The organism is Pseudoxanthomonas sp. P4_B2, assembly GCF_056402315.1.
On record NZ_JBFUHQ010000003.1, the window covers coordinates 112,081 to 169,258 of the forward strand.

Sequence of the window (57,178 nt, forward strand, 5' to 3'; positions counted from 1 at the left end):
CCTGGCCGCAGGCCCTAGTGCGGTCGGGTTCTTTAGCACCTCATTGACCATGCGTCCGGCCAAATCGTTGTAGACCTTTTCGCCATCGGCCTCGGCCTGTTCGCGGGCCAGCACGTCGCGCACTTCCTCGAACGACTTGCCCTGACCCGGCTTGATCTCGCGCAGCTGCAACACGTGATAACCGAAATCGGTCTTGACCGGGCCGCTGATCTCGCCGGCCTTCATCGCGAACAACGCGTCCTCGAAAGGCTTGACCATCACGCCGCGATCCACCCAACCCAGGTCGCCGCCGCTGTCTTTGGATCCGGGATCCTGCGAATTGGTTTTGGCCAGCGCTGCGAAGTCCGCCCCTGGCTGCTTGGCCTGAGCGGCCAATGCGGCGACCTTCTGTTCCGCCGCTTTCTGCGTGGCCGCATCGGCGCCGGCCGGCACGCTAATCAGGATGTGCGAGGCAAGCCGTTGCTCAGCGCTCATGAAGCGCGATTTTTCCTGTTCGTAGCGCGCCCGCAACGCCGCTTCGTCGACCGGTGTCGCCGGGGCGGTCGGCGCGGCGCTGCCATCCACGTCCACGTATTCCAGGGTCACCGATTCGCCCTGCTTGTAATTGGCCGGATGCGCGTCGTACCAGGCCTTGATCTGCGCATCGCTCGCCGTATCGACGCTCGCCTCTGGCGCCTTCAGCGCGGCGATGGTGACGTCGCGGGTCTCGCCCAGCAACTTGATCAGGCGGTCCATTTCCTTGCCGGTAACGAATTCGGATTCGCCGATGCCCCGCGGAATCAGGGCCATCTGCAAGCGATCGCGCTCCTGCTGCTGGAACAGCACCGGCGTGAGCGCCGGCACCTGCGAAGAAAGCAGGGTCGTATAGCGAGCCGCGTCGAATTTGCCGTCGACCTGGAAAGCGGGTTCGTTGGCGATCGACTCGCGCACGGCCGCATTGCTCACCGCGATGCCCGAACGTTTGGCGTTGAGTTGCATGACCTTCTGGTCGATCAACTGGTCAAGCACCAGCAATTTGTTTTCGGCGGTCTCGAACTCGCGCGGGTCGAAATTCTCACCCATCGCCTGCCGCTGCTGCTGCCGTGCCTGCTCGAAACGGGTGCGGAATTCCTCGAGGGTCACTTCCTCGTGCTGCCACAACATGGACACCGGCCACCAGTTCGGCGCGGACTTCCACCAGGTGGGCGGCGCTTCGACTTTGGCCACGGCGTCGTCGGTGCCGCCGGTCATGTATTCGTTGACGCCTACGAAGGCGAACGGAATGATCAACAGGCCGAGCACGGCGGTGGCTATCCAACCGGAAGTCTTGTCGCGGAGTTTCTGCAGCATCGTGGCGTTCGGCCTGATTTCTCGTAAGCCGCGCAGTTTAGCGCGCTTGGGAGGGCCTGTTAACGCCAAACTTCCATAATCGCCCTGTCCGATGGCATCGATACAGGCCGAAAACATTCAGGTCGAAACAGAAAAGGCGCCTTTCGGCGCCTTCCTGTTTCAAATATGGCGGAGTGGACGGGACTCGAACCCGCGACCTCCGGCGTGACAGGCCAGCATTCTAACCAACTGAACTACCACTCCGCTTTGAAGAACTCTTGCAGCAACCGGGCAAACCCGGCGACCGCGGTACACCCGAAGGTGGTGGGTGCTGAGGGTTTCGAACCCCCGACCCTCTCCGTGTAAGGGAGACGCTCTACCGCTGAGCTAAGCACCCTAGTGCTAAACCGACACCGAAGCGTCGGCGGCGAGCAGATTAGTTTACGGCATCCTTCAGGGCCTTACCAGCCTTGAATGCAGGATTTTTCGACGCAGCGATGTTGATGGTGTCGCCGGTCTTCGGGTTGCGACCGGTGCGGGCAGCGCGCTCACGTACCTGGAAGGTGCCGAAACCGACGACAGTGACGCTGTCGCCCTTCTTCAACGCCTTGGTCACGGAGGAGATCACCGCATCCACCGCGCGCGCGGCATCGGCCTTGCTCAGGTCAGCGGACTCGGCGACGTGGTCGATCAATTCTGTTTTGTTCATGTAGTAACTCCCAGTGCGGATGACCGCGGAATGAGTAATCGGACTTGCCCGGAACGATAGTCTGGGGATCATCCGATCGAGGGTGCCGTGAAGCGCGTCATGAAATCAGGCGCCCGCGGGTGCGCCATTTATACCAGCGGCCGGATACCCACGCAAGGCGAAAAGCTAATAATGGCGCGGGTTTCGCGGCTTTTTCCGCTTGTAATTATCACCCGATCAATGCTTGACGTCGGGCTGCACAGGCGCCTTTCCGGAATCCCGCACGGGCAGCTTCTCGCCACCGCCGGACGCCGCCGCCGGGGTCGGCGGACGCTCGAGCGCCAGATCCAGCACCTCGTCGATCCAACGCACCGGCACGATCTTCATGCCCTGGGTGACGTTTGCCGGGATGTCGGCGAGATCCTTGCGGTTCTCCTCCGGGATGATCACGGTGGTGATACCGCCACGTATCGCCGCCAGCAACTTCTCCTTCAGTCCGCCGATCGCGGACACACGTCCGCGCAAGGTGATTTCGCCGGTCATCGCCACGTTGGCGCGCACCGGATTCTTGGTCAGCGTAGAGACCAATGCGGTGGCCATCGCGATGCCCGCGCTGGGGCCGTCCTTGGGTGTAGCGCCATCGGGAACGTGCAGATGTACGTCCTGCTTCTGCAGGAAATCGGTGTCGATGCCGAGGCTTTCCGCACGCGAACGCACTACCGACAGCGCGGCCGAGGCGGATTCCTTCATCACGTCGCCCAACTGACCGGTCAGGGTCAGGCCGCCCTTGCCGGGAACCAGGCTGACTTCGATCTGCAGCAGATCGCCGCCGACTTCAGTCCAGGCCAGGCCGGTGACCAGGCCGATCTCGTTCTGTTCCTCGGCGCGGCCGTAATCGAAGCGGCGCACGCCCTGGTATTTCTCCAGGTTCTTGGAAGTGACGCTGATCGCGGCGGTCTTCTTTTTCGCGGGCTTGGGGCCAGCCAACGCGATCTCCTTGACCACCTTGCGGCAGATCTTGGCGATCTCGCGCTCCAGATTGCGCACGCCGGATTCGCGCGTGTAGTAGCGCACGATGTCGCGGATCGCGCCCTCGGCGATCTTCAGTTCCTCGGGCTTCAGACCGTTGGCCTTCAGTTGCTTCGGGATCAGATAGCGCTCCGCGATGTTGAGTTTTTCTTCCTCGGTATAGCCGGGGATGCGGATCACCTCCATGCGGTCCAGCAATGGACCGGGAATGTTGAGCGAATTGGCGGTCGCAACGAACATGACTTCGGACAGATCGAGATCCACTTCCAGGTAATGGTCGTTGAAGGCGCTGTTCTGTTCCGGATCCAGCACTTCGAGCAGGGCCGAAGACGGGTCGCCGCGGAAATCCATCGACATCTTGTCGATCTCGTCCAGCACGAACAACGGATTCTTGGTTCCGGTCTTGTTGAGGTTCTGTACGATGCGGCCCGGCATGGAACCGACATAAGTGCGGCGATGGCCACGGATCTCGGCTTCGTCGCGCACGCCGCCCAGCGACATGCGCACGAACTTGCGGTTGGTGGCCTTGGCGATGCTCTGCCCCAACGAAGTCTTACCCACGCCCGGCGGGCCGACTAGGCACAGGATCGGGCCGCGCATCTGCTTCACGCGCGTCTGCACCGCGAGATATTCCAGGATGCGTTCCTTCACCTTCTCCAGGCCGTAGTGGTCGGTGTCCAGCGTGTCCTGCGCGACCTTGAGATCCTTGCGTACCTTGCTGCGCTTCTTCCACGGCACACCCAGCAGCCAGTCCAGGTAGTTGCGCACTACCGCAGCTTCGGCCGACATCGGCGACATCTGCTTCAGCTTGTTGAGTTCGTTCTTGGCCTTGGTTTCCACCGCCTTGGGCATGCCGGCTTCGGCCACCTTGCGGGCCAGGTCTTCCAGTTCGTTGGGCGCATCGTCCAGCTCGCCCAGTTCCTTCTGGATGGCCTTCATCTGTTCGTTGAGGTAGTACTCGCGCTGGCTCTTCTCCATTTGCGACTTGACCCGACCGCGGATGCGCTTTTCCAGCTGCTGCACGTCGATCTCGCCGTCCACGAAACCGACCAGCAACTCCAGCCGATCGCCGACCTCGATGGTTTCCAGCAGGCGTTGCTTGTCGCTCAGGCGCACGCCCAGGTGCGCGGCGATGGTGTCGGCCAGACGGCTGGGCTCGTCGATGCCGGCCAGGGTCTGCAGCAGTTCGGGCGGCAACTTGCGGTTGGTCTTCACGTATTGCTCGAACAGGCTCATCAGCGAGCGCGCCACCGCTTCCACTTCGCGGCCTTCGCGCAGGTCGCTCGAATCGATTTCCTCGCCACGCCCGTACAGCGAACCGTCACGCTCGCTGACATCGCTGACGTTCACGCGCGCCGTGCCTTCCACCAGCACCTTGATGGTGCCGTCGGGAAGCTTCAGAAGTTGAAGCACCTGGGCCAGGGTGCCGATCGAATACATGTCGGCGGCCGTCGGGTCATCGGTCTCGGCGGATTTTTGCGCCAGCAGCAGGATGCGCTTGTCGGCTTCCATCGCCTGCTCCAGCGCGCGCATGGATTTGTCGCGGCCGACGAACAGCGGGATGACCATGTGCGGAAAGACCACGACGTCGCGCAGCGGCAACACCGGTAGGTCGAGAAGATGGGAATCGGAACGGGCCATGGGGGCTCCAGCAAAGGACGGACAAGGCGGCGCAAAGCACCATGGCCCCGTTATGGGGCCATCTGCCAAGGGATGCAAGTGGAAACCGGATAGTAGCGTCGGAAAGCCGTTGGGTTTCAACGGCTTGGGCGGCTTATTCGGCCGAGGCGACCTTGGGCTGCGCGGGCGCGTTCTGGTAGATCAGGTACGGTTCGGATTTGTGCTCGATGACCGATTCGTCCACCACCACCTTGCCCACGTTTTCGAGAGAAGGCAGGTCGTACATGGTATCCAGCAGTACCGATTCGACGATGGTGCGCAGACCGCGCGCGCCGGTCTTGCGCTTGAGCGCCTTGCGGGCGATCGCCGACAACGCATCGGGACGGAACTCCAGTTCCACGCCTTCCATGTCGAACAGTTTCTTGAACTGCTTGGTGATGGCGTTCTTGGGTTCGGTCAGGATTTTGATCAGGGCCGGCTCGTCCAGCTCTTCCAGGGTCGCTACCACCGGCAGGCGGCCGACGAACTCGGGAATCAGGCCGAACTTGATCAGGTCTTCCGGCTCCACTTCCGACAGCACCTTGCCCATCTCGGCCTTGCGCTCGGAACTCTTGATCTTGGAACCGAAACCGATGCCGCTGGCTTCGGTCGAACGCTGCTGGATGATCTTATCCAGGCCGGCGAACGCGCCGCCGCAAATGAACAGGATGTTCTTGGTGTCGACCTGCAGGAATTCCTGCTGCGGATGCTTGCGTCCGCCCTGCGGCGGCACGCTGGCCACGGTGCCTTCGATCAGCTTCAGCAGCGCCTGCTGCACGCCTTCGCCGGACACGTCGCGAGTGATGGACGGGTTCTCGCTCTTGCGCGAAATCTTGTCGATTTCGTCGATGTAGACGATGCCCTGCTGTGCCTTCTCGACGTCGTAGTCGCACTTCTGCAGCAGCTTCTGGATGATGTTCTCCACGTCCTCGCCCACATAACCGGCTTCGGTCAGGGTGGTGGCATCGGCAATCGTGAACGGCACATTGAGCAACCGAGCCAGAGTTTCGGCCAGCAGGGTCTTGCCCGAACCGGTGGGACCGGCTAGCAGGATATTGGACTTGGCCAGCTCGACCTCGTCGTTCTTGCTGCGGCTCTCGATGCGCTTGTAATGGTTGTACACGGCCACGGCGAGGGTGCGCTTGGCGCGCTGCTGGCCGATCACATACTGGTCCAGGACTTCCAAAATCTCGCGCGGCTTGGGCAGGCTGCTGCGTGCGGACTGGGCCTTTTCCTCGAGTTCCTCGCGGATGATGTCGTTGCACAGCTCCACGCATTCATCGCAGATGAACACGCTCGGGCCCGCAATCAGCTTGCGGACTTCGTGCTGGCTTTTGCCGCAGAACGAACAGTAAAGGATCTTGTTGCTGTCGCCGGAACGGCTTTGCCGGTCTTCGCTCATGCTTCGGTTGTCCAGTCACCCGACCCGTCGAGCGGGTGTTCGGTTTGAGAATAGCAGTTCCGGCCGCGCGATGGGCGCACGGGCCAGAAACAGGTTGTAAACGTTATTTCCCGAGGCTCGCTGCCGATCAGCCAGCCTGGATGGAGTCTTCCGGACGGCGTTCCAGAACCTGGTCGACCAGCCCGTACGCCACCGCATCGGCCGCGCTCTTGAAATTGTCGCGTTCGGTGTCTCGAGCGATGGTTTCCAGCGACTGCCCGGTGTGCTTGGCCATGATCTCGTTCAGGCGGGCGCGCATCGCGAGGATCTCGCGGGCCTGGATGTCGATATCGGTGGCCTGCCCCTGGGAACCGCCGGAGGGTTGGTGGATCATCACGCGGGAGTTGGGCAGCGCGTAACGCTTGCCCGCCGCGCCTGCCGACAACAGCAATGCGCCCATGCTGCAGGCCTGACCGACACAGATGGTGCTCACGTCGGGCTTGATGTACTGCATGGTGTCGTAGATCGCCATGCCGGCAGTGACCACGCCACCGGGCGAGTTGATGTAGAAGCTGATGTCCTTTTCCGGGTTCTCAGCTTCCAGGAACAACATCTGGGCGACGATGACGTTGGAAACATGATCGTCTACGCCGCCGACCAGGAAGATCACGCGTTCCTTCAGCAGGCGCGAGTAGATGTCGTAGGCCCGCTCGCCGCGGCTGGTCTGTTCGACCACCATCGGGACCAGGTTCAGGGCTTGGGGCTGGATGAGGCTCATGTTCGGTTTCAACCTGGTTGAGGGTGGGAACGCCCGGACGAGGGCATCCGGGCACTGGCTGCCAGCACTGGGCGTGCTACTTACTGGCGTATGGCTTCCTGGAAAGACAGCGCCTGCTCGGTGTGCTGGGCGCGCTCGGCGATCCAGTCGATCACCTGCTCTTCCATCACACGATTCTGCAGTCCACTCATCAACTGGGGGTCGTTGCGGTACAACTCAATGACCTGTTCCGGTTCTTCGTAGGTCGAGGCGATCAGTCGCAGCGTCTCGTTCAGGCGCTTGGGATCCAGGCGCAGCTGGTTGCTGCGCGCGACCTCGCCGACCAGCAGGCCGACCAGAACCCGCTTACGAGCGGCATCCTTGAAGCCTTCATGCGCATCGGCCGGGACCTGCACGTTCTGGCCGTTGCGCTGGGCCTGCTCAACAGTCTGCTGGAGCATGGCGCGGGCTTCGCTCTCGACCAGGCGGGGCGGCATTTCCACGTGCGCATAGGCGGCGATCAGCTGTTCGCCCACTTCGCGGCGCAGACGCGTCATCAGCGCGCCCTTGAGCTCGCGTTCCAGGTTGGTTCGGATATCGGAGCGAAAACGCTCCAGGTCGCCACCCTTAACGCCGAAGCTCTTGACGAACTCCTTGTCCACTTCCGGCATCACCGATTCGGAAACCTCGGTGACCTTCAGATAGACCTGCACCTGGCGGCCGGCCAGCTGCGGTACCCGCCAGTCCGCTGGGAAATTGACCGTGATGTCCTTTTCCTCGCCCTTGGACATGCCCACCAGCGCATTCTCGATCTCGCTATACATCACGCCCGAGCCGATCAGGGTGGCTCCCTTCTCGATCCCTTCCGCCGGCAGGCGCTCTTCGCCGGCCTGCGACCAGGTCTCCAGAGCCACGCGATCGCCCTGCTGGGCCGCACGCGGCACCGGCTGAAAGGTACGGCGCTGCAGACGAAGGTTTTCAATCATTTGGTCGATGTCGGCATCGGTGACTTCGGCCGTGTGCCGGGTCACCGCAAGCTTGGACATGTCGACATCGCCGAAATCGGGTACCACCTCGAAGGTGGCGATCCATTCCAGCTCACCGGCGCCGGCCGGTTCCAGGCGCGGATTGCCGGCCAACTGCAGGGCCTGCTCACGCACGGCCGAGTCGAAGGTTTCACGCAAAAGGCCGTTCAGCGCCTCGTTGCGGACCTGCTGGCCGTAGCGCTGCTCGATCACCTTCTGCGGCACCTTGCCGGGGCGGAAGCCCTTGATGCGCGCGGTGCGGGCCAGCTCGCGCAGGCGGCCGCCGATATGGGTATCCAGGCGCTCGGCCGGAAGGGTGAAACTCATGCGGCGCTCGAGGTTACCGAGCGATTCGACCGAAACTTGCATATCCACTGACTCCTGGGCCACGGAAACGTCCGCGACGCGATGTTGATGATCTGGTTGGCGGGTAGCGCAGTCGCGGGACTGGCGCGGCACCGGCGCAACGCAATAGTTTCGCCGATTACGTGGCCGGCTGCCAGCAAAAGGCCGCAGAAGGGGCTCGCCAGGTCGGCGATGCGGGTTTTTGACCAGGCATCGCTGGGTGCTTCTCTGGTGCGGCCTGGGAAAAAGCAGCAATTCCGGGCACTTGATCGAGAAAACAGCCCGTTACCAAACATAGCTACGCGCCGCGGCGCGCTCTGTTATTGCTGCCCTGTCAGTTGTCCGGGGCGCGGTGCGAAAGGCGGGACTCGAACCCGCACGGGGGTTACCCGTCAGAACCTAAATCTGGTGCGTCTACCAATTCCGCCACTTTCGCTGGTCCGCGGCCCATTGTATCCATGCACCGGGCTGGCCACAAAAAAAGCTCCTGGTGGGCCGGGCGCTTCATAATTTGGTGGGCTGCGAAGGACTTACCAATGAGCCTGCGTTAGCCCCGCTTGAAGACATGAACCGGCAGGGCTAGAGTGCCGATAAATCCAACGGACGGTGACCTCATGCGCGCAGCAATCTTCAGCTTTTTCCTCCTCCTGTCAGCGCCCGCCTTGGCGGACACTTATGCCTTTGGCAGCCGCCTTGTTGTCACCGGCGACGGCGCCGGCAAAGTGATGGAAGTCGCCGGCAAGCCCGATCGCATAGCCAATTTGGAAAACGAGCAGGGCGCCGTCTATGGCGAACGTTGGGACTACTACCTCAGCGGCAAGACAGTCTCTGTCTACCTGGTCGACGGCGTCGTCAAGAAAATCACCGAAGCCCGTTGAGGCGTAGGCACGGCGGTCAGAGCAGTTGCGCCTGGCTGCCGTCCCACCTTGATGACCAGTTCGCCGGCGGCGCCTTTCGACCGTCGACCATGTAACTGGTGGCCCACGTTTGACTGCTACGGCCACGAACCCCAGCTTGTGGAACCTGCAGTGTCTGCCGATTTTTCGGGAGCGTTTTCCGGAGGCAACAAAAAAGGCACCCTTTCAGATGCCTAAGTTGTTGTTTTATTTGGTGGGCTGTGAAGGATTCGAACCTTCGACCTATTGATTAAGAGTCAACTGCTCTACCAACTGAGCTAACAGCCCTGAAACTGTGGATATTGTAACAAGTCGCAGCGGCGTCAGGAACCCGCCGCGACCTTATTCGATATGGGGTGGAAGACGGGATTTGAACCCGCGACCCCCGGAATCACAATCCGGTGCTCTAACCAACTGAGCTACATCCACCATAAAAACGAAACATTAGTAAAACCTACCGCAATGGCGCGCCCGACAGGACTCGAACCTGTAACCGCCGGCTTAGAAGGCCGGTGCTCTATCCGGTTGAGCTACGGGCGCTCGGTCCGGGATTGTCGCATCCAGCCGGTGGACATCCTATCCAAAAGATCGGCCTATCCAAAGATCGGCACCTGAAGTGGTCGGGGTAGAGGGATTCGAACCCCCGACCCTCTGGTCCCAAACCAGATGCGCTACCAGACTGCGCTATACCCCGACTCGGGCCCCGCATCGCCGTGCAGGCCAACAAGGCCGCGTATTGTCGGAAGCTGCGCCCTCGCTGTCAAACCGGTGGGTGGGCAAACTCCCTGATTCCGTAACGATCATGCGCTGCGGTCATGAGCTATCCTCCTGCGCTTAGGGACGCAGGTCCGAAACGATGGAGCAGGCAAAGATGATACGCAGCGGCAATCCGGCACTGAAAGAATCCACCTTCCTTGACCTGGGCAGCGGCGCAGTGGTCTCACGCGACGCTGGCGCGATGACCCTGAACGGCACCGTCAACAAGACCGGCATCCTGCTGTTGCTGGCGGTGTTGACCGCGGCCTTCGCCTGGAGCCAATCCGTCACGGTGGGACCCGATGGTGTGCCCACAATCGCTCCCGGCGTGGTGGGCTACATGCTGGGCGGCGCGATCGGTGGCTTCATTCTCGCCCTGATCACGATCTTCAAGAAGGCCTGGTCGCCGGTGACCGCGCCGCTGTATGCGCTGGTGGAAGGCTTTTTTCTGGGCTCGATTTCGGCGATGTACGAACTGCGCTTCGACGGCATCGTCTTCCAGGCAGTGCTGTTGACCTTCGGCACGCTGTTCGCGCTGTTGATGGCTTACCGCAGCGGTCTGATCAAGGCGACCGAGAATTTCAAACTGGGCGTGGTCGCGGCAACCGGCGGGATCGCATTGGTCTATCTGGCCACGATCGTGCTGGGCTTCTTCAATATCAATATTCCGCTGATCCATGAATCGGGCATCGTCGGCATCGGCTTCAGCCTGTTCGTGATCGTGATCGCGGCGCTGAACCTGGTGCTGGACTTCGATTTCATCGAGAACGGCGTGGAACAGGGCGCACCGAAGTACATGGAGTGGTACGGCGCGTTCGGCCTGATGGTCACGCTGGTGTGGCTGTATCTTGAGTTCCTGCGCCTGCTGTCCAAGCTCAACTCGCGCTGAGGTTCACCGCTTCGATAAGTAGAAAAAGGGGCGCATTGCGCCCCTTTTTTTATGCGTCCACGGCCAAGGCTGCTTTGCGCCGGTGCGGCCACAGCATAAAGGCGATGGTCACCGCGACCAGAAACCAGCAGTAGTGCGCCTTGCCCACCAACGCCAACGGCGACAAGCCGGCCAGCGATGCCGCCAAGAGTATCTGGGCGCCATAAGGCAGGAGGCTCTGCACGCTGCATACGAAGATATCCAGCAGGCTTGCCGCGCGCGCTGGCGGCACATCGTGGCGTTCGGCGATATCGCGAGCGACGCTGCCGCTGATCAGAATAGCCACGGTGTTGTTGGCGGTGAACACGTCGGTGACTGAAGCCAATGCCGCGATGCTCCATTCACCCGTGCGCCGGCCATCGCTGCCGCGCGCGATGCGCGAAATAGCCCTGGCCAACCACGCCAAGCCGCCGCTGGCCTTGATCAGGGCACCCAAACCACCGATGAACAACGCCAGCAAGGTGATCTCCACCACGCTCTCGAAACCGACGTAGATGTCGGTGGAAAAGGCGGCGATCCCGTAGTCCTGTCCGCTGGCGTAGCCGAACAACCCGGCGACGATCAGGCCTATGCTCAGCACCAGCAGCACATCCAGGCCGATCACCGCCAACACCAGTACCAGCACATACGGCAGCACCAGCCACGGCGATGCCGACTGCTCGGCCTGGGCCGGCGAAGCGTCTCCGGCGAAGGTCAGCACCAGCACGGTCAATACCGCCGCCGGCAACGCTATCTTGAGGTTCTCGCGGAATTTTTCGCGCACGCTGCACCCTTGTGTGCGAGCGGCCGCAATGGCTGTGTCGGAGATCACCGAGAGATTGTCGCCGAAGGTGGCGCCGCCGATGACCGCGCCTATCACCAGCGCACGATCCAGTCCCGCTGCGTCGGAGACGCCCAGCGCGATCGGCGCGACCGCGGCGATCGTCCCCATCGATGTGCCGATCGCCAGGGATAGGAACCCGGCGATCAGGAACAGGCCTGGCAGAATCAGCGCAGGTGGCAGCGCCCCTACCCCCAGCGACACCACCGCGTCCACCGCGCCGATCTGCTTGGTGACCATGGCGAAGGCGCCTGCCAGCAGGAAGATCAGGCACATCAGAATGATGTTGGAATCGCCGATCCCGGCCAGCAACGTATCCATGGCCTTACCGCCACGGCGTTGGGCAATCAACATTCCCAGCGCGAGCGCCGGCAGGATCGCCACCGGCGCATGCAATTGATAGAACCCCATCGCATCGCCCTGTGCGGTGAAGTACAGGCCGGCGCCAAAGAAGATCAACAAGAAGAGCAGCAGCGGAGTCAGCGCTACGGCGCTGGGACGGACTTCCATGGAATCGCCGGACCTGTATGGGAGAACGCGATTGTCCGTTGCATCGATCGCGCCACAAAGCCCATGCCTGGGACAAGCGCAAACAAAAACGGGACGCCGAGCGTCCCGTTGTGATCTTGTTCGGTCGAACGTGCTTCGTCGAACGTATTCCGTCGATCAGATCCGGCTTGCGATCGCCTTGGCGAAAGACATCGTGTTGCCCTCGCCGCCCAGGTCCGGGGTCAGCGAATCCTTGGCTTCCAGGGTCGCCACGATCGCATTGCGCAGACGTTCGGCGTTCTGCGGTTGGCCGATATGGTCGAGCATCTGCGCGGCGCCGAGCAGTAGGGCGCAGGGGTTGGCGATGCCTTTGCCGGCGATGTCGGGCGCGGAGCCGTGCACCGCTTCGAAAATCGCCGCCTCGGTGCCGATATTGGCGCCCGGCGCCAGGCCCAGGCCGCCGACCAGGCCCGCGCACAGGTCCGAAATGATGTCGCCGAACAGGTTGGTGGTAACGATGATGTCGAACTGTTCGGGACGCATCACCAGCTGCATGCAGGTGTTGTCCACGATCATCTCGTTGCACTGGATCTCGGGATACAGCGCAGCGACTTCGCGCGCCACTTTCAGGAACAGGCCGGACGTGGATTTCAGGATGTTGGCCTTATGCACCACCGTGACCTTCTTGCGGCCGGTCTTGCGGGCCAGATCGAAGGCATAACGCACGATGCGTTCCGAGCCGGCGCGCGTGACCTTCTGGGTCAAGGTGGCGGTCATGCCGTCCTCGGACGTCATCTGGCCTTCGCCGATGTAGGCACCTTCGGTGTTTTCGCGCACGGTGATCAGATCCACGCCGGTCGGGAAGCGCGACTTCGTGTTCGGGAACGACTTGGCCGGACGCACGTTGGCGTAAAGATCGAAACGTTTGCGCAATTCCACGTTGATGGAGCTGAAACCCTCGCCCACCGGCGTGGTCAGCGGACTTTTCAGGGCGATGCGGTTCTTGCGGATGGAGTCCATGGTGGCCTGCGGCAGCAGCTCGCCATGCTTTTCCAGGGCGGCCAAGCCGGCATCGGCTTCCTCGTAGGCCAAGCCGACCTTCATGCTGTCGAGCACGTACAGGGCGGCGTCCATGATTTCCGGGCCGATGCCATCGCCGCGGATGACGGTGATCGTCTGGGTCATTGCGTTGGGGTTCCGAACAGGGGCGAGAGCGCTGCAGGTTGCCCAGCGCAGTCGCGGGAAGAAGGGATGCGCTAATTATGCCCGATCGGGGCTGTTGACCCCAAATGGAGATGGTCTTCCAGCTTTTCCTTCTCCCACCGGGAGAAGGAACAGCCTTTACCCGTGATCGTGTGCGGCAGGCGCCACCGCCCCGGCTTCCAACTGATCCAAGAAATCCACAGCCCGGCGCAAATGCGGGATGACGATGGAGCCGCCCACCACTAGCCCGACCGAGAAGGTTTCAAAGAACTCTTCGCGACTGACTCCGGCGTCCTTGCATTGGGCCACGTGGTAGCTGATGCAGTCGTCGCAACGCAGCACCATCGATGCCACCAAACCCAGTAATTCCTTGGTCTTCACGTCCAGCGCGCCGGCCTGGTAGGTCTGCGTATCGAGGGCGAAGAAACGGCGCACTACCTGATTGGGTTCGCCTAGGATGCGTTCGTTCATGCGCTGGCGGAACTGGGTGAATTCGGCCAAACGGTCGCCGCCCCGATTGTCCTCGCCGTCGCTCATGCGCGCTCTCCCGCCTGGCCGGCGAACAGGGGTTCGAGCTTGCCGGCGCGGTGCAGCGCGATCATGTCGTCGTAACCGCCCACGTGGGTTTCACCCACGAAGATCTGCGGCACGCTGGTGCGGTTGGCCTTGGCCACCATCTTCTGGCGCTGTTCGAAATCCAGGTCGACGCGGACCTCGGTCCAGATCTGCCCCTTGCTCTTGAGGAAGTTCTTCGCGGCCACGCAGTACGGACAAATGGCGGTGGTGTAGAGGGTGATTTCCGGGGCGCCGGCAACAACAGGATCAGTCACGGGAATTCTCGACAACAATCATGGTCGGAAGAATATGGTGGCATGCCGGGGCGTTACCATCCCGCAAACTGGAACGCTGCGGGCTGGAACGCTGCTGGCTGGCACGCTGTAAGTTAACCGCCTATTCACCCGGCTGCGCACCCCGCAGGTCATCCTGCGTCACGATTTCAATGGCTTTCCCTGGAGCAACGCTTGCGCCCTTCCCTGCTCGCCCTCGCTCTTACTCTGGCAATTGCGGCCCCTCTGGTCCGGGCGCAGGATTCCAAACTCCCGGATATCGGTTCTTCGGCCGGCGAACTGCTTACTCCGGCGCGCCAGGCCGAATACGGCGGCATGATGTTGCGCGAACTGCGCAACTACAATTATCTGCTGGAAGACCCGTTGTTGAACGAGTGGCTGCAGGACATGGGGGGTCGGCTGGGCGCCGACAGCGACCAGCCGCGTCAGCCTTTCACTTTCTTCATGCTCAAGGATCGGCAGATCAACGCGTTCGCCACCCTTGGCGGATACATCGGCGTCAATGCCGGCCTGATCCTCACTGCCGAGCGCGAAGACGAAGTGGCGGCCGTGATTTCCCACGAAATAGCCCACGTGACCCAACAACATGTCTTGCGTGGGGTGGAACGCGCGCAACGCGACCAGATTCCCATCCTGCTGGGCATGCTGGGGGCCATTGTGCTGGCCCAGTCGGCGGGCGGTAATTCCAGCGGCGACGCCTCGCAGGCGGCCATCGCCAGCGCAATGGGACTGATGGCGCAGCGGCAAATCGACTACACCCGCTCCAATGAAGCCGAAGCCGATCGTGTAGGCATTCGCACCCTGTCGCGTGCGGGCTACGACGTTGGCGCAATGGCGGGTTTCTTCGAGCGCATGTCCCAGGCCATGCGCGGCAACCGCGGCGGCGACCGCGAGCGCACCCCCGATTATCTGCAGACCCACCCGGTCACCACCACCCGCATCAGCGAAGCCCGCGAGCGGGCCGAGCAGATCACCCGGGAAACCACCATCCCGGTCACCACCTCCACCCCAGGTGGCACCCAATCCGAACGGATTCCGCGCAACCCGTCCTATGCCGCAGCGGGGACTTCGAACCCCCTGTTGCCCAGCTCGTTGCTGATGTCGATGGGGATTCTTTCCAAGGGCGGCAGCGGACAGTTCGACTGGGCCAAGGAACGGCTGCGGGTGCTTAGTGCGGACACCCCGAACCAGGCGATCGGAGAATACGAGCGCATACGCCAGAGCAGCGGCAAAGGCCTCAGCGACGCCCAGAAGTACGGCCTGGCCCTGGCCCGGCTGCGCGCCAACAGTCCGGCCGTCGCCGTCACCGAACTGGAGCCGCTGGTGGGCAAGTATCCCGGCAACCTATGGCTGGAGCTGGCCATGGGCCAGGCCGAATCGCGCAGCGGCCAGACCGAAGCGGCCAACCGGCGTTTCTCGGCGCTGCTGCGGCAATCGCCGGATAACCGTGCAGTCGCGCTGAGCTACGCCCAGGTTTTGAATGAGCAAGGCAGCCGCGAGTCGGGGCTAAGCGCCCAGGCCGTGCTGCGGCCCTTGCAGGGCGGCTCGGCTGACGATCCGGTGTTCCAGCAGGACCTGGCCCGTGCCAACGAACTGGCCGGCGACCTGTCCCGCGCCGGCGAAGCCTACGCCGAGGCGGCCTTTCTGAATGGCCGCCCCGAACAAGCTCTGGTTCAGCTGCAGAACCTGAAAAGGCGCGAAGACCTGGATTATTACGCCCGTGCGCGCATCGACGCCCGCATCGCCACCATTACCCCGCAAGTCCTGGAACTGAGACGCCAGGGCATCCGCGATCCGGACGTTGATCGGCGCTGAAACCGCCCGCTGACACGGTTTTGTCACACCAGACCGCCGCATCCTTGGCCGGGCAGCCCCGGGTTGTCACTTGTCGGTCATAAAAACGTCGTCTACTTGCACGCCATGGCCCACAGTGCCACGGTAGCCGCAGGCAGGACACGACATGCAAAAGCACATCCTCATCGTCGACGACGAACCCGCCATCCGCGATATGGTCGCTTTCGCCTTGCGCAAGGGCGATTTCGAGCCCGTGCATGCCGGCGACGCGCGCGAAGCGCAGACCGCCATCGCCGACCGGGTTCCCGACCTGATCCTGCTGGACTGGATGCTGCCCGGTACCAGCGGCCTGGAACTGGCCCGGCGCTGGCGCAAGGATGCCCTGACCCGCGACGTGCCAATCATCATGCTGACCGCGCGCGGCGAGGAAAACGACCGTGTCGGCGGCCTCGAAGCCGGCGTGGACGATTACGTGGTCAAGCCTTTCTCGGCCCGCGAACTGCTGGCCCGCATCCGTGCGGTGATGCGCCGCTCGCGCGAGGACGATGAAGACGGCAGCATCGCCGTGGGCGGCTTGCGCATCGACGGCGCCGCGCACCGGGTGTTCGCCGGCGAGTCGCCGGTGCCGATCGGCCCGACCGAATACCGCCTGCTGCACTTCTTCATGACCCATCCCGAACGCGTCTACAGCCGTACCCAGTTGTTGGACCATGTATGGGGCGGCAGTGTGTACGTGGAGGAACGCACTGTGGACGTGCATATCCGTCGCCTGCGCAAGACGCTGGAGCCGCACGGGGTGGAGAACATGGTGCAGACGGTGCGCGGCTCGGGGTACCGGTTCTCGGCGTCGATCTAATGCGGTCGCTTCGCCGGAGGCCTCGCCGCCGCTCCGATTTCCGCCTGTCTGTCACAAGCCTCTGACACAATCCCTTCAATGCCTCAACACATCCGCTCCGCCTGGTTCAAGACGCTCGGCCAACTGGTCGCAGTGCTGGCGGCGGCCGCGCTGGTGGGCTGGCTGCTGGGTTATGTCTGGCCGGTAATCACGGTCGCGGCGTTGGGCGTGGTCGCCTGGCACTATTGGCGGCTGCGCACGGTGCTGTTGCGGCTGACCGCCCGGCAACGGATGGAACCGGTGCGTGGCGATGGCGTATGGAATGAACTGGATCGCCTGCTCTACCGCGGCCAGTCGGAAATGCGCACCCGCAAACGCAGATTGCTGGACATGCTGCGCGCTTATCGCGCCGCCGCCGCCGCCCTGCCCGACGCGGTTGTGGTGGTGGAACGCAACACCCAGCGCGTGCAGTGGTTCAACAAGGCGGCTACCACATTGCTAGGGTTGCAACATACCGATATGGGCACGCCCATCGGGGAACGCCTGCAACCGATGTCGCTATCGCATTGGCTGGCCGCTGGCCGCAATGCGGAGCCGATGCTGGACGCCGCTTCGCCGGTCGATCCCGACCTTCGCCTCAACCTGCGCCTGATCCCCTACTCGGACCAGTACTGGCTGCTGGTCGCGCGCGACGTCAGCAAGATGCTGCGGCTGGAACAGGTGCGTCAGGATTTCGTCGCCAACGTCTCGCACGAACTGCGCACGCCGTTGACCGTTATCCACGGTTATCTGGACATGCTGGACCCGACCGATTTCCCGGAATGGACACCGATCCTGGCGGAGATGCAACGGCAGTCGCAACGCATGACCCAGTTGGTGGAAGATCTGCTCACTCTGTCGCGGCTGGAAGCGCAAGACAGCCTGCCTGACGAAAGCGTGGCGATGGCGTCGATGCTGGCCACCCTGAAGCGCGAAGCCGAGGCGTTGAGCCATCACCGCCATACCCTGGTCGTGGTGGATGAGGCCGGCTGCGACCTTTGGGGATCCAACAAGGAGTTGCACAGCGCCTTCTCCAACCTGGTCAGCAACGCAGTGCGCTATACGCCGGTCGGAGGCACCATCACCCTGCGCTTCGCGCGCGAAGGCGACGGCGCGGTGCTGAGCGTGCGCGATACCGGCTACGGCATCCCGCAATCGCACCTGCCGCGCATCACCGAACGCTTCTACCGCGTCTCGACCAGCCGTTCGCGCGAAAGCGGCGGCACCGGCCTGGGCTTGTCCATCGTCAAGCATGTGCTGAACCTGCACCAGGCGAGGCTCGAGATAGCGAGCGAAGTCGGCCAGGGGAGCACCTTCTCCATCCATTTCAACGCCGAGCGCGTACATCCGCGCGATCCCGCTTCGGTCCATCCCCCTTCCCAGAGCCAGACCGCATGACTGCCGCCTTCCCCAGCCTGCCTGCCATCGACGCTCCCACCGAAGGCGATCCGCTGCGCGATCCGGCGCTGTATCTCAACCGCGAGCTGTCGCAGCTGGATTTCAATTTCCGCGTGCTGGCGCAAGCGCTGGACCCGCAAGTGCCGTTGCTGGAACGGCTGCGCTTTCTGTGCATCTCCTGCACCAACCTGGACGAATTCTTCGAGATCCGCGCCGCGACCGTGCGCCATGCGATGGATTTCGGCCTGCCCGCCGCGGCCGACGGCATGAGCCCAGCGACCATCCTCAACAAGATCCACGACCGCGCCGCCAAGTTGGTCGATGCGCAGTACAAATGCTGGAACGAGGTGATCCGACCTTCGCTCAACGAAGCGGGCGTCCGCGTATTGGGACGCGATTCTTGGAACGCCCGGCAGACGCGCTGGCTGCGCGCTTATTTCCGCGACGAAATCATGCCGGTGTTGTCACCGCTAGGCCTGGACCCGTCGCATCCGTTCCCGAAGATCCTCAACAAGTCGCTGAACATCGTGGTGGTGCTGAAGGGCAAGGATGCGTTCGGACGTGCCGGCCATCTGGCCATCGTGCGGGCGCCGCGTTCGCTGCCCCGCATCATCCATCTGCCGCAACGCGTATCCGGCGGCGAACACGATTTCGTGCTGCTTTCCTCGGTGCTGTCGGCGTTCGCCGACGAGATGTTCCCGGGCATGGAAGTCAAAGGCGCCTATCAGTTCCGGGTGACCCGCAATTCCGAACTGGTGGTGGACGAAGCCGAAGTCGAGAATCTGGCGTTGGCCCTGCGCGATGAGCTGATCGGACGCGGCTACAACCCGGCCGTGCGACTGGAAATCGCAAAGGATTGTCCCAAGCCGATCATGCGAACCCTGCTGCAGAATTTCGATCTGCCGGAGAACGCGGTCTACCTGATCGACGGACCGGTCAATCTCAATCGCGTCACCCAGGTCTACGACCTGGTGGCCAGGCCGGAGCTGAAATATCCCAGCTTCAACCCGCGCACGCTGCGTGGCCAGGATTCGATGTTCGAGATCGTCGACGACGGCGACGTGCTGATGCACCACCCCTTCGACGCGTTCACGCCGGTGCTGGAACTGATACGCCAGGCGGCCACCGACCCGCAGGTGCTGGCGATCAAGCAGACCCTGTACCGCACCGGCAAGGATTCGGCGATCGTCGACGCGCTGGTCCTGGCCGCGCGTAACGGCAAGGACGTCACCGTGGTGGTGGAACTGCGCGCGCGCTTCGACGAGGACGCCAACCTGGGCGTGGCCGATCGATTACAGGAAGCCGGCGTACAAGTGGTCTATGGCGTGGTCGGTTTCAAGACCCACGGCAAGATGCTGCTGATCGTGCGCCGCGAGGGCCGCAAGCTGCGCCGCTACGTGCACCTGGGCACCGGCAACTACCACAGCGGAACCGCGCGCGCGTACACCGATCTGGGACTGATCACCACCGATCCCGACATAGGCAACGACGTGCACCTGCTGTTCCAGCAATTGTCTGGACTCGCGCCTTCCACCAAGCTCAAGCGTCTGCTGCAATCGCCCTTCACCCTGCACCCGGGCCTGATCAAGAAGATCGAGCGCGAAGCCAAGCTCGCGCGGGCTGGAAAAGCGGGCCGCATCATCGTCAAGATCAACGCCATCAACGAGCCGCGCATCATCCGTGCGCTGTACGCCGCCTCGCAGGCCGGGGTCAGCATCGATCTGATCGTGCGTGGCGCCTGCGCGCTGCGACCGGGAGTGCTGGGAATTTCGGAAAACATCCGCGTGCGTTCCATCGTCGGCCGTTTCCTGGAGCACAGCCGCATCTACTGGTTCGGCAACGACGGCGAGCCCGAGCTATATTGCGCCAGCGCCGACTGGCTGGAGCGCAACCTGCTGCATCGCGTGGAAACCTGCTTCCCGATCCTGGACGAGGACCTGGCCGAACGCGTGTTCAAGGAAGCGCTGCAGAACTACCTGGACGACAACACCAACGCCTGGGTGCTGGATGCCGACGGCGAATACCGCAAATTGTCGCCGGCCGAAGGCGAGGCGCCGTATTCGGCGCAGGCGACATTGCTATCGAAGGTCTGATGGCGGAAGACCGCAGGCGATAAGTTAATATTCGCGCATGCCTTTCCCTTCCTCCGCCGTCTCCCTACCTCTCAATGACGGCGACCAGCTCGCCGCAGTCGACATCGGCTCCAACAGCTTCCACATGGTGGTGGCGCGCTATACGCTGGGCCAGCTTCGCGTCGTAGACCGTCTGCGCGAGACCGTGCGCATGGCCGACGGGTTGGATGGCAAAGGCGGCATTTCCTCCGCTGCGCGCCAGCGCGGCCTGGAATGCCTGGCACGCTTTGGCCAACGGATCCGCGATATCCCCTCGCTGCGCGTGCGTGCGCTGGCCACCAACACAGTACGCCAGCTGTCATCGCCCCAGAGTTTCCTGGTGCCGGCGGAAACCGCACTGGGCCATGCGATCGAAGTGGTTTCCGGCCGCGAGGAAGCGCGCCTGATCTATCTGGGCGTGGCCCACGCGCAACCGCCGAAATCGGGCCAATTGCGGTTGGTCATCGATATCGGCGGCGGCTCCACCGAATTCATCATCGGCCGCGGTTTCGACCAGATCGAACGCGAAAGCCTGCAGGTAGGCTGCATCGCCAGCACGCGGCGTTTCTTCCCGGGCGGAAAGATCTCCAAAAAGCGCTGGAAGGACGCGCTGACCGAGATCGGCGCCGAGTTCCAGCAGTTCGCAGGCCTGTATCGCGCATTAGGGTGGCAGGAGGCATTGGGCTCCTCCGGTACGCACAAGGCCATCGGCGAGATCTGCGCGGCGATGAAACTGACCAAGGGCGCGATCACCGCCGAAGCGCTGCCGCAGCTGCGCGACCGCCTGCTGCAGGCCGACAACATAGACAATATCCAACTTCCAGGCCTGTCCAATGACCGCAGGCCGATCATCGCCGGCGGGGTGCTGGTGCTGGAAGCCGCTTTCGAAGCGCTGGGCATACAACGTCTGATGGTCAGCAAGGCAGCTATGCGCGAAGGAATCCTCTACGACATGCTCGGCCGCGGCAGCGACAATGATCCACGCGATGCCTCGGTGGCTTCGCTGACCCAGCGCTACGGCATCGACGAAGTCCAGGCGGCGCGGGTGGAGGGCACGGCGATGCGTCTGTTCGAGCAAGTGGCGGAAAGCTGGGCGCTCGACGACGACGACGCGAGACAGCTGGGCTGGGCCGCGCGCCTGCATGAGATCGGCCTGGCGGTGGCGCACAGCCAATACCACGTGCATGGCGCGTACCTGATCGAGAACTCGGATATCGCCGGTTTTTCGCGACAGGAGCAGCAGGTGCTGGCCGCGCTGGTGCGCACCCATCGACGCGGCGTTCCGAAGGCGGCCTTCGAAGCGCTCCCCGATCGTCTGTTGCTCAGCGCGCGGCGCAAGGCCGCCTTGCTGCGCTTGTCCGTGTTGCTGCACCGGGCGCACGACGCGCAACCCATACCGAAACTCGAGGCCATCGGCAATGGAGATTCGCTGCAGTTGGTGATTTCGAAGAAGTGGATAGAAGCCCGCCCCCTGCTGCGCGCCGATCTGGTGAGCGAGCCGGAGGACATGGCCGGGCTGGGTGTAGCGTTCCGTCCTTTCGTGGACTGATGCATGCAGACCTGCCGCATCCCGCACTCGGATCTCGAGGTGTCCCGTATCGCCTACGGCTGCATGCACCTGAGTCGCGCCTGGGACGACGAACCGATCACCGCCAGCGAAATATCGGCGACGTTCGAGGTAGTGGAGGCCGCTCTGGAACAAGGCCTCACCCTTTTCGACCATGCCGATATCTATGCGCGCGGCAAATCGGAACTGTTGTTCGGCGAAGCCTTGCGCCAGTTGCCGGATCTGCGCGACCGTATCGTTCTGCAGTCCAAGTGCGGCATCCGCTTTGCGGACGATCCGCATCCCGGCGTTCCGGCGCGCTACGACTTCAGTCGAGAACACCTCCTGCGCTCGGTCGAAAGCATATTGCGACGCTTGCGCACGGAATATCTGGACATCCTGTTGCTGCATCGCCCCGATCCTCTCGCCGAACCGGCAGAAGTGGCCAGCGCATTCGATCAGCTGCAACGCAGCGGTAAGGTGCGCCATTTCGGTGTCAGCAATCACAGTGCCTCGCAGATATCGCTGTTGCGGAAATACGTGGACCAGCCGCTGGTGATCAACCAGATCGAGCTGAGCCTGCTGCACCACTATCCGATTTCCGAAACCATCCTGAGCAACCAGTCCGGCGTCCCCTATGCCGGCGCCACTGGTACGTTGGATTACTGCCGAGAACACGACATCCTGGTACAGGCATGGTCGCCCCTGGCGGGCGGTCGGCTTGCCGGGCCTGCCGCAACGCTGGCGGCGCGGTTGGCACAGGCCAAAGGCGTTACCACCGAAGCGGTCCTGCTCGCTTGGTTGTTGAAGCATCCCGCGCCGATCCAGCCGATCATCGGCACCACCCGCCCGGATCGTCTGGCCGATAGTTGCCGGGCCGACACGATCAGCCTTACTCGCGAAGAGTGGTATTCGCTGCTGGCCGCCGTGCGCGGCCATTCTGTTCCTTGAGAGCGACTACACCCGCTCGTAGTGAGCGTGTCGAACCACGCTTTTGAGCCATATCGAGACCGCACGCCCCTGTGGCGCCTGCCAAGAGCATGGCTCGACAAGCCCATCATGAACGGCTTTTCTTCAAGTCATCGCTCCGTAATCCGCTTGCAACATCCACTTCATGCGGGACCCCCAGCATGCGCAAAACGTGGAGTCACGCATGCGCTATGCCATCGTCACCGAAACGTACCCGCCCGAGATCAACGGTGTCGCCCTCACCGTGCAGGGTCTGGAACTGGGCTTGCGCGCGCGCGGCCATGAGGTACTGCTGGTGCGGCCGCGACAACAAGACGAGATTCGCGCCGGTTCCGATACCTTGCTGGTGCGCGGCGCCGGTTTGCCGCGCTATCCCGGGCTGAAGTTCGGCTTTCCCGCTACCAAAAGCCTGTGGGAGCTCTGGACCGCTTGTCCGCCGGATGCGATCTATGTGGCCACGGAAGGCCCTCTGGGCTGGTCGGCGTTGCGGGCTGCACGGAAACTCGGAATCCCAGCCGCGACGGGTTTCCACACCCGATTCGATCAATACATGCGCGACTACGGCATGCCATTCTTGGAAAGTACCGCCCTGCGCTGGATGCGGCGCTTCCACAACGGAGGCGATGCCACCCTAGTGCCGACCCGCGAACTGGCGGAGTTTCTGCAATCGCAGAATTTCAAACAGGTGGTCCGGTTGGCGCGTGCGGTGGACGCGGACCAGTTCAGCCCAGAGCGACGCGACGCCGCGCTGCGCCGATCCTGGGGCCTGGATGAGTCCGGATTGGCGGTGATCTATCTCGGAAGGATCGCGCCGGAAAAGAACCTGGATCTTGCGGTCCGCGCGTTCCGCGAACTCCAGCGCAGCCGGCCCGATGCCCGCTTCGTGTGGGTAGGCGATGGACCCGCGCGCGAAAAACTCGCTCAGGACCACCCGGACTTCATCTTCTGCGGCCTTCAACGCGGTGCCGAGGTCGCGCGCCATTTCGCCAGCGCCGATCTGTTCTTGTTTCCCAGCCATAGCGAGACCTTCGGCAACACCACACTCGAAGCGATGGCCAGCGGCATCGCTGCGGTAGCGTTCGACTACGGCGCGGCGCGCGAACATCTGCATCACGGGATCGATGGAATGGCCGTGGATAACGATGCGGACTTCATCGCCGCGGCGACGAAACTGGCCACCGACGATGTCCTGCGCCGGGCCATGGGCGAACGCGCGCGGCAATCGATGCAACGCCTGCATCCGGAACAGGTGTCTGCCGACTTCGACACCCTGCTCGCCGGTCTGGCAAATGCGAGGAGGCGACATGCGTCCGCTGCCGCTGCGTAAACCCATCCAGCTGCATGATATGGGTTGGTGCCTGCGCGCCAATCGCTGGGGCCAAGGAAACGGCATCCGCCGGTTCTTCGCCCTGATCAGCCGTCTGGGAGACGGCGTGTTCTGGTATCTGTTGATGGCTGCGCTGATCGCCTTCGACGGAATGGCGGGACTGGCCGCTTCCGCACACTTGGCCGTGACCGGGGTGATCGCGCTGGCCCTATACAAATTGCTGAAGCGGTGGACCCGGCGTCCGCGGCCTTTCGCTTCGGATGTGCGCATCCGCGCATGGGTGGCGCCGCTGGATGAATTCAGTTTTCCGTCCGGGCACACCTTGCATGCGGTGGCCTTCAGCATCGTAGCGATTGCGCACTACCCGGCACTGGCTTTCCTGCTGATTCCTTTCACCGTGTGCGTGGCAGTTTCGCGCGTGGTTCTGGGTTTGCACTACCCCAGCGACGTGCTGGCGGCATTCGGGATAGGTTCCCTGCTAGCTGCGATTTCTTTATGGACGATGCCGGCCATGAGCAACCTGCTTCTCCTGTAGGACTTGCGTAAGCTGCGACCAGAGATTTGCCGGGCTCATTTGGAGACCCAATGCCGCGGTCGCAGCTTACGCAGCTCCTACACGGGTTTGGATAGAGCCGCGCGCGCGATGCCGGGCGCCAGTTGCCCATTCCAATCACGATCGTTGGCAACCTGTGCGCGAACGCGACTGGCTTCCAGCGCCTCGAAATCCAGGTCCGCCATCGCCCAAACCTGATCCCCGTGGGTCTGCACCACGATACCGTCGGCAGGCAAGCCAACATCCATCGGCGCATAGATCGCCGCCTCGCCGGTATTGGTGTCCAGCGCGGGACTCCACGCAGCTCCGCCCGTGGTCACCGACTGGGCAACGAACATGCGATTCTCCAACGCCCGCGCCAGACAGCCTATGCGCACGCGGGTAGCACCGGCTTCGGTATCGGTACAACTGGGCACCAGCAACAGGCGCGCGCCGCTTTCGTATTGCGCGCGTACCGGCAGCGGAAATTCGGCGTCGTAGCAGACCGAGATACCCGCACGCACGCCTTGTGCTTCGAAGACCTTCAAGCCATCCCCGGCTTCGATCACGCCCGTGGATTTCTCGAAACCGGTCAGTTGCAGTTTGTCCTGCCATCCGTGCGCGCCGTCTGGCGTGAACCAGTCGCTGCGGTTGCGGTAACGGTCTTGCCCGTGCGCTAGCAAGAAACTGCCGGCGACCAAATTCAGGCGGTGCTCGCGCGCCAATCGCGAGTACAGCTCGAGCCACTGCGGCCGGTATTGCTGGATCGTCGAGAGCGAGGCGATTAGTTCAGCGCTGATTGCGGCGTCGAAGGTGGCCGCTAGCTCCAGCGACAGGTATTCGGGCAATACCGCGATCGTCGCACCGGCTTGCGCCGCTTCTGCGACCAGCTGCGCCTGTTTGTCCGAAAATTCCGTGAAATCGCGCGGCGCGCCGACAGGATATTTAGCGACAGCGACTTTCATGCAGTCTGCTCCAGTTCGCGCAACCAGAAGGTCAGTGGATGGACGACGTCGCCTTGATCGACTTCCTTCCATGGCAAGTACGTGGTCATGCCAACACTGCGCCGATAACCACGCTTGTGCCAAAACGCATCGTTGGGCCGGTACTCCGGCGGACCACGCGGATCGTCATCCTCTCGATCCACCGAACAGAAAGCGGTCCACCTAAACCCTCCCAGCGCACGTGCATACGCCTCACGTCGATCGAAGAAGGCGTGACCTATGCCGCGTCCGCGATACTCGGGGAGCAGCACGGATTCGCCGAAATAGAAAACCGATTCGACCGGCATTCCGTGCTCCAGAAAAGGCTTATGGAACTCAGGTATGTCGTCGGCTAGCGGCAATCCAGTCGAGGCCCCGACCACCTCGCCATCATCGAATGCGAGCACGAAGAGGCTGTCCTTCGATCGCGCATAGGCCGCTAGGTATACGCGCTCGGACTCGAAACTCCCTTCGTATAAATAAGGCCAGGCACGGAACACACCGATGCGCAGACGGGCGACGTCGTCCAATCTGGCCGAGATCTCTGGGCCGCGAAAAAGGCCGATGGTGTGCGGAGAGTCCATTCCCGGACTCTACCGCACGCCACCGGCCGGGGCGAGATTCCCGGAATCGTAGGAACGACGTAAGTCGCGAAGGGTTTCCACGGCAATCCTTCGCGACTTACGTCGCTCCTACGACCCTCCAAGCCGGCCTTCGTGCACTTAGTCGCGCCAGACATAAGCCAGAAGGCGTACGCTTGGAAGTACCACCAGCAGCGCCTTGCCATCTGTTTTGGTCGTGAAGAACAGCTGTAACCACCCATCGCGGGAATCAGGCGCTTGCTCGGCGCGATTTGGCGAGATCGCCGATACCCACTGCGCCGGGAGGCGAGCGGCCCTCCATTCTTTGTAGGCAAAGGGAGCGCACCGGCGGCCAAGGCCTTCCCTGGCCCGCATCGCTTCCTTGAGGTACGTCAGCGGCTGATTCCCCATCGCATCGATCATCTCCGCGGATATCCGGAACAACACCGCGCCGGTCGATTTCCGTCGTAGCGGGAACAGCATCGCCGCCAACTCATTCTGTCCCGCGTCTTCCAAAAGCACGCCGGAGGTCTTGATGACCTCCGGCAGTACCCGGGCGGCCCGACGATGCAAGGTCTGCACGTTGAGCATGGCCGGCTCAGCGCAACGAAGAGCCGAGTTCATACCAATCGACCTTGCGGGTGATCCACATGATCGCGGCCAGGATGCCGAACAGCAGTAGCGAGCCCATCAGCAGCGCATTGTCTTCGGAGATCAACAGGCTGTAGAGAACGCCATAGAGCGCCGTGAGCATCACCGCGAACCCTCCCGCCCGCACCCAACTCTTCAACACTCCCGACAAGTAGACGAACTGCAGTCCGATACAGGCCACAGCGGAAATCAGATAAGCCTTCATGAAATCGATATGCTCGGACAGGCTGAGCAGCAGCAGGAAGAAGATCGCCAGCGCCAGGCCCACCAGCAGGTACTGCAAGGGATGGATCGGCAGGCGCTTGATCAGTTCGAACAGCGCGAAGCCCACGAAGGTCAGCACCACGAACAGGATGCCGTATTTGCTGGCGCGATCGGCCTGGGTGTAGATATCCACCGGATCGACCAGACTGACTTCCACGCTGTCGATCGCGCTGTCGCCGGAGCCGGGAAACTGTGCCGGGGCGCCATCGACGGCACTACTGCGCTGGGTCAACAGGCCGTCACCTTTGGCCAGTTGCGACTGGGCCGCGCTTGCGAGCGATGAGATTTCCCACTCCGCGCTGAAACCGTCCGCCTGGATGCGGCGCTGGTTGGGTAGGAAACGGCCCGCGAACGAGGGATGCGGCCAGGTGGAACCGAGCGTGATCTGATTACTGTCCGCTATCGGAGCGACGCCCAGCGACTGCGTTCCATTCAAGCGGAAATTCGCATCGACTTGGCTGGCCGGCAACAGGTCGCCGACGATCTCGGGCAGATTCGCGTGCATGCCATGCAGGCGTTCGGACATGGCCTGCGTGCCGGACTCCAGTATTACCGGCGCGCCATCGACCTTGAAGTCGGGCGTGCCGACCAGACCACGCACATCGCCCAGACCAAGCACCAGATAGGGCCGGCCATAGCTGCGTCCCGGCACTACGGTCAGCGCCAGCGGATCGAAGGCGGCCTTCAATCCCGCCTGCCATTCGAATACGCGCACGTTGTACAGCCCGATGCGGCGCACATCCGGCTTGAGTCCGCCCTGCACGCGCATAGTCTTAGGCGTCTGGAAGACATAACCTTCGACGACTTCGGTGCGCGTAACCGGCTTGCCGTCTGCGCCGGTTTCATTCACCACGCGAGGTTCCCGCCATGGAATCACGCGTAATGGGCCGACTAGCTGTTGCGGCCCGGCCATGCTTTGCGACACGCGCTGGACCGCCTGCGCGCGGTAGGCCTGGCGATCATGGATGGCGCCGCGAATCATCATCAACGGAATCAGCAACAGCAGCACCAGGCCGCCTACGGTAATAAAACGCAATAACAGCTTCAGTGACTTCATGGTTTTTGCCCCGGGTTGAACACGGGGGTAGCCTGAAGTGCGTTGGTGTGGAAGGTTTGAGGCGAGTTTGAAGTCTGTGTGAAGTCGAGAACTAGCGGACTGGGCTTTCGCCTGATTCAATCGAACAATATTGCCGTCATCCCAGCGCAAGCTGGGATCCATTTTGCTTTTGCATTAACAATCCTGAAGCAAGATCAAGATGGGTCCCAGCTTTCGCTGGGATGACGTCACTAAGGATGCGACACCATTTGGGGACCAAAATACCTGGTCACCGCTCCTATCGTCAGGACTTGGGCAACCGCAGTATCGCCAGCGCACCGCCGCCTTCCAGTGAGGCGAGTTCCGCCTCACCTCCATGCAATCGGGCCACTTCGCGTACGAACGGCAGCCCCAATCCGGAGCTGCGCAATCCCGTCGAGGGACGCGCCAGCGAATAAAAGCGCTCGAAGACGCGATCCTGCGCGTAGTCCGGGATGCCAGGGCCTTCATCCGCGACCCGAATCTCGATATGCCGATCGACCGTCTTGCTAGACAGGGAAATCGTGCCGCCAGAGGGCGAGAAAGCGATTGCATTGTCCAACAGGTTGGAAACCGCCTGCCGCAGAAGATAGGCATCGCCCTGAACTTCGGCCTGCGGATCGTGGACATCCACCGACAGCGCCAGTCCCGTGGTCGCCAGTTTCGCCGCCACGTCTTCGGCTACCTGTCCCAGTAAGGCATCGATACCCACCGGCCCGATCTTGCGCAGCCAACCATGCTGTTCCACTTCCGCCAGCGCCAGCAGCTTGTCGATGGTTTCGGTGAGCCGTTGTTCCTGGGTTCGGATGTGGTTCGCGAATCGCTGCCGCTCGGCCTCCGGCAAAGGCTCCTGCAGCAGTTCCGCCGCACCGCGGATCGCAGCCAACGGACTCTTCATCTCGTGGGTCAGCGACTGCACGTATTGCTCGACGTAGGCCTTGCCTTCCAGCTTCCTGCGCATGGTTTCCACCGCGCGTCCCAGATCGCCTATTTCGTCGCGGCGTGCGGGCAAGGGCGGCACGCGCTCGCCCGCACTGACCGCCTGCGCATAGCGGTTGAGACGGTTGATTCCACGCATCAACCACCAGGTCATCAGCAAGCCGATCAGCGCGGAAAGGCCGATCAGCCAACCGCCGCGCCGCATGATGTTGCGCTGGCTGGCGGCGATGAAGGGCTCGAAGGTCTCGTTGGGCTGCGAAAGCGTCAGCACGCCGATGAGTTGGTCGCCGTCGCGGATGGGCGCGGCGACATGCATAACGGTATGGTCTTCGTCCCCCGGGATCGCTGGGCTGGAACGCGCACCGTACTCTCCGCGCAAGGTGCGATAGACATCGTTCCACTTGGAATTGTCGCGACCCACGTCGCGTCCCGTCGAGTCGTAGACCACGACGCCGCGCGTATCGGTGATGCTGATGCGGTAGTCGATGCTGCGCTTGGGGAACTGCCAGACCGTGGCGTTCAATTCGCGGCGCTGGGCCAACGCCAGATCGCGTACGAACTGGCCGTCGGCGATATGGCCGGACTTGAGATCGTCGGCCGCCATCACCGCCAGCACATTGGCCGCATCGACCAGCGTGGACTCCATCGCTTGGCGAACGCCCGGCTTCACTTCGTTGACGAATACGCGCATGACGAAGAAGGCCGCCAACCCGACGATCAGGAAGAAACCCAGGAACAAACGCAGGCCAAGGCGCATCAGACCTCCAACGCGTAGCCGAGGCCGCGATGGGTACGGATCGGATCGTTCTCGGCACCGGCCGCACGCAACTTCGCGCGCAGGGTCTTGATATGGGTGTCGACCGTGCGATCGGCGCTATCCGCATCGCTGTCCCAGCCGCGATCCATCAACTGCGCGCGGCTGAGGATGGCGCCTGGGCGCTGCAGCAAGGCCGCGAGCAGCATGTATTCGTAACGGGTCAGTTCCAGCGCATTGCCCCGGAAACGGATGCGGTGGCCTTCGTGGTCTATCTGGAATTCGCCCTTGACCGACTCGCTGACCGGTTCCTGCCCGACGTGGCTGCGGCGCAGACGTGCACGTACCCGCGCCACCAGCTCCCGCGGCGAGAACGGTTTGGCCATGTAGTCGTCGGCGCCCAGTTCCAGTCCCAGCACGCGGTCGATCTCGTCGTTGCGCGCGGTCAGGAAGATCACCGGCACCTCACTGACCCACGCTTCCTTGGAGCTGCGCAGCTCGCGGCATACGTCGAAACCGCTGCGATCCGGCAAGCCCACGTCCAGCACCACCACGTCGACGCCGCCGGCGCGCACACGCGGCGCTATTTCGCGGCCCAGCAGGCAGTGCTCGGCTTCCAGGCCTTCGCTGCGCAGCGCGTACAGCACCGCGTCGGCGATGGCGGGCTCGTCTTCGGCGATCAGGATCAGGGGCATGGCGCGCAGCATAACGTTATGCTTCCCCCATGAACTACAGGCACGCTTTCCACGCCGGCAACCACGCTGACGTCCTCAAACACATCGTGCTGTTGGCCTTGCTCGACGCACTGAAGCGCAAGGACGCGCCGTTTTTCGTGCTGGATACCCATGCCGGGCGCGGCCGCTACCTGCTCGCCGCGCCGGAAAGCCGCAAGACCGGCGAAGCCGACGCCGGCATCCTCAGGCTGATGGGCGAAGCGAAGATGCCCGAAGTGGTGGAGCGCTACCTGCGCGCGGTGGAAGCCAACAACCCGGTCGGCGCATTGATCGCCTATCCCGGCTCGCCGCTGCTGGTGGCCCAGGCCCTGCGCGATCAGGACCGCCTGGCCGCTTGCGAGCTGCAGCCGGAGGAAGCGGCCGCGCTGAAGGAATTGTTCGCCCACGATCCGCGCGTGGCCGTGCACGCGCGCGATGGTTATGCGGCGATCAAGGCGATGCTGCCGCCTAAACACGGCACGACGAAATTCGCACGCGGCCTGGTGCTGATAGACCCGCCCTACGAAGTACAGGAAAACGAATACCCGCAAATCATCTCCACGGTGCGCGACGCGCTCGAACGCTGGCCGCAGGCGACCTACGCCATCTGGTATCCGATCAAGCAGCGACGCACTTTGCAGCCGTTCTTCCGCAAGGCTGCAGCGCTCCCGGCTAAGTCGGTATTGCTGGCCGAGCTACAGATACGCGCGGACGACTCGCCGCTGCGCTTGAACGGCAGCGGACTGGTGATCCTCAATCCGCCGTGGCAGTTCGATCAGCAGATCGCACCGGCACTGCCGCTTTTAAAGAAAGCGCTGGGCGAAGCCGGGGCGATGACGCGGCTGGAATGGCTACGCGCCGAGGGCTGAAACACCGCACATAGAAGCACCTCACGTATGCGAGAATCGCGGCTCCCCAACGCAACTCCTTGATTGCCACATGGCCGGATCCAGCCTTTTCGCCCTGATCGACGACATCGCCTCGCTGCTCGACGACGTGTCGGTCATGACCAAGATCGCCACCAAGAAGACCGCAGGGGTGCTGGGCGACGATCTGGCCCTCAATGCGCAGCAGGTTTCCGGCATCAACGCCGACCGCGAGCTGCCGGTCGTGTGGGCCGTGGCCAAGGGCTCGTTGGTCAACAAGGCCATCCTGGTGCCGGCCGCGCTGGCGATCAGCGCGTTGGAGACCTGGCTGCACGGCAGGGGCTACAACATTCCGCTGGTCACGCCGTTGATGATGTTGGGTGGCGCGTTCCTGTGCTTCGAAGGCGTGGAAAAGCTGGCCCACAAGTTTCTGCACGACAAGAACGAAGACAAGCAGCACCACGCAGAACTGGTAAAGGCAGTACAGAACGAGAACGTCGACATGGTCGCGTTCGAGAAGGACAAGGTGCGCGGCGCGATCCGCACCGATTTCATCCTCTCGGCCGAGATCATCGTCATTTCGCTGGGTACGCTGGCCGGCAGGACTTTTGTGGAGCAACTGCTGACGCTGGTGGCCATCGCACTGATCATGACGATCGGCGTGTACGGCCTGGTGGGCGGCATCGTGAAGCTGGACGACCTGGGACTGGCGCTCAACCGCGATCAAAGCGACGGCAGCTGGGCGAAGGTCAAGCGTAATGTCGGCACAGGCATCCTGCGCGGGGCTCCGTACCTGATGAAGTTCCTCTCCGTCGCCGGCACCGCCGCGATGTTCCTGGTCGGTGGCGGCATCCTGGTGCATGGCTTGCCGCCTCTCCACCATTTCATCGAGCCCTATGCACAAGGCACGGCAGGCACCCTGGTTTCCATGCTGTTCGACGCCGTTGTCGGCATTCTCATCGGTATCGGCGTGCTGCTGGCGGTGACCCTGGTCTCACGACTACGCAAGCCGAAAACCCTGCCAAGGGGCTGAATCGAAGCACTACGCGGGCCGGGTTCCGGCCTGCCTCTTCACTCCCCGCGGCGATCCTTTCATGCGAGCATGACCACATGACCGCGCCGAAAAGACTCCCACCGTGGCACGAGCAGTTCCGATTGCCCAATGGCCGCGAGCTGCTGATCCGTCCTATCCGCCCTGAAGACGCGGATCCGATCCAGGGCGCCTTCGCACTGCTGGGTCCCGAAGAAGTCCGCCAGCGCTTCCTGTATGCGCTGAAGGAAATGACCCCGGAAATGGCATACCGCCTGTGTCACCCCGACCCCCGCACCGAATTCGCGCTGGTCGCGGCCGAGAACCTGCCGCCGGGCGAAGCCCTGGTGGGCGCGGTCGCACGCACCTCCATCACGCCGCGTACACGCGATGCGGAGTTCGCCATCCTGGTCAGCCATTTCATCGCCGGACAAGGTCTGGGCCGTCAGCTCATGCGCAAACTGGTGAAATGGGCCAAGACCAAGAAGCTCGACCGCCTGTACGGCGACGTGCTGGACCACAACCATCCCATGCTGCAGCTCGCCCAGTCGCTGGGTTTCAAGCGCATGCGCGAGGACGATACCCCCGGCCTGGTACGGGTGGTGCTGGATCTCAACGAATAAGCGGATTGGCGGTCGGCGGGACGCAAGCAGAAACGATTCCCTGAGCAATCGCTACCTCTAGAGCGGCGTGCGGCGAATCCGACCACGACCTGGCCGCCTGTTTCTCGTAACTGCGTTGCGCCTAATGGGGGCCTGCGGCAGGCACCGCCGCGCCACCATCGGAAGAGCCGCGCATGAACATAAACGAAGCAAAACTCAACGACTTCCTGGGCAAAGCGGTCGGCGACCTGGGCGCGGCAATCAGCGCCAGCCTGATGCTGGTGGGCGACCGGCTCGGCCTGTACCGGGCCCTGGCCGAAGAGCCCGCTACCCCTACTGAACTTGCCGCACGCACCGGCACTCATGAGCGCTACATCCGCGAATGGCTGGGCAATCAGGCCGCGGGCGGCTACGTGAGCTACGACGCCAGTAGCGGCCGGTACACGCTGAGCGACGAGCAAGCGCTGTGCCTGGCCGATCCGAACGGCCCGGTCGACCTCCCCGGCGCGTACAACATCGTCGAAGACACCTTCCATACCCTGGACCGCACCCTAGAGAATTTCCGCAGTGGCGCCGGCATGGAGTGGGGCGAACACCACCCCTGCCTGTTCCACGGCACCGAGCGATTCTTCCGGGCCGGTTATCACGCGCACCTGCTCGGCGAATGGCTGCCCGCGCTGGACGGCGTGGTAGACAAGCTCGTCCAGAACGCCAAGGTCGCCGATGTCGGCTGCGGCCACGGCGCCAGCACCGTGCTGATGGCACAGGCTTACCCGAACTCGCAATTCATCGGCTACGACTACCACCCCGAATCGATCCGCATCGCCAGCGAGCGTGCGGCGGCCGCCGGAGTGACCAACGCACGCTTCGAAGTCGCCGATGCGGTGGGCTACCCCGACCGCGACTTCGACCTGATCGCCTTCTTCGATTGCCTGCACGACATGGGCGATCCCGCCGGCGCCGCGCGGCATGCCCGCCAAGCGTTGAAACCCGACGGTCACTGCCTACTGGTGGAGCCGTTCGCCGGCGACAAGGTCGAGGACAACCTAAATCCGGTCGGGCGGGTTTACTACGGCGCGTCTTCGCAGATCTGCGTACCGGTGTCGCTGGCGCGCCATGGGCCCGCACTGGGCGCACAGGCCGGGGAAGCGAAGCTGCGCGCCATCATGGTCGATGAAGGCGGGTTCAGCCGCTTCCGGCGCGCTACCGAGACTCCGTTCAACCTGGTGCTCGAAGCGCGACCATAACCGAAGGAGCACTTTGTAGAGCCGAGCTCGCTCGGCTGCTCTTGCTCAATTGCTGACAATTAATGCAGCCGAGCAAGCTCGGCTCTACAAGACGGTGGGCACGAATTGGCCCTCTCTCGATGACTGCTGACAGGCCCTGACACGGGGCACGTTAAACTGCGCGTCCTTTTCCTTGCGCTGGACGCGACCGCGTCCGGCGCTGCTGCTGTTTTGCGTGCCGATGCCTAACGACCCGAAATCCCCGCATTTCCCTCCACCGCCACTGCCCCGCAGCAACCAGTTACGTGCCTGGTGGCGCGCCCCCGTGTCGCCCACGGCCCTGGCCTGGTCGCTGGCGCGTGCGGCCGAAGCCCATCAAGGACCCCTGCTGGCCGTGGCCCGCGACAACCAGGGCGCGCACCAGTTGGAATCGGATCTGCATACCTTGCTCGGTACGCATGCCGAGCTGCCGGTGCTGCCGTTCCCGGACTGGGAAACCCTGGCCTACGACCGCTTCAGCCCGCATCCGGACATCATTTCCCAACGTTTGGCCGCCCTGCACAGCCTGCCGACGCTCAAGCGCGGAATAGTCGTGGTGCCGGTACAGACGCTCATGCAGCGGCTGCCGCCGTTGCGTTACGTGGTCGGCGGCAGCTTCGATCTGCGCGTCGGCCAGAAACTGGACTTCGACCAGGAAAAGCGCCGCCTGGAGGCCGCCAGCTACCGTAACGTGCCGCAGGTGTTGGATCCGGGCGATTTCGCCATCCGTGGCGGCCTGCTGGACGTTTTCCCGATGGGCGCGCATGCGCCGCTGCGCATCGAGCTGCTGGACGACACCATCGACTCCATCCGCGCCTTCGACCCGGAAAGCCAGCGTTCGCTGGAAAAGACCGACTCGGTAAAGATGCTGCCCGGACGCGAAGTGCCCTTGGACGATCTTTCCGTTCAGCGAGCTCTGGATGCTCTGCGCGAACGCTTCGACGTGGATACCCGGCGCAGCTCGCTCTACCAGGATCTCAAGTCGGGCATCGCGCCGGCAGGAGTGGAGTACTACCTGCCCCTGTTCTTCGAGCAAACCGCAACGCTGTTCGATTACCTGGACAACACCAATACGCTGCCGCTGATCGCCGAAGGCGCCTACGAAGCCGCCGAAGCGTTCTGGGCACAAACCCGCAACCGCTACGAACAGCGCCGGCACGACATCGAACGGCCACTAGTGCCGCCGGACGAGCTCTATCTCGCACCCGACGCATTGCGCGAACGTCTGAACCGCAATGCGCGCATCGAGGTGTGCGGACCGAACCATCCGCGCCGGGAAGAATCGCAGTCGCTGGGCGACCAACCAGTGCCGGTGCTTCCGCTCGCCGCCAAGGATGTCGAGCCCGCCGCGGCGGTGAAATCGTTCCTGTCCAGTTATCCGGGACGGGTGATGGTGGCGGCGGATTCGCCGGGTCGTCGCGAAGCCTTGATGGAAGTGATGCAGGCGGCGGCGCTGACGCCGGACGTCGTCCACGACTTCAACGCCTTCCTCGCCGGCTCTTCTCGATTCGCGCTCGCTGTCGCACCGCTGGAAGACGGCTTCGCGCTGGATGCGCCGCAGATTGCGGTGCTAACGGAACGCCAGCTGTTCCCGGAACGCGCCACCCAGCCGCATCGTCGCCGCCGCACCGGGCGCGAGCCCGAAGCGATCATCCGCGACCTGGGCGAGTTGAGCGAAGGCGCGCCCATCGTCCACGAAGATCACGGCGTGGGCCGCTATCGCGGGTTGGTGGTGCTGGAGGCCGGCGGCACGCCCGGCGAATACCTGGAAATCGAATACGCCAAGGGCGATCGCCTGTACGTGCCGGTCGCGCAGCTGCATCTGATCAGCCGCTACTCCGGCGCTTCGGTGGAAACCGCCCCGCTGCATTCGCTGGGTGGCGAGGCCTGGACCAAGGCCAAGCGCAGAGCGGCGGAAAAGGTCCGCGACGTAGCCGCCGAACTGCTGGAAATACAGGCGCGCCGGCAGGCACGCGCCGGCCTGGCGCTGCATCTGGATCGCGCGATGTACGAACCGTTCGCGGCTGGCTTCCCGTTCGAGGAGACCCCCGATCAGCACCATGCCATCGAAGCGGTAATCCGCGACTTGGCCAGTTCGCAGCCGATGGACCGCGTGGTCTGCGGAGATGTGGGCTTCGGCAAGACCGAGGTCGCCGTACGCGCCGCGTTCGCCGCGGCCAGCGCTGGTAAACAGGTGGCCGTACTGGTGCCGACCACGCTGCTGGCCGAACAGCACTACCGCAACTTCCGCGACCGCTTCGCCGACTGGCCGTTGAAGGTCGAAGTGCTGTCGCGCTTCAAGAGCGCCAAGGAAATCAAAGAAGAGCTGCGCAAGGTCACCGAGGGAACGCTGGACGTGATCGTAGGCACGCATCGCCTGTTGCAGCCGGACGTGAAGTTCAAGGATTTGGGACTGGTGATCGTCGACGAAGAGCAGCGCTTCGGCGTGCGCCAGAAGGAGGCGCTGAAGGCGTTGCGCGCTAACGTGCATCTGTTGACCCTCACCGCCACGCCGATTCCACGTACTTTGAACATGGCCATGGCCGGCCTGCGTGACCTTTCCATCATCGCCACGCCACCGCCCAACCGCCTGGCGGTGCAGACCTTCATCACGCCCTGGGACGCGCCGCTGCTGCGCGAAGCGTTTCAGCGCGAGCTGGCGCGCGGCGGCCAGCTGTATTTCCTGCATAACGACGTGGAAAGCATCGGCCGCATGCAGCGCGACCTGTCCGAGCTGGTGCCGGAAGCGCGCATCGGCGTGGCCCACGGACAGATGCCGGAACGCGAGCTGGAACAGGTGATGCTGGATTTCCAGAAGCAGCGCTTCAACGTGCTGCTGTGCACGACGATCATCGAATCGGGCATCGACATCCCCAACGCCAATACCATCGTCATCAACCGCGCCGATCGTTTCGGCCTGGCCCAGTTGCATCAGCTGCGCGGACGCGTCGGCCGTTCGCATCACCGCGCCTATGCGTATCTCGTCATCCCCGACAAACGCAGCATGACCGGCGATGCGCAGCGCCGTCTGGAAGCGATCGCGGCGATGGACGAACTGGGCGCCGGCTTCACCCTGGCCACGCACGACCTGGAAATCCGCGGCGCCGGCGAACTGCTAGGCGAAGACCAGAGCGGCCAAATGGCGGAGATCGGCTTCAGCTTGTACACCGAACTGCTGGAACGCGCGGTACGTTCGATCCGCCTGGGCAAACTGCCCGACTTGGACGCCGGCACCGCGCACGGGGCCGAGGTCGAACTGCATATCCCGTCGCTGATCCCGCACGACTACCTGCCAGACGTGCACACACGACTGACGCTGTACAAACGTGTGAGCAGCGCCGCCGATGCCGACGAACTGCGCGACCTGCAAGTGGAAATGATCGACCGCTTCGGCCTGCTGCCGGATGCCGCCAAGCATCTGTTCGCCATCGCCGAACTCAAACTCACGGCCACGGCGATGGGCATCCGCAAGCTGGACCTGGGTGAGAACGGCGGCCGCATCGTGTTCGAGTCGCAGCCCAATATTGACCCGATGTCGGTGATCCAGATGATCCAGAAGCAGCCTAAGCTGTATTCGATGGACGGACCGGACAAATTGCGGGTCAAACTGCCGCTGCCGGAGGCGGCGGACCGTTTCAATGCCGCGCGCGGACTGTTGGCGACGCTTGCCAAGTCCTAGGCGTATTCTCTGCTCTAACATTCCAGACCCAAGCTGAAGGATACCGTCGTGGACACCGCATCGCTGCTCTGGGGCTTGTTGTTCGGTTCGGTGGGGCTGGGTTACTTCCTGTACGGAAAGAACCAGAAGGCGCTGGTGCCGACGCTGTGCGGACTGGTGCTGATGATCTTCCCGTATTTCGTTTCCAGCACGCTGCTGCTGGTGGTGGTCGGCCTAGGGTTGATGGTTATCCCCTATTTCGTCAGGTTCTGAGCCGCCGCGGAAAGTGGGCGTCGCGCTTGTCCGCTCCGGGCGTGCCGGCGCGTTGGAAAGTGATGTCCGGATATCGTTGCCCGGCACCCGGCTCGGCCACCCACGGAGTAGCCCATGCGCATCAGGCTGGCAGCCATCCCAGTTTTCATGCTCCTGCTTTCCTCGCAGGCCCATGCGGTCACGCAGACGCAGGCGGAAAAATCGCCAGCGACTACCTGTCCTCGCTTCCGCCGGCCGATGTCAGTTACCAGGCCGCCCAAACCGTCGTGGGCGATCTCGATGGCGATGGTAAACCCGAAATCGTGGTGCAGACCGCGTTACTGGGTCCGACTTACTGGTCCTACCGGCTCGATGTGTTCGTCGATCGAGGCAAGGGCTATGTGCAGGCCGGCAGCGGCGATCTCTGGGGTGAAGTGCAAAGCATCGCCATCGACAAGGGCATTGTCGTGGTCAAGTCGAAGATGCCCGGACCCAATGATCCGCGCTGCTGCCCCACTTTGGACAAGACCTATCGTTATCGCTGGCTGGGCGGAAAAGTGGTCGAGTTGAAATAGTCGAGCCCTCGTCCCGTCCTTGCACTACCATCTGGACGACTTTCACAACGCGCTCGATCTGTTGCGCAACGAGAAAACGCTATGGTTGTTGTATTCGGGAATGGGCGATGGTTTCGAGAACGGCATCAAGAGCGAGGCCGAGATCACGGGCGAGGGCGAAACCGGACTGAAGCGATTCGCAACACGCCGAACCGCCTGTCGCGCTTGTTGTTCCTCGCGGCATTAGTGGTGGGCGTGGCCGCCTGCAGCACCACTGCGTCGACCGCACCGGCCGGCACAACCACCACCTTCATTTTGGTCCGTCATGCGGAGAAAGGCACGGACGATGCGCGCGATCCTTCGTTGAACGACGCCGGCAGGGCGCGCGCGGACAGGTTGGCGCAGCTACTGAGCGATGCACCATTGACGGCAGCCTATGCCACCGCTTACCGGCGCACCCAGCAGACGGCACGACCTGCAGCCGATGGGCATGGCATCAGCGTCACGACCTACGATGCAAAGATGGCCGACGCCGCATTCGCCTCGCAACTCCGCGCCGCCCATGCGCGCGGTACTGTACTGGTCGTCGGCCACAGCAACAGCGTGCCAGGGATCGTCGCGGCGCTATCGGGAACGACCGTCGAAGCGATGCGGGACGACCAGTTCGACCGCATCTATCGGGTCAGTATCGGCCCAGATGGCAAGGCGACACTTTCGCAGAGCAGTTACTGATCTGTCCGCAACGCATGTCCCGCCCTAGCGGAAAGACCGCTGACCGTTTGCGATTCCACATGCGGGCCGTTTTCCGACTTTGTCGACCGGGAAACTCCGACACGGCATAGACCCGCGACCGATTCTTGAAGCCGTAAGCTTGGACCATGCGCACGGACATGCGCCTGCCGACCCATACTCAAGGACCGAGATCATGAACCTGCGCATCGTTTTGCTGTTGCTGCTGTCTTTCCTGCTGCCCCCACCGTCGCTGGCGGAAACGACAAGCCAGCCGCAGTTGATGCTGGCCACGAACTACCACAGCGGCTTGAACATCGCGGACTACTGGATCAGCGAGAAACTGGATGGCGTCCGCGGACGTTGGGACGGCAAACGTCTGGTCACCCGCGCCGGACAACCGATAGCGCCGCCGGAATGGTTCACCGCGGGCTGGCCGAAGGTGGCCATGGATGGCGAACTGTGGGTAGGTCGCGGCCGTTTCGATGAGGTCAGCGGCATCGTGCGCGCAGGAAAGGCCGATGATCGCGCCTGGCGGCGCGTACGCTTCATGGTCTTCGATCTGCCCGAGCATGGTGGCACTTTCGAAGCACGAGTGCTGCGCATGCGTGGCTTGTTGTCCACAGCTGGGATCGTCTGGCTGCAAACCGTTCCTCAGTTCCGCGTGGGCGATAAGGCTGCGCTCGAGGCGAGGCTCAAGCGACTCGTCGCCGAAGGCGGCGAAGGTCTGATGCTGCACCGGCGCAGCGCTTTATATCAGGTGGGCCGGAGCGACGACCTCATCAAATACAAGCTTTATGAGGATGCGGAAGCGCGCGTGGTGGCGCATGCGCCAGGAAAAGGGAAATACAGGGGCATGCTCGGCGCTCTGATCGTACAGATGCGGGATGGCCGGCGATTCCGCCTAGGCTCCGGATTCACCGATGCCCAGCGCGCCGCTCCCCCGCCGATAGGCAGCCTGGTCACCTATCGCTATAACGGATTGACCCGTAAAGGCTTGCCGCGCTTCGCGCGCTTCCAACGCATCCGCCTGGACCCGCCGCCGCCCGATCCCACATAAGCGCGCTGAAATCTGCACATGGCGCGAACACGTCCTGATTACCCTTGTGCCATGGATGTGAATTCGGAAACCGATGTGTTCGCCGATTGGGACGGCAGCATCGCTGCCGCACGCTCTCTGCAGGTGGAGCTCGCCAAGCGCGTTTCCTTGCAGGACGACTTTCCCGAGCCGCGCGTACTGGCCGGGTTCGACGTGGGTTTCGAGGAAGAAGGCACAGTCACCCGGGCCGCAGTGGTCCTGCTCGACGCCGGCACGTTGCTGCCCATCGAATCGCATATCGCCCGGGTCAAGACTTCGATGCCGTACGTACCGGGCTTGCTGAGTTTTCGCGAATTGCCTGCATTGATGGCCGCATTGGCCATGCTGATGCGGACACCGGATCTGGTCTTCGTCGATGGCCAGGGCATCGCCCACCCCCGACGACTGGGAATCGCGGCGCACTTCGGTGTGGCGACAGGATTGCCTGCCATCGGAGTAGCCAAGAAAGTACTGGCCGGTCGCCATAACGACCCGGGGCCGACGCCAGGCGACCGCGCTGCACTGACGCACCGTGGCGAACAGATCGGTTGGGCGTTGCGCAGCAAACTACGCTGCAATCCGCTAATCGTTTCACCCGGGCATCGAATTTCCATGGACACGGCGGTCGGATGGGTGATGCGCACACTGAAGGGCTATCGCTTGCCGGAACCGACTCGTTTGGCCGACCGCATTGCCTCCCGGCGTGGCGAGCTTCCCACCGACGTCGCCGCCTCCATCGACAACGACAGTCTCTTCTGAACGCAACGATCCGTTCCCGTCGGCGTGTCGAGCGCCCGGCTTTCCTATGCGATCCTGCCGCTATTCCCGGAGGCCTCCATGACCACGATCATCACTCCCCGTACCCACGACCTAGGCGGCGGTTTCGAAGTACGTCGCGCCGTGCCCAGCTTGCAGGCGCGCAGTGTCGGACCGTTCGTGTTCGTCGACCATATGGGGCCGGCGATCTTCGAACCCGGCCGTGGCATCGACGTACGTCCGCATCCGCATATCGGCCTGGCCACGGTGACGTTCCTGTGGGCCGGCGCGATCAACCATAAGGACACGCTGGGCTCCGAACAGGTGATCCTGCCCGGCGACGTCAACTGGATGACCGCAGGCCGCGGCATCGCCCATTCCGAACGCACGCCGGCCGATGAGCGTGGGCGCGGGCATGCTGTGCACGGCATGCAGACCTGGGTGGCGTTGCCGAAATCCGACGAGGAAACCGCGCCGGAATTCCACCACCACGCAGCCTCCGCGCTGCCGCAGATCCGGCGCAACGGTGCATTCCTGCGGGTGATCGCCGGACGCGCCTTCGGCGAGGAATCGCCGGTTCGCGTCTTCACCCATACCTTCAATGTGGCCGTGGACCTGGAGGCCGACGCCGAACTGGTCATCGAAGACGGTCATGTCGAGCGCGCGCTCTACATCCTGGAAGGCGACGCGCAGCTGGATGGCGCCGATGTCCCGGACAAGCATCTGGTGGTGCTCGACCCGGGCACGCGACCGGTCCTTCGCGCCAAGACTCCGCTCAGGGCCATGTTGCTGGGCGGCGAGCCGCTGGATGCGCCGCGTCACATGTGGTGGAACTTCGTGTCCAGCTCGAAAGACCGCATCGAGCAGGCGAAGCAGGACTGGTTGGACGGAAGCTTCGGCCAGATCCCAGGCGAAGTGGAGTTCATTCCGCTGCCGGAACGATAAGACGCGACCGGCCGGTGGGAGCGGCGTCCCGCCGCGAGCTTTTCGCTTCTATAGCCTGAAGAGTTTGCGGCGGGACGCCGCTCCCACAATGCATCCATGGCATGTCTGTGACTGGAGATTAGCGGCAACGCGTTGGTGTGAGTCATGGAACTCTTATAGCTCAGCGGTTCCATGTAACGGAATTAAAACAATTTCCGCACCTGCTTCCGCTACTTTGCCCGAGCCGCCAGCCGGCGGATCGACACTTTGGGGGCAACATGAATCTGGGCAAGAAACTCACGGCCGAGTTCCTCGGTACGTTCTGGCTGGTTCTCGGCGGCTGTGGCAGCGCGGTGCTCGCCGCCAACTTCGGTGGCGACGGCAATCCGCTGGGGATCGGATTCGTTGGCGTTTCATTGGCTTTCGGCCTGACCGTACTGACCGGCGCGTATGCGTTCGGCCATATCTCGGGCGGCCACTTCAACCCGGCGGTAAGCCTGGGACTGTGGGCAGGCGGGCGCTTCCCGGCCAGGGAACTGCTTCCCTACATCGTTGCGCAAGTATTAGGCGGCATCGCGGCCGGGTTCATCTTGCTGCAGATCGCCAAGGGCGGCGGCGGTTTCTCGATCGATCCCACTGCTGCTGGCGCCTTCGCCACCAACGGTTACGACGCGCTGTCTCCGGGTGGCTACACGGTAGCGGCCGCCTTCCTGTGCGAAGTGGTGCTGACGGCGTTCTTCCTTATCGTGATCATGGGCTCGACCCATAAGAATGCGCCCACCGGCTTCGCGCCCATCGCGATCGGCCTGGCGCTGACCCTGATCCACCTGATCAGCATTCCGGTCACCAACACTTCGGTGAACCCCGCACGCTCGACCGCCGTCGCCGTATTCGTCGGCAACGGTGCGCTCAGCCAACTGTGGCTGTTCTGGTTGGCGCCGATTCTGGGCGCATTGATCGGCGGCATGTTGTACGGCTGGCTGGGACGCAACGAGGCGGATATTGTCGGCAACGGCTAACCGACGGCACCCCGAAGAATGAAAGCCGGGCTTGCCCGGCTTTTTTTGTGACGTAGGCAACGCCATCGTGCCAAAAGCTGGGCTAAGGTCGATCGGTCCAACAGCTGGGGAGGCTGATGGACGGGAACCCTGGGAGTTCTACAGGCTTCGGAAGGTCGCAGTCGAATCGGCACCCATGGGTTCTGCAACCGGCCATCAGCATTTCGCGATGGCTATTCCAGGGGACTAATCCATGAAAACCATCTGCCTACTTCCAACGCTTCTTCTTTCAATACTTCTTGCTGTGCCCGGCACGGTCATGGCCCAGCAGGCCTCCGTTCGGTGCCCCTCGCTTCCAGCCAGCTCCGGTTTGCAATGGGAAGAACGAGTGAGCACCGGTTTCCTCGCCTGCAAAGCGCGGACTGAAGACAGCAGCAAGTCGATGAACCTGCTGCTGACCTCACGCGACCCGGACCTGCGTCTGAGTAAGTCTAGACGCGCGGAGCAAGGTGTGTTCTCTGGTCAACCATTGCACTGGTACGTCCCGGAACTCGCTGGACAGGCCGAATCGGTGGTGGCCTCCAAGCGGATCGCGGTGGTGGAGCTGGGCAAAGATCAGTACGCGCAAATCTGGATCGACGCCAAGTCGCCGGAAGCTCTAGCCGAACTGCAAACCTTGGCCGAGAAGTTGGACGTGAGCACGAGCGCCGCCTACTTGGTTTCCGGGAATTGAACGCAAGACGCGGCTACACCGCGCCTGCAATTCAAAATCTACCTTCCTGAAAATCGACGAAGGCCTGCATCAGTTCCTGTTTGGTGTTCATGACGAACGGGCCATGGCGCATCACCGGTTCGCGCAGAGGGCGGCCCGCGACCAGGATCAGGCGCGCGCCCTTGCCGCCGGCGCGGAGTTGCAATAGATCGCCGCCGCCGAGCACTGCCATCTCGTGAGTCTCGAGCGCGCGCGCTTCTTCACCCTCGCCCACCGTCGCCGCGCCTTCGAACACGTAGGCGAATGCGTTATGGCCTTCGGGCAGCGTGTATTCCCACGCGATGCCCGCGTCGAGCGCGATATCCAGATACACCGGATCGGTGGCCGGCTGCACGATCGGGCCGATCACCTCGCCTACCCGGCCAGCGATGACCTTGACGCTGACGCCCACCGCCGGAGCGGCCACCGGAATGCGGTCCGGCGCGTATTCCTGATACTTCGGATCGGTCATCTTGTCGCGCGCAGGCAGGTTCACCCACAGCTGGAAGCCGCGCATGCGTCCGGATTCCTGTTCCGGCATTTCCGAATGCACCAGGCCGCGGCCAGCGGTCATCCACTGCACGCTGCCTGGGGTCAGCAGGCCTTCGTTGCCATGGTTGTCCTTATGGCGCATGCGCCCGTCCAACATGTAGGTGACGGTCTCGAAACCGCGATGCGGGTGACTGGGGAACCCAGCCAAATAGTCCTCGGCGCGGTCGGTGCCGAACTCATCGAGAAGCAAGAACGGATCCAGCTCCGGCAGATCCGGACCGCCGATGACGCGGGTCAGTTTGACGCCGGCGCCGTCGGACGTAGCGCGGCCGCGTATCTTGCGGGTGACGCGGGCGGGGATCGGGGAAGTGGCGACAGTGTTCATGGAGCCTCCTTTTCAATGGCTGAAAGATGGCACCGGCAACGCGCTATCGGAACGGCAACCGACGCAACCTTCCGTTCCATCCATGTTCCTGCAGCGGCTCAAACATCTTTGTAGAGCCGAGCTTGCTCGGCTGCTCTTCCGGGAAGTCAAAAGCAGCCGAGCAAGCTCGGCTCTACAGGAGCCGGCTCTACAGGAGCGGGCTCAAGCCACGTAGACCGACTTGATGTTCATGAACTCGTGGATGCCATGCTCAGCCAGTTCACGGCCGAAACCGGAGCGCTTGGTGCCGCCGAACGGCAGGCGCACATCGCTTTTCACCACCGCGTTGACGAATGCCGCGCCGCACTGGAGCTGGCGGGCGACCTGATTGCCGCGCTCGCGGTCGCCGGTCCAGACGCTGCCGCCGAGGCCGAAGGTGGTGTCGTTGGCGACTTTTATCGCTTCGGCTTCATCCTTCACCCGGAGAATGCTGGCCACCGGACCGAACAATTCCTCTTCGTAAGCGGCCATGCCCGGCACCACCGCATCCAGGATCGACGCCGGATATCCTGCATGCGAGTCGTCCGGCTCGCAACCTAGCAGCGGCTTGGCGCCTTTGGCGATGCTGGCCTGGACCTGCTTGTGCAGCTCATCGCGCAGGTCCCGCCGGGCCATCGGTCCCAACGTCGTGGCTTCGTCGTTGGGATCGCCGAGCTTCAATTTGGAGGCCGCGTCGACGAAGCGCTGCACGAAAGCGTCCGCAATGCCCTCAACCACGATGAAGCGCTTGGCCGCGATGCAGGTCTGACCCACGTTGCCGAAGCGCGAAGCCACCGCGCTGGCCACCGTTTTGTCCAGGTCGGCGTCTTCCAGCACCACGAAGGCATCGCTGCCGCCAAGTTCCATTACGCACTTCTTCAGCTGGTCGCCGGCATTGGCGGCGATCGAGCGCCCTGCCCGCTCGCTGCCGGTCAGGGTCACCGCAGCGACGCGCTTATCGCGCAGCACTTCGGCGGCCTGATCGTTATCGATGTGCAGGGCCGCGAACACACCTGCTGGAATACCGGCATCGCGCAGCGCTTCGGCGATGATGTCCGCGCAGCGCGGCACGTTGCTGGCGTGTTTGAGCACAGCCACATTGCCGGCCATCAGCGCGGGCGCGAGAAAACGGAATACCTGCCAAATCGGAAAATTCCACGGCATGACCGCCAGCACGCAACCGATAGGTTCGAAACGCACATAGCTGTTGCTGGCTTCGGTGGCGATGGGTTGGTCCCGCAGATAATCCGCCGCATGTTCGGCGTAGTAATCGCAGGCGTCGGCGCACTTGTCGACTTCGGCCAGAGCTTCCTTGCGCAGCTTACCCATCTCGGCGGTCATGATCTTCTGGATATCGTCACGACGGCTACGCAGCTGCGCACCGACCTTGCGCAGCAAAGTGCCGCGCTCGGCCAACGAGCGCGCGGACCATTGCGGAAATGCGGATTCGGCCGCCGCCAGGATGGATTCCACAGCGGCGCTGTCCATCAGTTCGAGCGTGTATTCGACCTTGCCGGTCGCGGGGTTGACGGTTTCGACTGTCATGGGGAATCTTCGTGGTGATTATCGTGGATGAATTCTGCCAGTCAGAGAGTTAGCTGACCGTAGCGGCCTCCCCCTTTGCAAAAGGGGTATTGAGGGGGATTTGCTCTTGATCTTCGCGGAAGCCCTTACCAGCAACAGCAAAAGCAAATCCCCCGTAGCCCCCTTTTCCAAAGGGGGCAAAAGCAAGAGCCTCAGCCGTTGTCCTGCAAGGCCAGCTGCATGTCGCGCTGCCGCCGCTTCTCTTCGCGGTTCATCAACCACCAGGCGACGAATGCGGCAACGGATACCACCACGATCATGATCGTGGCCAGGGCATTGACCTGCGGATTTAGCCCGCGACGCGCCGAAGAGAACACCACCATAGGCAAGGTGGTGGAACTGGGTCCGGACACGAAGCTCGCGACCACTACATCGTCCAGCGACAGGGTGAACGCCAACAGCCAGCCCGAAACGATGGCCGGTGCGATGATCGGCAGCGTGATCAGAAAGAACACCTTGACCCGGTTCGCACCCAGATCCATCGCCGCCTCCTCCAGCGACTTGTCCAGTTCGGCCATGCGCGAAGACAGCACCACGGTGACGAAGGCCAGGGTGAAAGTCACGTGCGCGATCCAGATCGACAGGATGCCGCGAGGCGCAAGACCGATCAGACTGCCCAGCGACATGAACATCATCAGGATGGACAGGCCCAGGATCACTTCCGGCATCACCAAGGGAGCGGTAATCAGTGCGCCGAACAGGGTCTTGCCGGGAAAGCGCCGCATGCGCGTCATCACCAGTGCGGCCAAGGTACCCAGGATCACCGCGGCGGTGGCGGTGAAGAACGCGATCTTGATGCTGATCCAGGCCGCGCCCAGCATCTGGTCGTTCTGCAGCAGCTTGCCGTACCACTTGAGCGAGAAGCCAGACCACACCGTCGCCAGTTTGTTTTCGTTGAACGAATAGAACATCAGCACCAGGATCGGCACGTACAGGAAGCCGAATCCCAACGCCAGGATCAACCAGGTCGGCCAGCGCTTGGCGAAGTTGCTCATGTCAGCCTCCCTTCGATCTCGCTCTGCTGCACGCGGTTGAAGATCAGGATCGGTATCAGCAACAGCCCCAGCATCACGATCGCCACGGCCGAGGCGGTGGGCCAGTCGCGGTTATTGAAGAACTCGTTCCAGAGCACGCGCCCGATCATCAAGGTATCCGGCCCACCCAGCAATTCCGGAATCACGAACTCGCCGATCGCCGGAATCATCACCAGCATGCAGCCGGCGATGATGCCGGCCTTGGACAACGGCAGCGTGATCTTGAAGAAGGCCTTCCACGGCTTGGCGCCAAGATCGTAGGCGGCCTCCAGCAACCGGTGGTCGTGCTTGACCAGGTTGGTGTACAGCGGCAGCACCATGAACGGCAGGTAGCAATACACGATGCCGATGTAGGCGGCCGTGGGCGTATTGGCGATCTGCAGCGGTTCGCTGATGAGATGCAGCTTCATCAGCAGATTGTTGAGCAGTCCATTCGGCTTGAGGATGCCGATCCAGGCATAGACACGGATCAGGAATGAGGTCCACGACGGCAGGATCACCAGCATCATGGCGATGTTGCGCGCCGACGACGGAAGCCGCGCGATGACGTAGGCCATCGGGTAGCCGATCAGCAACGCCAGGATGGTGGAGATGGCGGCGATCTTGATGGAGCTCAGATAGGCCTGCACGTACTGCGAATCGGTGAACAGGCCGATGTAGTTGCTTAGGTTCAATTTCAGCGAGAGCGCGTTGTCCACGTACTCCAAGACCGGCGTGTACGGCGGCATCGCAATGGCGAGCCGCGAAAACGATATCTTCAGCACGATCAGGAATGGAATGGCGAAAAATACCAATAGCCACAGATACGGAACCGAGATAACCGCCCAGCGCGGGTGCGGGAATATCCGCTTCAGGAGGGCGTTCATGAGGTCAGCACCACGCCTTCGTTGTCGCCCCACGACACCCACACTTCGTCGCCCCAAGTCATGCCCTCGCTGGCCCAGCGCTGCTGGTTGGCGAAGTTGGCCATGAATTTGTAGGCGCTGGGCAGGCGCACGTGGAAGACGGAGTGGCTGCCGAAATAGGCGATGTCCTCGATCTTGCCGCGCGCCTTGTTATAGCGCTGATCGGGCTCTTCCTTGCTGATGTGGACCTTTTCCGGACGCACGCCGAACGAGACTTCCTGCCCCTCGAAACCGGAGATGCCGTGACCCACGTAGATGGGCGTATCCAGCGAGGGCGACAGGATGGTCACGTAATCGGCCATGTCTTCGTCGACCTTGCCCTGGAACATGTTCACTGAACCGATGAACTCGGCAGCGAAGCGGCTGGTCGGGGATTCGTATATTTCATCGGGAGTGCCGACCTGGCGGATGCGGCCCGAATCCATTAACGCGATGCGGGTGGCCATGGTCATGGCCTCTTCCTGGTCATGGGTCACCATCACGCAGGTGACGCCCGAGGTCTCGATGATGTTGACCAATTCCAGCTGCATTTGCGAACGCAACTTTTTGTCCAGCGCGCCCATCGGCTCGTCCAGCAACAGCAATTTTGGCCCCTTGGCCAGCGAACGCGCCAGCGCCACGCGCTGTTGTTGCCCGCCTGACAACTGATGCGGCTTGCGCTTGGCTAGCTTGCCCAGTTGCACCAGCGCCAGCATTTCGTCGACGCGTTTTTTTATCGCGTCCTTCGACAATCCATCCTGCTTCAGGCCGAAGGCGATGTTCTGCTCCACGGTCATATGCGGGAACAACGCATAGGACTGGAACATCATGTTGATAGGACGTTCGTACGGCGGCAGATCGTTCATGATCTGGCCGTCCAGATAGATCTTGCCCGAAGTGGGTTTTTCGAAGCCGCCCAGGCAGCGCAGCAAGGTGGATTTTCCGCAACCCGAGCCGCCCAACAGCGCGAAGATCTCGCCCTTGCGGATGCTCAGGTCGGTATCCTCAACCGCTACGAAACCATCGAACTCCTTGCGTACATCGACGATCCGCAGATAGTCCTCCACGGGCCTGGCATTGCCGGCGGTGTTCTTGGTTCCGTTCAACTGTTCCGTTGCCATCGTTGTCCCCAGAATGTCATGACGCCAAAAATCAGGCCGATCTTCGAATCTGCTCGGACCTGGGTGAACTGCCGGCCGGGGCGATGTTTCTCATGGCGCGAGCGACATACTCTTCTTTCTCGCCGACCGGGGCGACGTAATGAAGCGCGTTGCGAGCCGCCTCCTCTCCCTCGAAGCGGGCGATGATCCAGGCCGCAAGGTATTGCGAAGCGAGGCAGCCACCCGCGGTCGCCACATTTCCCTGAGCGTAGAACGGCTGGTTGATAACCTCGATGCCCGCCTCCTGCACCCAAGGTTTGGTAGTGAGATCCGTGCAGGCGGGAACGCCGCCGAGCAGACCCAGCTTGGCCAGAATCAGCGTGCCCGAGCATTGGGCGCCGATCAGCTGGCGCGCGGGATCCAGCTTGAGCCTGGCCATAAGCTCGGGACTGCGGACTATTTCGCGGGTTTGCATGCCGCTCCCGACAATGACAGCGTCTGCCGCGCAGGCCTCTTCCAAGCTCGACTGCGCATGCACGGTTACCCCGTTCATCGAAGTGACCGATGCCGCCGGACACGACAGCGTCACTCGCCAGCCGGGTGTCTTGATGCGATTGAGTATGCCCAATGCGATCAAGGAGTCGAGTTCGTTGAATCCTTCGAATGTGAGGATCGCTATGTGCATGGCGGCGTTCTTTCCGATGCTCGCAATTCGTGTCCGGAAACGAATCGGGGCAGACGCGATCGCCTGCCCCGTTCGTGCTTCTACTTGCCGGTCTTCAGTTCCGTCCAGATCCGCGTATAGAGCTTGTCGACTTCCGGCGGAATGATCGCGAAGGTGAACAGTTTCGCCTCGACCTCCGGCGGCGGATACACCGTCGGATCCGAAGTGATGCTCTTCTCCATCAATTCCTTCGCCTTGGGAACCGCATTGGGATAGCTGATGAAGTTGGAGTTGTTGGCCATCACCTGCGGGTCCAGCAGGTTGTTGATGTAGGCATAAGCCTCATCCACGTGCTTGGCGTCCTTGGGGATGGCCAGCATGTCGAACCATTGCGGCGCGCCTTCCTTGGGGATGGCATAGGCGATGTTGACGCCGTTGCCGGCTTCGGCCGCGCGGTCGCGCGCCTGGATGATGTCGCCCGACCAGCCCACCACCAGGCAGATATCGCCGTTGGCCAAGGCGTCGATGTACTGCGAGGAATGGAAATTGCTGATGTAGGGCCGAATGCTCTTCAGCAACACCGCCGCCTTGTTGATCACTGCCGGATCGGTGCTGTTGGGGTCTTCCCCAAGGTAGTTGAGCGTGATCGGGATCAGCTCCGATGGCGTATCCAGAACGGTCACGCCGCAGTCCTTGAGCTTGGAGATGTTCTCAGGCTTGAACACGATATCCAGGCTGTTGGTCAGGTCGGTATTGCCGAAGGCTGCCTTGACCTTGTCCACGTTGTAGCCGATGCCGGTGGTTCCCCACATGTACGGAATCGCATATTTGTTGCCGGGGTCCTGCGACTCCAACTTCTTCATCATCACCGGATCGAGATTGGCGTAGTTGGGGATCTTGGATTTGTCCAGCGGCAGGAACACGCCGGCCTGGATCTGGCGTCCGAGGAAATTCATCGTCGGCACCACCACGTCGTAACCGCTTGAGCCGGCCAGCAGCTTGGTCTCCAGCACTTCATTGCTGTCGAACACATCGTAGGTGACCTTGATGCCGGTCTTCTTCTCGAAGTTGGCGTTGGTGTCCTCGGCGATGTAGTCGGACCAGTTGTAGACGTTGACGCTTTTCTCGCCGGCCGCGGCCGCGGCCGCTTTGTCCCCGCCCTTGCCACCGCACGCGGCAAGCACACAAGCGGCGATCATTGCACCCAGTATTCGCAGTTTCATTGCACTCTCCAGATGGCCCGAAAGGGCTTGTTGTTGGCACCCGCACCCCGCGGCACGCGGGGCGCCCGTTGTTCCCTTCCTGTTGTAAACCTAGTTATAAACCCAGCTCTACGGCGGTCTCGTTCAATGCTTTCCAGGCCTTCTCGAACAGCTCGTCGACCTGGCCACGACTGATGATCAGCGGGGGCGACAGCAGCATGGCATCGTAGGTGGCGCGCAAGATCAGACCGTTGGCCAATGCCTTATCGCGGCACAGCTGCCCCACTGTACCGCGATCGTCGAAGAATGCACGCCGGCCCTTGTCCGGCACCAGTTCGAGGGCGCCGACCATGCCCGCGATGCGTGCTTCGCCGACCAAGCGGTGTTCGCCGAGCTCGGCCCAGCGTTTGGCCAGGTAAGGCGCGGTATCGACCTTGCAGGTTTCGATGATTTTTTCTTCTTGCAGGATGCGGATGTTCTCCAGCGCCACCGCAGTGCATACCGGATGCCCCGAATAGGTGCAGCCGTGCGCCAGCTCTCCACCCTGATCGGCCAGCACCCCGGCGACGCGATCGTTGAACATGGCCGCGCCCAGCGGGATGTAGCCGGAGGTGATGCCCTTGGCCAGGGTCATCACGTCGGGCATAAAACCGAAGTATTCCGAACCGAACCATTCGCCGGTGCGGCCAAATCCGCAGATCACTTCATCGGCGACCAGCAGCACGTCGTACTTGCGGCAGATGCGTTCGATCTCCGGCCAGTAGGTCATCGGCGGAATGTAGACGCCGATCGCGCCCATGATGGGCTCGCCGATGAAGGCGGCTACGCGGTCGGGACCCAGTTCGAGGATCTTGGCTTCCAGCCTGCGCGCCGCGACCAGCCCGTATTCGTCGGGATCCAGGTCGCCGCCATCGGCGAACCAGAACGGCGGATCGATATGGTGGATGTCGGGGATCGGCAAGCCGCCCTGTTTGTGCATGCCGGCCATGCCGCCGAGGCTGGCACCGGCCATGGTAGTGCCGTGGTAGCCGTTGTGGCGGCCGATGAAGATGTTCTTCTGCGGCTTGTCCTGCACCGCCCAGAAATGCCGGACCAGACGCAGGATGGTGTCGTTGGCCTCAGAACCGGAATTGGTGAAGAACGCATGGTTGAGATCGCCCGGTGTCAGCTCGGCGAGCTTGGCCGCGAGCAGGATGGTGGGCTCGGTGGTGCACTGGAAGAAGCTGTTGTAGTAAGCCAGCTGCGTCATCTGCCTGGAAGCGGCATCGCCTAGCTCCTTGCGGCCATAGCCGATGTTGACGCACCACAAACCGGCGAAGGCATCCAACAGCTTGTGGCCTTCGGCGTCCCACACGTAGGCGCCCTCGCCTTTGGTGAGGATGCGCGTGCCCTTCTTGGCCAGCGCGGCGTTGTCGTTGAACGGATGCAGGTGGTGCGCTGCGTCGAGTTGCTGCAGTGCGCGGGTGTCTAGGTGGTCCATGGAAACTCCGGTTGATTCGTCCCTTCTCCCATCGGGAGAAGGTGGCGCGAAGCGCCGGATGAGGGAGGGAGAATTCAAACCCACGGAAAGTTGTCCGTTGATCTGGAAATCCATGCCCTCATCCGCCCCTTCGGGGCACCTTCCCCCGGAGGGAGAAGGAAAAGCAGTCACACATTCAACAACAAAAACTCCCGCTCCCACGAACTGATCACGCGGAAAAAGGTTTCGTATTCCTTGCGCTTCACCGAGACATAGGCGCGCACGAAACGCGGCCCCAGCAATTCCTGCAACGGTTTGCACTGCTCGAGCTCGTCCAACGATTCGCCCAGCGAGCGCGGAAGTTCGAAGCCCACATCCTGGGCGCTTCCGGCCAGCGGCGCGGTCGCCTTCAATCCTTCGCGCATACCCAGCAGTCCGCAAGCCAGCGTGGCCGCCATGGCCAGGTAGGGATTGGCGTCGGAACCGGCGAAACGGCTTTCCACCCGCGTGTTCTCCGGCGTATCCATGGGCACGCGCAGACCGCAGGTGCGGTTGTCGTAGCCCCACTGCACGTTGATCGGCGCCACCTGCCCCAGCGCGAGGCGGCGGTACGAATTCACGTTGGGCGCGAAGAACGCCATCGCCATGGGCACGTACTTCTGCAGCCCGCCCAGGTACTGGTCGAAGGTCTTACTCAGCTTGCCTTCGCTCTTGCCGGTGAAGACGTTATTGCCCTTCTTGTCCAGCATGCTCTGGTGGATGTGCATGGCGCTGCCGGGTTCGTTCTCCATCGGCTTGGCCAGAAAGGTGGCGTAGATGCCATGACGCATCGCCGCCTCGCGCATGGTGCGCTTGAAGAAGAACACCTGGTCGGCGCGCGACAAGGCGTCTGAGTGGGTGAAATTGACTTCCAGCTGCGCTGCGCCGGATTCGTGGATCAGCGTGTCGACGTCCAGTTCCATCGCATCGCAATAGTCGTACATCAGGTCGAGGATGGGGTCGAATTCGTTGACCGCATCGATCGAATACGACTGGCGTGCGGTTTCCGGCCGACCGGAACGGCCGGCCGGCGGCAACAGAGGGAAATCCGGATCGGTATTCTTCTGCACCAGGAAGAATTCCAGTTCGGGCGCGACCACCGGGCGCAGGCCGGCGTCTTCGTAGGCCGTCAGTACACGCCGCAGCACGTTGCGCGGGGCCAGGTCGTGCGGCTGGCCGTCCTTGGTATAGCAGTCGTGGATCACTTGCGCGGTCGGATCGGTGGCCCAGGGCACCATGCGGATCGTGTCCGGATCGGGACGCAGGTACATGTCCGAATCCGAGGGAGAGGTCAGGTCGTAATAGTCGTCCGGATAATCGCCGGTGACGGTGGTGGCGAAGATGCCTTCCGGCAAGCGCGTGCCGTAGTCGTGGGAGAACTTGTCGGCGGGAATGATCTTGCCGCGCGCGATGCCGGTGATGTCGGGCACCAGGCATTCGACTTCGGTGATGCTGCGCTCCTTCAGCCACCGCCGTAGCGAGCTCTCGGGTTTCTCGGGTGACGATTTCTTCTGGGCCTGGAGCTGGGTCATGGGTTCACTTCAATGTTTTCGTTGTGCGGCGCGCGTGCGGCAGGCGTCGCCAAAGGCTTTGAATATGCCGAGATAGAACTGATTTTCGGTGACGCGCCACTCGGGATGCCATTGCACGCCGAGCAGAAAACTGGCTCCTTCGTGACGGAACGCTTCGACCAGGCCGTCCGGCGCCACCGCTTCCACCTTGAGGCCCTTGCCCAGGCGGGCGACGCCTTGCCCGTGCAGCGAGTTGACTCGGGCCGACGGCGCGCCAGCTATACCGGCCAACATCCCTCCCGGATTGAAGGTGACGACATGCGCGGGGGCGTATTGCTGTTCGAGCGGATCGCCGAGGTTCTCACGATGATCCAGGAAGCCGGGCTGCTCCTGCACTTTCTGGTACAGGCTGCCACCGAGAGCGACATTAACTTCCTGGAAGCCGCGACACACCGCGAGCAACGGGATTCCCATTTCCATCGCCAACGTCACCATCGGCAGACTGCTGGCATCGCGCGCAGGGTCGTGGAGATTGCCTTCGTAACTGGGTTCGTCGCCGTAGTGGTGCGGCTCGATGTTGCTAACCGAGCCGGTCAGCAAGATGCCGTCGACCTGTTCCAACAACCGCTCCAACGGCAGCGCAGGCTGCAAAGCGGGAAGCAGGATCGGCAGCGCCCCGGCACCGTCCACCACCGCGCGCACATACTTCTCGCCGACCGCGAGGAAGGGATGTGGACCGATTTCTTTACGGTCGGTGGGAAGGCCGACCAGCGGCAGGCTGGCCATGGGGGAGGCTCGGAAAAAGCTTGCCGCAACTTAACCCGCCTGTTTTATTTTTACAACACGAGCCGCCGGAATCGCGGCTTTATCCCGGTAATGGTGCGGCGCGGCACCACTTCCGGGCTTCTTAGCCGATCTGCTAGCTCACCGGCGTTGAGTATTCTTGACAGTACAGCCTCTCTGGTAAGCTGCCGCGAACCGCCCGTGACGCCATCATGACCCGCATTCCAGACCCTTCCGCTTTCCAAGACTCCCCCCTCCCGCTGGCAGATGCCGACGCGCTTGCGCGACTGCCCGATTGCGAGCTGGTGGACCTGCTGCTGCCCGACATGAACGGCCTGCTGCGCGGCAAGCGCATCACCCGCGATGCGTTGGAGAAGGTCTACCTGGAGGGCGTGTGCCTGCCGATGTCGCTGATCGCCACCGACATCACCGGTAACACGGTGGAGGAAACGGGCCTGGGCTACGACATCGGCGACGAAGACCGCATCTGCCGTCCTGTACCGGGATCGCTGCGGCCGGTGCCATGGTCGCCACGGCCGATGGCGCAACTGTTGCTGTCGATGGAGGACGCCAAGGGCGGCGCCTTCGACGCCAACCCACGCGAAGTGCTCAAGCGCGTGCTGGGGCGCTATACCGCGCGCGGTTTGAAGCCGGTGGTGGCGGTGGAACTGGAGTTCTACCTGTTCGACCCGCATCTGGACGCAGACGGTAGGCCGCGTACGCCGATCAATCCGGTCACCGGCCGGCGCAGCAGCAGCACCCAGGTCTATTACATGGAAGACCTCAACGATTACCGTGGTTTCACCGATGCGGTATCGGCGGCGTGCAAGGCGCAAGGCATTCCTGCGGACACCGCGGTAGCCGAATACGCGCCGGGTCAGTTCGAAATCAACCTCAAGCATCGCGACGACGCGTTGCTGGCCTGCGACGATGCGGTCATGCTCAAGCGCGCTATCAAGGCCGTGGCTCAGCAACAGGGCGTGCAGGCGAGCTTCATGGCCAAGCCGTTCGCGGAACAAGCCGGCAACGGGCTGCACATCCACGTCAGCGTGCTGGACGAGAACGGCTCCAATATCTTCGCCTCGACGCCGGATGCGCCGGCCGACACGCTGAAGCATGCGATCGGCGGCCTGCAGCGCAGCGCCAAGGACAGCCTGCTGCTGTTCGCACCGCACGCCAACAGTTACCGCCGCTTCGTACTCAACGCCTTCGTGCCGCTCAACGACGCCTGGGGCTACAACAACCGCACCGTCGCCATGCGCATCCCGCACAGCAACGAGGCCAATACCCGCATCGAGCACCGCATCGCCGGAGCGGACGCCAACGTCTATCTGGTCACCGCCGCGGTACTGGCCGGCATGCTGCATGGACTGGAGAACGGTTTCGACCCTGGCTCGCCAGTGGTCGGCAATGCCTACGAACAAACCGAGGTTCGTACGCCTTACTGGCGACAGGCCATTGAAGATTTTATGGGTAGCGACTTCATCCGCGAGCAGTTCGGCGAGGCGTTCCGGCATATTTACGGCCAGCAGAAGCTGAAGGAGATGCAGACGTTTTATACGCAGGTGACTACGTTGGAGTACGACTGGTATTTGCGGGCTGTGTGATATGTCTGGCCGCCGCCTTTGTTGCCGTCATTCCAGCGAAAGCTGGAACCCATCTTGATCTCGATGTTCGCACCATGGCCGGTAAAGCAAAGTCAAAATGGATTCCAGCTTTCGCTGGAATGACGACGCCGGGGTTTCGATAATGTCGGCATTGAATTCTTCGTATCCACCTTCCTGGTACGCCGCCAGCACTACCCCGTTGCTGGAACAACCGACACTGCAAGGCCGCCTCGAAGCCGACATTTGCATCCTCGGCGCCGGCTACACGGGCCTTTCAGCAGCGCTTGAGCTAGCCGAAGCCGGTTACAAA

The 57,178-nt window shown here is 62.6% G+C and carries 51 protein-coding genes and 7 tRNA genes (2 of these 58 running past the window's edge); 25 read left to right on the forward strand and 33 right to left on the reverse strand.

Features of this window, described 5'->3' with window-relative positions:
- The 9 genes from AC1DTQ_RS09230 to AC1DTQ_RS09270 form a co-directional block, all read right to left on the reverse strand.
- Positions 1-1,329, reverse strand: partial view of a peptidyl-prolyl cis-trans isomerase gene (locus tag AC1DTQ_RS09230; RefSeq protein ID WP_477849262.1) — the 5' portion only. Its footprint begins 654 nt before the window's first position; 1,329 of the gene's 1,983 nt are visible here — the first part of the coding sequence; its start codon is at positions 1,327-1,329; its stop codon lies off the left edge, out of view.
- Positions 1,330-1,495: 166 nt separating this feature from the next.
- Positions 1,496-1,572, reverse strand: a tRNA-Asp gene (locus AC1DTQ_RS09235).
- Between the two features lie 58 nt (positions 1,573-1,630).
- Positions 1,631-1,705, reverse strand: a tRNA-Val gene (locus AC1DTQ_RS09240).
- Between the two features lie 39 nt (positions 1,706-1,744).
- Complete coding sequence (locus tag AC1DTQ_RS09245; RefSeq protein ID WP_093279692.1) at positions 1,745-2,017, reverse strand: HU family DNA-binding protein; 273 nt, start codon at positions 2,015-2,017, stop codon at positions 1,745-1,747.
- A gap of 216 nt (positions 2,018-2,233) precedes the next feature.
- Positions 2,234-4,666, reverse strand: coding sequence for an endopeptidase La (gene lon, locus AC1DTQ_RS09250; protein WP_477849264.1), 2,433 nt, complete (start codon positions 4,664-4,666; stop codon positions 2,234-2,236).
- Positions 4,667-4,799: 133 nt separating this feature from the next.
- Positions 4,800-6,086, reverse strand: a complete 1,287-nt coding sequence (gene clpX / locus AC1DTQ_RS09255) for an ATP-dependent Clp protease ATP-binding subunit ClpX (protein WP_310094071.1) — start codon at positions 6,084-6,086, stop codon at positions 4,800-4,802.
- 127 nt (positions 6,087-6,213) lie between these two features.
- On the reverse strand, positions 6,214-6,843 hold the full coding sequence (gene clpP, locus AC1DTQ_RS09260; protein ID WP_093279689.1) for an ATP-dependent Clp endopeptidase proteolytic subunit ClpP: 630 nt from the start codon (positions 6,841-6,843) through the stop codon (positions 6,214-6,216).
- An 80-nt stretch (positions 6,844-6,923) separates the two neighbouring features.
- The gene (tig, locus tag AC1DTQ_RS09265) at positions 6,924-8,216 is read right to left on the reverse strand and encodes a trigger factor (protein WP_477849265.1); all 1,293 of its coding nucleotides are present in this window, start codon (positions 8,214-8,216) and stop codon (positions 6,924-6,926) included.
- 329 nt (positions 8,217-8,545) lie between these two features.
- Positions 8,546-8,628, reverse strand: a tRNA-Leu gene (locus AC1DTQ_RS09270).
- Positions 8,629-8,806: 178 nt separating this feature from the next.
- Here AC1DTQ_RS09270 and AC1DTQ_RS09275 point away from each other — a divergent pair.
- On the forward strand, positions 8,807-9,070 hold the full coding sequence (locus AC1DTQ_RS09275; RefSeq protein ID WP_477849266.1) for a DUF2845 domain-containing protein: 264 nt from the start codon (positions 8,807-8,809) through the stop codon (positions 9,068-9,070).
- Between the two features lie 230 nt (positions 9,071-9,300).
- Here AC1DTQ_RS09275 and AC1DTQ_RS09280 read toward each other — a convergent pair.
- The 4 genes from AC1DTQ_RS09280 to AC1DTQ_RS09295 form a co-directional block, all read right to left on the reverse strand.
- Positions 9,301-9,376 (reverse strand) — tRNA-Lys (locus AC1DTQ_RS09280).
- Between the two features lie 64 nt (positions 9,377-9,440).
- Positions 9,441-9,517: transfer RNA gene (locus tag AC1DTQ_RS09285), tRNA-His, on the reverse strand.
- 34 nt (positions 9,518-9,551) lie between these two features.
- A tRNA-Arg gene (locus tag AC1DTQ_RS09290) sits at positions 9,552-9,628 on the reverse strand.
- 77 nt (positions 9,629-9,705) lie between these two features.
- Positions 9,706-9,782: transfer RNA gene (locus AC1DTQ_RS09295), tRNA-Pro, on the reverse strand.
- A 180-nt stretch (positions 9,783-9,962) separates the two neighbouring features.
- Between AC1DTQ_RS09295 and AC1DTQ_RS09300 the strand changes: the two genes are divergently transcribed.
- Positions 9,963-10,733 carry a Bax inhibitor-1/YccA family protein gene (locus tag AC1DTQ_RS09300; protein ID WP_477849670.1) on the forward strand — a complete coding sequence of 257 codons (771 nt, stop codon included), beginning with the start codon at positions 9,963-9,965 and terminating at the stop codon, positions 10,731-10,733.
- Positions 10,734-10,782: 49 nt separating this feature from the next.
- On the opposite strand, the gene AC1DTQ_RS09305 is transcribed toward AC1DTQ_RS09300, so the two are convergent.
- The 4 genes from AC1DTQ_RS09305 to grxC form a co-directional block, all read right to left on the reverse strand.
- On the reverse strand, positions 10,783-12,102 hold the full coding sequence (locus tag AC1DTQ_RS09305; RefSeq protein WP_477849267.1) for a Na+/H+ antiporter NhaC family protein: 1,320 nt from the start codon (positions 12,100-12,102) through the stop codon (positions 10,783-10,785).
- A 156-nt stretch (positions 12,103-12,258) separates the two neighbouring features.
- A complete protein-coding gene (locus AC1DTQ_RS09310; protein WP_477849268.1) occupies positions 12,259-13,266 on the reverse strand; it encodes an isocitrate dehydrogenase in 1,008 nt (335 codons plus the stop codon).
- A 156-nt stretch (positions 13,267-13,422) separates the two neighbouring features.
- Positions 13,423-13,821, reverse strand: coding sequence for a carboxymuconolactone decarboxylase family protein (locus AC1DTQ_RS09315; protein ID WP_477849269.1), 399 nt, complete (start codon positions 13,819-13,821; stop codon positions 13,423-13,425).
- Positions 13,818-14,120: a glutaredoxin 3 gene (grxC, locus tag AC1DTQ_RS09320; RefSeq protein WP_477849671.1), complete on the reverse strand. Its 303-nt coding sequence runs from the start codon at positions 14,118-14,120 to the stop codon at positions 13,818-13,820. The genes AC1DTQ_RS09315 and grxC overlap by 4 nt, the downstream gene beginning before the upstream one ends.
- A gap of 186 nt (positions 14,121-14,306) precedes the next feature.
- Here grxC and AC1DTQ_RS09325 point away from each other — a divergent pair, with 186 nt between their 5' ends.
- The 8 genes from AC1DTQ_RS09325 to AC1DTQ_RS09360 all read left to right on the forward strand — a co-directional run bounded on the left by AC1DTQ_RS09325 (position 14,307) and on the right by AC1DTQ_RS09360 (position 24,686).
- Positions 14,307-15,947, forward strand: a complete 1,641-nt coding sequence (locus AC1DTQ_RS09325; protein ID WP_477849270.1) for a M48 family metalloprotease — start codon at positions 14,307-14,309, stop codon at positions 15,945-15,947.
- 145 nt (positions 15,948-16,092) lie between these two features.
- Positions 16,093-16,782 (forward strand): phosphate regulon transcriptional regulator PhoB, encoded by a 690-nt coding sequence (gene phoB / locus AC1DTQ_RS09330; protein ID WP_310094097.1) that lies wholly within the window; start codon positions 16,093-16,095, stop codon positions 16,780-16,782.
- Between the two features lie 78 nt (positions 16,783-16,860).
- Positions 16,861-18,198 carry a phosphate regulon sensor histidine kinase PhoR gene (gene phoR, locus AC1DTQ_RS09335; protein ID WP_477849272.1) on the forward strand — a complete coding sequence of 446 codons (1,338 nt, stop codon included), beginning with the start codon at positions 16,861-16,863 and terminating at the stop codon, positions 18,196-18,198.
- Positions 18,195-20,291 carry a polyphosphate kinase 1 gene (gene ppk1 / locus AC1DTQ_RS09340; RefSeq protein ID WP_477849274.1) on the forward strand — a complete coding sequence of 699 codons (2,097 nt, stop codon included), beginning with the start codon at positions 18,195-18,197 and terminating at the stop codon, positions 20,289-20,291. The genes phoR and ppk1 overlap by 4 nt, the downstream gene beginning before the upstream one ends.
- Positions 20,292-20,328: 37 nt before the next feature.
- Positions 20,329-21,858 (forward strand): exopolyphosphatase, encoded by a 1,530-nt coding sequence (gene ppx / locus AC1DTQ_RS09345; RefSeq protein WP_477849275.1) that lies wholly within the window; start codon positions 20,329-20,331, stop codon positions 21,856-21,858.
- 3 nt (positions 21,859-21,861) lie between these two features.
- On the forward strand, positions 21,862-22,806 hold the full coding sequence (locus AC1DTQ_RS09350; RefSeq protein WP_477849277.1) for an aldo/keto reductase: 945 nt from the start codon (positions 21,862-21,864) through the stop codon (positions 22,804-22,806).
- Between the two features lie 202 nt (positions 22,807-23,008).
- Positions 23,009-24,151 carry a glycosyltransferase family 4 protein gene (locus AC1DTQ_RS09355; protein WP_477849278.1) on the forward strand — a complete coding sequence of 381 codons (1,143 nt, stop codon included), beginning with the start codon at positions 23,009-23,011 and terminating at the stop codon, positions 24,149-24,151.
- Positions 24,129-24,686, forward strand: coding sequence for a phosphatase PAP2 family protein (locus tag AC1DTQ_RS09360; RefSeq protein ID WP_477849280.1), 558 nt, complete (start codon positions 24,129-24,131; stop codon positions 24,684-24,686). The genes AC1DTQ_RS09355 and AC1DTQ_RS09360 overlap by 23 nt, the downstream gene beginning before the upstream one ends.
- 77 nt (positions 24,687-24,763) lie before the next feature.
- Here the strand turns inward: AC1DTQ_RS09360 and AC1DTQ_RS09365 are convergent, their stop codons facing one another.
- The 6 genes from AC1DTQ_RS09365 to creB form a co-directional block, all read right to left on the reverse strand.
- On the reverse strand, positions 24,764-25,648 hold the full coding sequence (locus AC1DTQ_RS09365) for a carbon-nitrogen hydrolase family protein (protein WP_477849281.1): 885 nt from the start codon (positions 25,646-25,648) through the stop codon (positions 24,764-24,766).
- Positions 25,645-26,250, reverse strand: coding sequence for a GNAT family N-acetyltransferase (locus AC1DTQ_RS09370; RefSeq protein ID WP_477849282.1), 606 nt, complete (start codon positions 26,248-26,250; stop codon positions 25,645-25,647). Before AC1DTQ_RS09370 ends, AC1DTQ_RS09365 begins: the two co-directional genes overlap by 4 nt.
- Positions 26,251-26,388: 138 nt before the next feature.
- Complete coding sequence (locus AC1DTQ_RS09375) at positions 26,389-26,838, reverse strand: hypothetical protein (protein ID WP_477849283.1); 450 nt, start codon at positions 26,836-26,838, stop codon at positions 26,389-26,391.
- Between the two features lie 7 nt (positions 26,839-26,845).
- Positions 26,846-28,219, reverse strand: coding sequence for a cell envelope integrity protein CreD (creD, locus tag AC1DTQ_RS09380; RefSeq protein WP_477849284.1), 1,374 nt, complete (start codon positions 28,217-28,219; stop codon positions 26,846-26,848).
- A 283-nt stretch (positions 28,220-28,502) separates the two neighbouring features.
- On the reverse strand, positions 28,503-29,933 hold the full coding sequence (creC, locus tag AC1DTQ_RS09385; protein WP_477849285.1) for a two-component system sensor histidine kinase CreC: 1,431 nt from the start codon (positions 29,931-29,933) through the stop codon (positions 28,503-28,505).
- Positions 29,933-30,637, reverse strand: a complete 705-nt coding sequence (gene creB / locus AC1DTQ_RS09390) for a two-component system response regulator CreB (protein ID WP_477849287.1) — start codon at positions 30,635-30,637, stop codon at positions 29,933-29,935. Before creB ends, creC begins: the two co-directional genes overlap by 1 nt.
- A 17-nt stretch (positions 30,638-30,654) precedes the next feature.
- Here creB and AC1DTQ_RS09395 point away from each other — a divergent pair, with 17 nt between their 5' ends.
- The 13 genes from AC1DTQ_RS09395 to AC1DTQ_RS09455 all read left to right on the forward strand — a co-directional run bounded on the left by AC1DTQ_RS09395 (position 30,655) and on the right by AC1DTQ_RS09455 (position 44,088).
- Complete coding sequence (locus AC1DTQ_RS09395; protein WP_477849288.1) at positions 30,655-31,512, forward strand: 23S rRNA (adenine(2030)-N(6))-methyltransferase RlmJ; 858 nt, start codon at positions 30,655-30,657, stop codon at positions 31,510-31,512.
- Between the two features lie 70 nt (positions 31,513-31,582).
- Positions 31,583-32,542 carry a DUF808 domain-containing protein gene (locus AC1DTQ_RS09400; RefSeq protein WP_477849289.1) on the forward strand — a complete coding sequence of 320 codons (960 nt, stop codon included), beginning with the start codon at positions 31,583-31,585 and terminating at the stop codon, positions 32,540-32,542.
- Positions 32,543-32,619: 77 nt separating this feature from the next.
- Positions 32,620-33,162, forward strand: a complete 543-nt coding sequence (locus AC1DTQ_RS09405; protein WP_477849291.1) for an N-acetyltransferase family protein — start codon at positions 32,620-32,622, stop codon at positions 33,160-33,162.
- A 173-nt stretch (positions 33,163-33,335) separates the two neighbouring features.
- A complete protein-coding gene (locus AC1DTQ_RS09410; protein ID WP_477849293.1) occupies positions 33,336-34,388 on the forward strand; it encodes a class I SAM-dependent methyltransferase in 1,053 nt (350 codons plus the stop codon).
- Positions 34,389-34,608: 220 nt separating this feature from the next.
- Positions 34,609-38,085, forward strand: coding sequence for a transcription-repair coupling factor (gene mfd / locus AC1DTQ_RS09415; protein ID WP_477849673.1), 3,477 nt, complete (start codon positions 34,609-34,611; stop codon positions 38,083-38,085).
- 48 nt (positions 38,086-38,133) lie between these two features.
- A complete protein-coding gene (locus tag AC1DTQ_RS09420) occupies positions 38,134-38,337 on the forward strand; it encodes a hypothetical protein (protein ID WP_477849294.1) in 204 nt (67 codons plus the stop codon).
- 26 nt (positions 38,338-38,363) lie between these two features.
- Positions 38,364-38,891 (forward strand): hypothetical protein, encoded by a 528-nt coding sequence (locus AC1DTQ_RS09425; protein ID WP_477849295.1) that lies wholly within the window; start codon positions 38,364-38,366, stop codon positions 38,889-38,891.
- A gap of 204 nt (positions 38,892-39,095) precedes the next feature.
- A complete protein-coding gene (locus tag AC1DTQ_RS09430) occupies positions 39,096-39,602 on the forward strand; it encodes a phosphoglycerate mutase family protein (RefSeq protein WP_477849296.1) in 507 nt (168 codons plus the stop codon).
- 193 nt (positions 39,603-39,795) lie between these two features.
- Positions 39,796-40,659: a DNA ligase gene (locus AC1DTQ_RS09435; RefSeq protein WP_477849297.1), complete on the forward strand. Its 864-nt coding sequence runs from the start codon at positions 39,796-39,798 to the stop codon at positions 40,657-40,659.
- 51 nt (positions 40,660-40,710) lie between these two features.
- Positions 40,711-41,436, forward strand: a complete 726-nt coding sequence (gene nfi / locus AC1DTQ_RS09440) for a deoxyribonuclease V (protein WP_477849675.1) — start codon at positions 40,711-40,713, stop codon at positions 41,434-41,436.
- Between the two features lie 78 nt (positions 41,437-41,514).
- On the forward strand, positions 41,515-42,378 hold the full coding sequence (locus AC1DTQ_RS09445; RefSeq protein ID WP_477849298.1) for a pirin family protein: 864 nt from the start codon (positions 41,515-41,517) through the stop codon (positions 42,376-42,378).
- Positions 42,379-42,635: 257 nt separating this feature from the next.
- On the forward strand, positions 42,636-43,376 hold the full coding sequence (gene aqpZ, locus AC1DTQ_RS09450) for an aquaporin Z (RefSeq protein WP_477849299.1): 741 nt from the start codon (positions 42,636-42,638) through the stop codon (positions 43,374-43,376).
- A gap of 232 nt (positions 43,377-43,608) precedes the next feature.
- Entirely contained in the window at positions 43,609-44,088 is a 480-nt protein-coding gene (locus AC1DTQ_RS09455) for a hypothetical protein (RefSeq protein ID WP_477849300.1), read from the forward strand.
- A gap of 31 nt (positions 44,089-44,119) precedes the next feature.
- On the opposite strand, the gene AC1DTQ_RS09460 is transcribed toward AC1DTQ_RS09455, so the two are convergent.
- The 10 genes from AC1DTQ_RS09460 to AC1DTQ_RS09505 all read right to left on the reverse strand — a co-directional run bounded on the left by AC1DTQ_RS09460 (position 44,120) and on the right by AC1DTQ_RS09505 (position 55,264).
- On the reverse strand, positions 44,120-44,983 hold the full coding sequence (locus tag AC1DTQ_RS09460; RefSeq protein WP_477849301.1) for a pirin family protein: 864 nt from the start codon (positions 44,981-44,983) through the stop codon (positions 44,120-44,122).
- 201 nt (positions 44,984-45,184) lie between these two features.
- Positions 45,185-46,546: an NAD-dependent succinate-semialdehyde dehydrogenase gene (locus AC1DTQ_RS09465; protein WP_477849302.1), complete on the reverse strand. Its 1,362-nt coding sequence runs from the start codon at positions 46,544-46,546 to the stop codon at positions 45,185-45,187.
- 191 nt (positions 46,547-46,737) lie between these two features.
- The gene (locus AC1DTQ_RS09470; protein ID WP_477849303.1) at positions 46,738-47,580 is read right to left on the reverse strand and encodes an ABC transporter permease subunit; all 843 of its coding nucleotides are present in this window, start codon (positions 47,578-47,580) and stop codon (positions 46,738-46,740) included.
- Positions 47,577-48,485, reverse strand: a complete 909-nt coding sequence (locus AC1DTQ_RS09475) for an ABC transporter permease subunit (RefSeq protein WP_477849304.1) — start codon at positions 48,483-48,485, stop codon at positions 47,577-47,579. The genes AC1DTQ_RS09470 and AC1DTQ_RS09475 overlap by 4 nt, the downstream gene beginning before the upstream one ends.
- Positions 48,482-49,624 (reverse strand): ABC transporter ATP-binding protein, encoded by a 1,143-nt coding sequence (locus tag AC1DTQ_RS09480; protein WP_477849305.1) that lies wholly within the window; start codon positions 49,622-49,624, stop codon positions 48,482-48,484. Before AC1DTQ_RS09480 ends, AC1DTQ_RS09475 begins: the two co-directional genes overlap by 4 nt.
- A gap of 31 nt (positions 49,625-49,655) precedes the next feature.
- Positions 49,656-50,288, reverse strand: a complete 633-nt coding sequence (locus AC1DTQ_RS09485; protein ID WP_477849306.1) for a DJ-1/PfpI family protein — start codon at positions 50,286-50,288, stop codon at positions 49,656-49,658.
- A gap of 80 nt (positions 50,289-50,368) precedes the next feature.
- A complete protein-coding gene (locus tag AC1DTQ_RS09490) occupies positions 50,369-51,490 on the reverse strand; it encodes a polyamine ABC transporter substrate-binding protein (RefSeq protein ID WP_477849307.1) in 1,122 nt (373 codons plus the stop codon).
- 94 nt (positions 51,491-51,584) lie between these two features.
- On the reverse strand, positions 51,585-52,949 hold the full coding sequence (locus AC1DTQ_RS09495; protein ID WP_477849308.1) for an aspartate aminotransferase family protein: 1,365 nt from the start codon (positions 52,947-52,949) through the stop codon (positions 51,585-51,587).
- Positions 52,950-53,116: 167 nt separating this feature from the next.
- Positions 53,117-54,499, reverse strand: coding sequence for a glutamine synthetase family protein (locus AC1DTQ_RS09500; RefSeq protein WP_477849309.1), 1,383 nt, complete (start codon positions 54,497-54,499; stop codon positions 53,117-53,119).
- Between the two features lie 9 nt (positions 54,500-54,508).
- Entirely contained in the window at positions 54,509-55,264 is a 756-nt protein-coding gene (locus AC1DTQ_RS09505; RefSeq protein WP_477849310.1) for a gamma-glutamyl-gamma-aminobutyrate hydrolase family protein, read from the reverse strand.
- Positions 55,265-55,473: 209 nt separating this feature from the next.
- Between AC1DTQ_RS09505 and AC1DTQ_RS09510 the strand changes: the two genes are divergently transcribed.
- On the forward strand, positions 55,474-56,868 hold the full coding sequence (locus AC1DTQ_RS09510; RefSeq protein ID WP_477849311.1) for a glutamine synthetase family protein: 1,395 nt from the start codon (positions 55,474-55,476) through the stop codon (positions 56,866-56,868).
- Positions 56,869-57,010: 142 nt separating this feature from the next.
- Positions 57,011-57,178, forward strand: the 5' end (the start) of a protein-coding gene (locus tag AC1DTQ_RS09515; RefSeq protein ID WP_477849312.1) for an NAD(P)/FAD-dependent oxidoreductase. Its footprint extends 1,119 nt past the window's final position; 168 of the gene's 1,287 nt are visible here — the first part of the coding sequence; the start codon lies at positions 57,011-57,013; the stop codon falls past the right edge of the window.

Excerpts from the sequence above, each read along its gene's own strand:
- phoB (WP_310094097.1), top strand. The coding sequence starts at position 16,093 with ATGCAAAAGCACATCCTCATCGTCGACGACGAACCCGCCATCCGCGAT.
- AC1DTQ_RS09500 (WP_477849309.1), bottom strand. The coding sequence starts at position 54,499 with ATGACCCAGCTCCAGGCCCAGAAGAAATCGTCACCCGAGAAACCCGAG.
- AC1DTQ_RS09505 (WP_477849310.1), bottom strand. The coding sequence starts at position 55,264 with ATGGCCAGCCTGCCGCTGGTCGGCCTTCCCACCGACCGTAAAGAAATC.
- AC1DTQ_RS09375 (WP_477849283.1), bottom strand. The coding sequence starts at position 26,838 with ATGCTCAACGTGCAGACCTTGCATCGTCGGGCCGCCCGGGTACTGCCG.
- creD (WP_477849284.1), bottom strand. The coding sequence starts at position 28,219 with ATGAAGTCACTGAAGCTGTTATTGCGTTTTATTACCGTAGGCGGCCTG.
- AC1DTQ_RS09485 (WP_477849306.1), bottom strand. The coding sequence starts at position 50,288 with ATGCACATAGCGATCCTCACATTCGAAGGATTCAACGAACTCGACTCC.
- AC1DTQ_RS09410 (WP_477849293.1), top strand. The coding sequence starts at position 33,336 with ATGAACATAAACGAAGCAAAACTCAACGACTTCCTGGGCAAAGCGGTC.
- AC1DTQ_RS09480 (WP_477849305.1), bottom strand. The coding sequence starts at position 49,624 with ATGGCAACGGAACAGTTGAACGGAACCAAGAACACCGCCGGCAATGCC.
- AC1DTQ_RS09275 (WP_477849266.1), top strand. The coding sequence starts at position 8,807 with ATGCGCGCAGCAATCTTCAGCTTTTTCCTCCTCCTGTCAGCGCCCGCC.
- AC1DTQ_RS09245 (WP_093279692.1), bottom strand. The coding sequence starts at position 2,017 with ATGAACAAAACAGAATTGATCGACCACGTCGCCGAGTCCGCTGACCTG.
- AC1DTQ_RS09475 (WP_477849304.1), bottom strand. The coding sequence starts at position 48,485 with ATGAACGCCCTCCTGAAGCGGATATTCCCGCACCCGCGCTGGGCGGTT.
- AC1DTQ_RS09315 (WP_477849269.1), bottom strand. The coding sequence starts at position 13,821 with ATGAGCGACGGCGAGGACAATCGGGGCGGCGACCGTTTGGCCGAATTC.
- creB (WP_477849287.1), bottom strand. The coding sequence starts at position 30,637 with ATGCTGCGCGCCATGCCCCTGATCCTGATCGCCGAAGACGAGCCCGCC.
- AC1DTQ_RS09490 (WP_477849307.1), bottom strand. The coding sequence starts at position 51,490 with ATGAAACTGCGAATACTGGGTGCAATGATCGCCGCTTGTGTGCTTGCC.
- phoR (WP_477849272.1), top strand. The coding sequence starts at position 16,861 with ATGCCTCAACACATCCGCTCCGCCTGGTTCAAGACGCTCGGCCAACTG.
- clpP (WP_093279689.1), bottom strand. The coding sequence starts at position 6,843 with ATGAGCCTCATCCAGCCCCAAGCCCTGAACCTGGTCCCGATGGTGGTC.
- mfd (WP_477849673.1), top strand. The coding sequence starts at position 34,609 with ATGCCTAACGACCCGAAATCCCCGCATTTCCCTCCACCGCCACTGCCC.
- AC1DTQ_RS09370 (WP_477849282.1), bottom strand. The coding sequence starts at position 26,250 with ATGGACTCTCCGCACACCATCGGCCTTTTTCGCGGCCCAGAGATCTCG.
- aqpZ (WP_477849299.1), top strand. The coding sequence starts at position 42,636 with ATGAATCTGGGCAAGAAACTCACGGCCGAGTTCCTCGGTACGTTCTGG.
- AC1DTQ_RS09455 (WP_477849300.1), top strand. The coding sequence starts at position 43,609 with ATGAAAACCATCTGCCTACTTCCAACGCTTCTTCTTTCAATACTTCTT.
- AC1DTQ_RS09360 (WP_477849280.1), top strand. The coding sequence starts at position 24,129 with ATGCGTCCGCTGCCGCTGCGTAAACCCATCCAGCTGCATGATATGGGT.
- lon (WP_477849264.1), bottom strand. The coding sequence starts at position 4,666 with ATGGCCCGTTCCGATTCCCATCTTCTCGACCTACCGGTGTTGCCGCTG.
- tig (WP_477849265.1), bottom strand. The coding sequence starts at position 8,216 with ATGCAAGTTTCGGTCGAATCGCTCGGTAACCTCGAGCGCCGCATGAGT.
- AC1DTQ_RS09400 (WP_477849289.1), top strand. The coding sequence starts at position 31,583 with ATGGCCGGATCCAGCCTTTTCGCCCTGATCGACGACATCGCCTCGCTG.
- AC1DTQ_RS09435 (WP_477849297.1), top strand. The coding sequence starts at position 39,796 with ATGAACCTGCGCATCGTTTTGCTGTTGCTGCTGTCTTTCCTGCTGCCC.
- AC1DTQ_RS09365 (WP_477849281.1), bottom strand. The coding sequence starts at position 25,648 with ATGAAAGTCGCTGTCGCTAAATATCCTGTCGGCGCGCCGCGCGATTTC.
- AC1DTQ_RS09460 (WP_477849301.1), bottom strand. The coding sequence starts at position 44,983 with ATGAACACTGTCGCCACTTCCCCGATCCCCGCCCGCGTCACCCGCAAG.
- AC1DTQ_RS09310 (WP_477849268.1), bottom strand. The coding sequence starts at position 13,266 with ATGACCCAGACGATCACCGTCATCCGCGGCGATGGCATCGGCCCGGAA.
- ppk1 (WP_477849274.1), top strand. The coding sequence starts at position 18,195 with ATGACTGCCGCCTTCCCCAGCCTGCCTGCCATCGACGCTCCCACCGAA.
- clpX (WP_310094071.1), bottom strand. The coding sequence starts at position 6,086 with ATGAGCGAAGACCGGCAAAGCCGTTCCGGCGACAGCAACAAGATCCTT.
- AC1DTQ_RS09305 (WP_477849267.1), bottom strand. The coding sequence starts at position 12,102 with ATGGAAGTCCGTCCCAGCGCCGTAGCGCTGACTCCGCTGCTGCTCTTC.
- AC1DTQ_RS09395 (WP_477849288.1), top strand. The coding sequence starts at position 30,655 with ATGAACTACAGGCACGCTTTCCACGCCGGCAACCACGCTGACGTCCTC.
- AC1DTQ_RS09465 (WP_477849302.1), bottom strand. The coding sequence starts at position 46,546 with ATGACAGTCGAAACCGTCAACCCCGCGACCGGCAAGGTCGAATACACG.
- AC1DTQ_RS09445 (WP_477849298.1), top strand. The coding sequence starts at position 41,515 with ATGACCACGATCATCACTCCCCGTACCCACGACCTAGGCGGCGGTTTC.
- AC1DTQ_RS09470 (WP_477849303.1), bottom strand. The coding sequence starts at position 47,580 with ATGAGCAACTTCGCCAAGCGCTGGCCGACCTGGTTGATCCTGGCGTTG.
- ppx (WP_477849275.1), top strand. The coding sequence starts at position 20,329 with ATGCCTTTCCCTTCCTCCGCCGTCTCCCTACCTCTCAATGACGGCGAC.
- AC1DTQ_RS09495 (WP_477849308.1), bottom strand. The coding sequence starts at position 52,949 with ATGGACCACCTAGACACCCGCGCACTGCAGCAACTCGACGCAGCGCAC.
- AC1DTQ_RS09355 (WP_477849278.1), top strand. The coding sequence starts at position 23,009 with ATGCGCTATGCCATCGTCACCGAAACGTACCCGCCCGAGATCAACGGT.
- AC1DTQ_RS09350 (WP_477849277.1), top strand. The coding sequence starts at position 21,862 with ATGCAGACCTGCCGCATCCCGCACTCGGATCTCGAGGTGTCCCGTATC.
- creC (WP_477849285.1), bottom strand. The coding sequence starts at position 29,933 with ATGCGCCTTGGCCTGCGTTTGTTCCTGGGTTTCTTCCTGATCGTCGGG.
- nfi (WP_477849675.1), top strand. The coding sequence starts at position 40,711 with ATGGATGTGAATTCGGAAACCGATGTGTTCGCCGATTGGGACGGCAGC.
- AC1DTQ_RS09405 (WP_477849291.1), top strand. The coding sequence starts at position 32,620 with ATGACCGCGCCGAAAAGACTCCCACCGTGGCACGAGCAGTTCCGATTG.
- AC1DTQ_RS09510 (WP_477849311.1), top strand. The coding sequence starts at position 55,474 with ATGACCCGCATTCCAGACCCTTCCGCTTTCCAAGACTCCCCCCTCCCG.